Below are 57,671 nucleotides of genomic sequence, written 5' to 3' on the forward strand. Positions count from 1 at the left end.
AGACTTTGACCGCGCGTTTATGCTTTGATTCTCCACCGATGCGGACGCCTTCGGGATTGTAACCGGAATTGCCATAGGGCGATGTGCCGCCGGTACCGATCCATTTGCTGCCGCCCTGATGTCGCTTTTCCTGCTCTTCGAGCCGTTTTTTCAGCGTATCCATCAGCTCGTCCCAACTGCCCATCTTTTCGATTTTGGCCATTTCCTCGGGCGACAGATATTTTTCGGCAATCGCCTTTAGCCAATCGGATGGGACATCAATGGGATTCTGACCATATTCGGTAAAGATGCCTTTGAACACTTTGCCGAAAACCTGGTCGAACCGGTCAAGCAGCGCCTCGTCCTTTACCAATGTGGTGCGGGCAAGATAATAGAATTCCTCGGGATTCTGGGCGATAACGTCCGCTTCAAGCGCTTCCAGCAGGGCGAGATGTTCCTTGAGCGATGCGGATATTCCCGCGGTACGCAATTCGTCCATGAATGAAAAAAACACCGGCTCTGCCCTTACAAATATGTGGCGTTAGCTTGTGCCGACTTGGGCGGTGTCCGTCAACCTAACAGGGTTAACTAAGCGATAACCATAAGGATGTACGGTCGCGTGAACCAGTCAAAAAGGCCGCAATCTATGAAGATGGACAAAATCGAGATTCCCGAAAACCAATGGGTACGGGATACATCCAGAATGTGCGGCGACGTGACTATCGGATGCGCGGAAGCCGCCGGTGTCCTCGAAGAAGCGCTTGATTCTGCCGATTGGCTGAAGACGCGGCATTCGGAATTGACCGAACTTACGTTGCGGCTTGATTCCGACATTGCCGAAGTAACGCAGGCCACATCAGAGGCAAGCGCGCTGTCCGAAGCAGCGGTAAGTCGCTTGATGGGTGGAAATGACACGGTAAAAATGTCGCTCGCCAGCTTTTCAGGTCTGGTCGAACTCATTGGAAATCTTGGCACGCATATCACCGGTTTTGCCGCCGCGATGGATCAGGTCAAACGGGTATCCCAGTCGATTGATACCATTGCGCGGACCACCAATATGCTGGCGCTGAATGCCGCGATAGAAGCAGAAAAGGCAGGGGATGCCGGACAAACTTTTTCGGTGGTTGCCGCTGAAGTCAAAAAGCTGGCGCTCGATTCACGCGCTGCGGCGGTTGAAATTACCGGCACGGTCAATTCGCTTTCCAATGAAGCTGCGAAATTTGTGGGGCAAATTGAAGACGGTATTTCAACGAGCAGCGAGGCCCAGCGGCAGTTTTCCAGCCTGCAGGAACTCATCCACAATGTTAGCGATATCATCGGTCAAATGGGTGACCGCAGCCGTGAAATTGCGGCAAATACGGCCGATGTGCACCAAAGCCTGATTGAATCGCAGCGCGTGCGTGATGCCGTGGCCGAGGCCAATGGCGCGATGTACAATGCCGTCGGCAAAGCGCATCACCAATTGGTCGAGCTGGAAAGCCTTGCCAACGGAATGTTCGATTCGATCGTCCATAGCGGGCTTTCGCTGGATGATCTGAAATATGTCGAACTGGCGACAGCGCAGGCGCGTCGGGTCGAGACGCTGACCGAGGCGGCTATCGGGCAGGGGGCTTTGACCATGAACGCACTGTTCGATACCGATCTGCAGCAGATTGAAGGCAGCAATCCACCCCGGTTCAGAACGGGCCTGACTGACTGGGCCGAGCGGAACTGGCAACCGGTGCTGGAATCAGTCAAGGCGATGGACCCTGATGCCATCATGTCGGTGGTGTGCAGCAGTAGTAAGGGTTTTCTGCCCGTCCATCTCAGAGAATATTCGCGCCCGCCCATTGGTGATTTGGCGCATGACACCAAATATTGCCGCAACGGCCGCGTCCTGTTCGAAGGATGCGACATTACGGCGAAAGCGAGCGAGAAGGACTATATCATGGCGGTGTACCGACATGAAGGCGATGGCAAAACCTATAAGGTCGTCCGCAATGTCTATGTTCCGCTGCGGATCAATGGCCGCCGTTGGGGCGACCTCGAAATCGCGTATACGATTTAACCGCCCAAACCCTAACCACCCTGACGTCGCGCCATGAAGGCAAGGCGTTCGAACAGCATCACGTCCTGCTCGTTTTTCAGCAGCGCACCGTGCAGCGGCGGGATCGCCTTGGTCGGGTCGCGCGATTGCAGAACGTCGAGCGGCATATCTTCGTGCAGAAGCAGCTTGAGCCAGTCGAGCAGTTCCGACGTCGACGGCTTTTTCTTAAGGCCCGGCACATCGCGGACTTCGTAGAAAATATCCATCGCCTTCGACACCAGGATTTTCTGGATATCGGGGAAGTGGACGTCGATGATGGACTGCATCGTTTCTCGGTCGGGGAATTTGATATAGTGGAAGAAACAGCGGCGCAGAAACGCGTCGGGCAGTTCCTTTTCATTGTTCGAGGTGATGATGACGATGGGACGTTCGACCGCCTTGATCGTCTCCTGCGTTTCGTAAACGAAGAACTCCATCCGGTCGAGTTCCTGCAACAGGTCGTTCGGGAATTCGATGTCGGCCTTGTCGATCTCGTCGATCAGCAGCACGGGCAGTTGCGGGCTGGTAAACGCCTCCCACAATTTGCCTTTTTTGATGTAGTTGCGGATATCATGCACCCGCTCGTCGCCCAACTGGCTGTCGCGAAGACGGGCGACGGCGTCATATTCATACAGGCCCTGATGCGCCTTGGTTGTGGATTTGATGTTCCATTCGATCAGCGGCGCGCCAAGGGCAGTCGCAATTTCCTGGGCCAGCACGGTTTTACCGGTGCCCGGTTCACCCTTGACCAGCAACGGACGGCGCAATCTCGTCGCCGCGTTGACCGCAACCTTCAGGTCATCGGTCGCCACATATTTGTCGGTGCCTTCAAAACGCATCATCAAATCCCATCACTTAATCGAACGGTTAATTCGTTAAGTGGCGACGGCGCAGGATGCAAGCATCAACTGCGCCGTCGTTTCCACGCCGCGACTTTAGGCTATTTTGTTGATGGCGTGGTGTCGACTACCCTCGCAATAATTGTACCTTCATAGGAAAATGCCCGGGTGTAATTCCGGTCTACGCCATTGGTCCAGTTAGCGGCACCAAAGCCGGTATAAACACTCGTCGTACTTGTTGATGTCTGGATACTATCAAAGAATTTACCAACTTCTTGGGGGGCCGTTGTAACGAGAACAAATTTTTCATTCTCTAGCGCCCGCATCTGAACGGAATAAACGCCGCCACGAAATGCAAACTGGTCTTTGGAAAACCGTCTGACAACATTGCCATTGCCATCCAGCGTGGCAATGTCTGGAGAAAAAACCCGCAACGGTTCAACTGCGCTGCCGATTTCAAAAACCCGGTTTTGAGTAACTCCAGGAATTGCAAACAACTGAAATGGTGTATCGCCATTTGCAGTCGACAGGCATTTCGATGTCTGGACAACGGGAACTGACAATTCGTTAAACTTCTTCTTTTTCTTGAACTCCAAACTTGTTGCCGTAGTCAGATCCGGCTTCGCCAGACAGTTGACGCCTGCAAATTTGGTTACTGGCGAGGAAAAACCCGGGCCAGAGGCGCAACTGGCCAACAGCGCGCAGCTTGCCGCTAAATAAACAACCTTTTTCATAATTAATCTCACTGAATAAGTTTTACAGATTCTACCGCAACCGCAGTCAATGCGACACGCAAACCTTCAGCCAACTTTTCAGGGTTGTTTATCATTTCTTCCCGACCGCTGAAGATATATTGCGGATCGGGATAGAGCGTTATGATACCTTGTTGTGGATTTACAACATTATAGGCGATCCGGTTTTTCAGCAATATTTGTTTGCCGTCGGCATCAACCAACTGAACATCAGCCATGACTGTTGGCCGCCAAGGTTGTCCGCTACCTGCTGAAATATATCCGTAGTTCAGCACGACGACGTCCAGCGTCGCTTGCCCATTTTCATTTTTCGGATATTTCAACAAAAACTCGCGCTTTTTACGATCTTCGCCGGATAAAATAGTCACCTGAATATTCTTGCTTTGCAAAGCTTGGCTGAGAACCGCCTGCATTTCCATTTCAGCATCAAATTTAACGCCAGACAACGCTTCGTTGACCCGGTCTTTACGGCTGTCCTGGACACCTGCGTCTATCAGTGCGCCGATTAAGCCAAAATTGGACCCTACCGATGCAACTTCAAATGCGCTCGCCTCAGAAGGCGTGATATCCTGTGCAAGTGAAACGGTCTGGATAGGCTGTGCCGGTGCAAGATATGGAGTAGCTGCATAGCGCGAGGCGCAGCCTGAAAGAGAAAGACCTAATGCTGCCACAATCACAAGTTTTTTCATTTAATCGCCCCTAGTTTAAATCACACTTGAAGCGTTTGGATATCATTAAATCTATATGCGTCAACGCCTCAGTAGATCACCGACGGCATTATTTACAAAGCTCACGTTTAACCTTCCAATGCCTCGATATGACGCGCTGCAATCAGCCGCCATAACCCGCGCTGCTGTGCCAATATCTGTTCAGCGCCAAAGCGCATCGCCCTGCGGTAATTATCTGTTACCCCCAGATTTTCGGCGACATCGGCGCATTCGGCGATGGCCGGCAGGGCAATAGGAGGCACATCCATGCCCACGTGTAGCGCCACAGCTTCCAGACAAGGGCGGCTGCGGTGCCAGTCGATGACAAAGGCAAGCGCCGCGCCCGCCGGGCAACCTTTTCGGTCGGACGTAGCAAGCATTTCGAAATTGCGGGTCTGTCCGGTGATCAGCGCGGCGACGTTATTTTCACCATGGTGCCGACGTTCCGGCCCCGCCGCAACGGTCAGGGCATTCATAAATTGGCGTTCTATTGCAAAGCCATCAATCGCCTTGATCAGCCAACTGCGCGCCGCATCATCGGCGATTTTGTGTGCGGCATGGTCGACGATGCCCGGGTGCCGTCCGTGCGATATGTTGATAAAATGCGCGATGTCGGCAACCAGCGCACCTCGCGCAAATTTGAACGGGGACCGCAAATCGGGCCGGGTCGCACCTTCGCTGATGAAATCGGCCAGGGGCTGCACAATGGAAACGCACCCGTCGGCCAATATGGCGTCGGTAAACGATAATCCAAATCCCTTCACCTTTTCCGGCCGCGCCAGATTGTCCATTGCCCACTCCGCATGACGATCAAGCGGCCTTTTCACAGCACTTGATTGAGGGGGCGTAGCAAAAACTCCTAAATGACATGTTTACGTGAGGGGAAGATTTTCTGGTGAGGGATGGATCGATGTCCCGATAAATGTGACATAAATGCTACACAGCTCATATTTATATAACTAAAGTAATATTTATCTTTGCCTGAACCGACGATTTGAGTCAGGAATCCACGATCTTGGGTCAAACATTGCGTCGGGGAGCATGGAATCGCTCCGCCATTCTGCAGTGCCGGGAATTTTGAACGAAATTGCGACACACAACTTTGGTGTCGCAAAAACAGAATTTAGGGGTCGTGCAATGAAATCCACATATATCAGAAAGATAAAATACGCTGCTGCGCCACTTGCGATAGGACTGGGATTGATCTCGGTACCTTCCTTCGCACAAGAGGCCGCAGACGCCGCTGAAGAAGACGGCGCCGCTATTGTCGTCACTGGATCACGTATCAGCGTGAACGGGCTGACTTCACCATCGCCTTTGCAAACATTAAGCGAAGGTTCGATCGAGCAATCGGGTGTTGTTAACCTTCAGGAATTGTTGCTTGAAAATCCTGCCTTCGGAACGCCGGGGATCAGCCGTACCAATTCAAACTTTTCGACTGCAAGCGCAGGTGCCGCAACCGTCGATTTACGAAATCTGGGTTCCGCGCGGACTTTGGTTTTGGTCAATGGTCGCCGGTTTGTTGCAGGTGTTCCGGGTTCCAGTTCGGTCGATCTCAACACGATTCCAACCCAATTTATCGATCGCGTTGATATCCTGACCGGTGGCGCTTCGGCTGTTTACGGTTCTGATGCGGTCGCAGGTGTTGTAAACATCATCTATAAAACCGATTTTGAAGGTATCGAGGCAGGCGGACAGGTCGGTATTGCCGAAGAAGGCGATGATTTGCGGCGTCAGGCCGATCTCACTTTCGGTGGATCTTTCAGCGACGGCCGCGGTAAATTCATGACCCATTTGGGATATTCCAAAGAAGGTGCCGTGTTTTCACGGGATCGAGAGATTTCTGCGATAGACCAGTTCTTTACGCGCGACCCGGATAATTTTTTCAAAATCCGCCAACCATTTTTTTCCAGCTTCGCTCCACAAGGCCGGTTCTTTAATGCGCCGGGGGTAAGTGTTGGCACTTTCGACGCCAACAATAAGTTCATTTTAGGGTTTTCGACAAATGGCGACGCAACCCGTCCTGCCGATGGATTCAATCGGTCGGCGTTCCGAACAATCGCCATTCCGACCGAAAGATATCTGCTGGCGACCAATGCCAGCTATGACGTCTCGGACGATATTGAGGTCTTTTTTGAAGGAACGTATGCCAAGACGAAAACAAAGACGGAATTAGAACCCTTTCCTTTGGACTCTGCCGATGTGTTCAAGGCCACTGGCGGCTTTTTCAATATCGAAAATCGCCAGCTGGATGCCGATGGCAAACCGACAGGTGCAATAGTGGTGAATCCCTTTGTTCCAGCGCAATTACTGGCATTGTTAAAAGACAATAATGGTGATGGGCTGCGCGACGTTGCCTTTACCCGTCGTCTTAGTGACGTCGCTCTTCGCGGAAACCGGGCAAATCGTGACACGTTCCGCATCCTGGGCGGGGCGCGCGGCGGTTTGTTTGGCGATTGGAAATGGGATGCGTTTTACAGCTATGGTGAAACCTCTGAATCGCAGGTGTCGTCGGGGCAATTCAACGTTGTAAACTTGCGTAATGCATTGAACGTAAAGCGTGATGCCGCTGGAAAACTTGTTTGTGCCGATCTTGATGCCCAGGAAGATGGCTGTGTTCCGGTCAATATTTTTGGTCGCAACACCATCAGTGCAGATGCGTTGCGCTTTATTGACGCACCCGGTTTTTTGAGCACCATAACAACGCAAAAGCTTGCCGGAGTTAACGCTTATGGCACCTTGGGCAATCTGTTCGGCGCCGGTGACATCGGATTGGCCGTTGGTGCAGAATATCGCGATGAATTCAGCCTTTCGGAATTTGATGCACTGCAACAAGCAGGTTTGAATGGCGGCAATGCGATTCCGCGAACAGTTGGTTCGTTCGACGTGTATGAACTTTATGGCGAAGTGAACGTTCCGCTGTTGTCGGAAACATTCATACATAGTCTGTCGCTGACCGGCGCTGGACGAATCTCGGACTATTCGACCGTCGGAAAGACGTACAGCTACAATGGTGGCGTCGACTTTTCGCCTGTTGAAGACATCCGGCTTACTGCCATTTGGGCGCGTTCGACGCGTGCGCCGAACATCAATGAACTTTTTTCACCGCCAAGCCAGAATTTTCCTACTGGTCTGATCGATCCGTGCGAAGGCGTAACTGCCGCAACGGCTGGGAAATTGGGTGAGGTTTGCCGATCCTTTGCGGGTGTGAATGCGAATATCGCACAAAATGGAAAATTCACCCTTAATCAGGCTGACTTGCAAGGCATAAGCGGTTTTGATCGCGGAAATCCTTTGTTGGGCGAAGAAAAGGGCGATTCTTTCACGGCGCGTCTTATCATCAATCCTCGTTCGATTGACGCGCTGCGGAACTTCGGCTTCACCGCATCCTATTACAATATCAGGGTTAAGGATGCGATCGTATCAACGCCGCGCCAGTTCATTCTCGATCAGTGCTTCAAACAAGGCGAGCAATCCTTTTGCGACTTTATCAAACGCCGCGCGGCACCTGAAGGATCAAACAGTGCAGGTTCACTGGATGAAATCGATTCGGCTGTTACCAATTCCGGCGGTTTGAAAGCTGAAGGCCTCGACTTCACAGCTACATATACCCAGGAAGTATTTAGCGGACGTCTCAATCTGTCACTAAGCTACACCCACCTGCTCGACGGGTTTGTCATTCCCTTACCGGGTTCTGACAAAGATTTCTTTGCAGGGGAAATCGGCGCTGCGAAGGACAAATTCTTTGTTTCTGCCAATTACAGCATAAACAAGGTGGACCTCACATTACGAGGCACATTTATTGGCGAGTCATTTCTTGACGACCAATTCCTGGCAGGCTTTGAGGTTGAACGAAACGATCCACGTGCACGAATTCCAGCGGAATTCTATGCCGATGCCCAAATCCGCTATCGGGCCGCTGATGAGTTCGAATTCTTTGTCGGTGTGGATAATCTGTTAGGTAATGATCCGACGGTTATCCCTTCCGGACTGCCCGGAAATACAACAGGAGCCGAAACGGACGCCGGAACTTATGACGCTATTGGTCGCCGGTTCTATTTCGGAACCAAATTGCGTTTCTAACGTCGTAACATAGACAAAAAGGGGCGGTCATCCGGTTGGATTGCCGCCCTTTTTTTTAGGCTTTTAAAAGACGGTTTCGACGAAGGAAAAATTTGATTCTGCTTCGTCTGCATAACCCGATTCGAAACGGCTTTACGCAAATTCCCTATCAGGCGACCCGCCCGATGATTCCAATATCAAGGCTTATATAGTTGAATAATATAGGACTTAAGAAAAGCCGAAAAAATTGCATTTCCTTGCATCCATTCCTCCTGCACGGTCAGTATATTTCATGTGCAAAGCCCTGTTTTTACATTAGCATCTGATCGCATATAAGTGGTCCTGACCCTAAGTTCGATTTGGGAGGTTTTAAATCATGCAAAGATTTCGCGAAATTTTGTTAATTTTAAACATAAGGCGCATCTCGGCGATGCACGTGCATTTCAAATCTAACATTTTTCTGGCTATTTTTTGTTTGTGCATGTCGGCAGCGACGCCGGCTTATGCCGAGGTCAGAAATTATGAAGTCCTGCTTGATGGCAATTTAAGCCCTAAAGGCACGGGATCAGAAGCAACCGGGACGGCGATGCTTCAGGTCGATACCCAGACCAAATCGGTAAATGTGCTTATCGCGGTTAAAGGACTGACGATTGCGGATTTGTGGGACCGGCTCATGGAAACGCCGATTGGGCCAATACATTTTCATAAATATGGGGCGTATGATTCCGCGACGGGCAGTTTTGTGGGAAATTCGGAACTTGCGCTACCTGTCCCTTATGGCGCGGCATATTCATCGACATCTGACGGTTTTCAAGTGAATCTCAAAGATTACCAATATGAAATTGGTGCAAAGACACTTCAATCCACGCTAAATTTTGAAGATTTTGTCAAATCATTGGATGATGGCCTGATAGTCCTCAACTTGCATACAGATGCGTTCAATGAGGGGGAAATTGCAGGCACGGTCAGGAAAATGCCGTAACATCGCTGATTGGCGTGGTTCGGCTATTACTGGGTAATACCAATGCTTAAATGACAATCGGCACAGTCAGGCTATGCTTTGATGGCGCTTTTTCGTGCGACTATTGGCAAGGCCCGGGACATAGATCAATGAATGATAGCGGCCCAAAGGCAGGTTCGGCGCTCGCGTACCGCCCTGACATCGATGGACTTCGGGCCATTGCCGTGCTTGCGGTGCTGTTTTTTCATGCCGACCTGGGTTTTGTGCCGGGCGGTTATGTCGGCGTTGACATATTCTTCGTGATTTCGGGGTTCCTGATTTCACGGTTGATCGTTGGCGAAATTGCCGATGATAATTTTTCGCTGCTGCGCTTTTATGAACGGCGGATCAGGCGTCTTTTCCCTGCACTTTTTGCAATGTTGTTGGTGGCGCTTGTGGCGGGGGCCATCATTCTTTTACCTCAAGACTTTACCTATATGTCGCGCAATGCCTTTGGCGCGGCAGCCTTTGTTTCGAACATCGCCTATTGGACCCAGACCGGCTATTTTGAAGGCGATGCCAAGGTCCGAGTCCTGTTGCATACATGGTCTCTCGCGGTCGAGGAGCAGGTTTATATCATCTATCCGGTGATATTGATGCTGATATTGCGAAAATGGCCGATACATATCAAAAGCATTTTACTGGCCATGGCGACGATATCATTTGCCGCCTGTGTCTGGATGACCCATTTGGATCAGTCGACCGCATTTTACCTGATGCCATTTAGGATGTGGGAATTTTTGGTCGGTGCCTTGCTGGCGGTGGGTCTTTTCAAACAACCCGAGCATCGATTGACCGCGACAGTTGCGGGACTTGCCGGCCTGACCATTTTGGCCGGCACATTTATCATTTTTGATGATTTGACCGTTTTTCCGGGCGCAGTGGCGCTGGTCCCATGTTTGGGAACCGCATTGCTGATCTGGGCAGGGAAGGATGTGGCAACCGGACGATTATTGTCCATTTCCGGATTACGCTTTGTCGGACAAATTTCCTATTCGGTTTATCTGTGGCACTGGCCTTTGTTCGTTTTCGTCAATTATATGGTTATCGGACGACTGACGTTGCTCCAAAATGTCGGGCTTTCGGCGGCGGCGATCGCGATTGGCTATCTGTCGTGGAGATTTATCGAAATGCCGTTCCGGCGGCCCTATGACGAAACGCCGCAGCGGTCTGTGTTTGCATTGGGCGGTGCATCGATATTTCTTGTCACCTGCGTTTCGGCTGCCATCTATTTCAGCGGCGGGTTGCCGGACAGGTTCAAGGACCGGACCGTCAAGCTTGCGTCCTATGAAAAATCGATGAACCCGGAATCCGATATTTGCGAAAAGGTTGAACTGCAACTTGCGGTCAATTCGCGGTGCACGATTGGAAACCCTAAAAATGCCTCCGTGTTTCTGTGGGGCGACTCCCACGCTGGCGCTTTGTTCGGTGCGCTGGATCAAGTGGCAAAGGATAGCGGATCAGGAATTGTCTATGGCGCATCGCCGCAATGTCCACCGCTTTTAGGCGCAGGGACCAGCGTTGAATGTGTCGAAGGCAATCGCAAGCGGCTCGATTATGTTTTGAAGAATGATGAAATCCGCACCGTTATCTTGGCGGCGCGCTGGTCACTCTATCTCGAAGGGCGCTTTGTTTCGACGGGCGAAGCTGAAACCAATAATGGCGCGCCAAAGTTGATCGGCCCTGATGGAGAGCCTTATCCATTATTCAGCGATGCAGCGCGGCACCATTTCAGGGACGGCATCCGAAATCTTGTGCAGATATTGATGGCCAATGGGAAGCATGTCGTGCTGGTCTATCCGATTCCTGAAACCGGATATAATATTCCACAAACGCTCGCCTTGATGAGTACGAGAGGCGAAAATCCGGCTGATTTTACAGTGTCGAAAAATCTTTATGTGGAACGGCAATGGCGGGCGACCCGGATTTTGGGTGAGCTTGGCCACCACCGACTGCTGACCCGCGTTTACCCAGCCCGGGTATTTTGCCCGACATCACGTTGTCTGACCTTTGCACATGGCGCGCCGTTATATTTCGACAGCCACCATTTAAGTGTGCCGGGCGCGCTGATGCTGAAAGAGCCGATTGAGGAAGCGATTGGCAGAACGCCAACCGCTTAACCCGATTATTACTGGTCTAAGAACGACCGCATCTTGCGGCTCCGGCTTGGGTGTTTCAGCTTACGCAGCGCTTTTGCCTCGATCTGCCGGATACGTTCGCGGGTCACGCTGAACTGCTGGCCGACTTCTTCCAACGTGTGGTCGGTGTTCATGCCGATACCAAAGCGCATACGCAAAACACGTTCTTCACGCGGGGTGAGGGAGGCAAGGACGCGGGTCACCGTTTCCTTGAGGTTCGCCTGAATGGCGGCATCCACAGGGATGATCGCATTCTTATCCTCGATGAAGTCACCCAGATGGCTGTCTTCCTCATCCCCGATCGGGGTTTCAAGGCTGATCGGTTCCTTGGCGATTTTCATCACCTTACGGACCTTTTCCAGCGGCATGGAAAGGCGCTCGGCCATTTCCTCCGGTGTCGGCTCGCGGCCCTGTTCATGCAGGAACTGGCGGCTCGTGCGAACCAATTTGTTGATCGTTTCGATCATGTGCACCGGAATGCGGATGGTGCGCGCCTGATCGGCGATCGAGCGGGTAATGGCCTGCCGGATCCACCAGGTTGCGTAAGTGCTGAACTTGTAGCCGCGGCGATATTCGAACTTATCGACCGCCTTCATCAGGCCGATATTGCCTTCCTGAATGAGGTCGAGGAACTGAAGTCCGCGGTTGGTGTACTTTTTGGCGATGGAAATCACGAGGCGCAGATTGGCCTCGACCATTTCCTTCTTGGCGATACGCGCCTCGCGCTCGCCTTTTTGCACCATGTTCACGATGCGGCGGAATTCGTTCAGGCTCATGCCTGTATTCGCGGCAATGTCGGCGATTTCGGCGCGGATACGTTCTACGCCATCGGCCTCGTTGGTTGCAAAGGCGGTCCATTTCTTGTCAATATTGGCAACGTCGGTCAGCCAGTTTTCGTCAAGCTCATGGCCCATATAGCTGTCGAGAAACGCCTTGCGCGGAACTTTATGCCGTTCGGCCAAGCGCAGCATCTGGCCGCCAAGGGCAGTCAAACGACGGTTGAACGAATATAACTGGTCGACCAGATATTCGATCTTGTTCGCGTGAAACTGGACCGATTCCACCTCGGCGGTCAATTCTTCGCGCAATTTGTGATATTTATTTTCCGAGGCGGTGGAGAAATCTTCACCGGCATTCAGCGCGCGCATACGGTCGAGCTGGATGTTGGAGAATTTCTTGAACAGCGATGCGATCTTGGCAAAACGCTCCAAAGCCGCAGGCTTCAGCGCTTCTTCCATCTGCGCGAGGCTGAGGGTGTTGTCCTCTTCCTCTTCCTCCACAGGACGCGCGCGGCGCTCGGTCATATCGTCATCGTCGTCGTCGGCCGTTTCCGGCTCGTCTTCGACTTCTTCTTCTTCTTTATAGGATGGCCCAGCGGTCTTTTCGCTGATTTCGCCATCGCCTTCTTCCTCACCATCTTCGGTCAGGCTTTCGGGCGCAGGTTCCTTGGACAACATGGCGTCCAGATCGAGGATTTCGCGCAACTGCATATTGCCGTCGTTCAGCGCATTGGACCAGTCGATAATGGCGTGGAAGGTGATCGGGCTTTCGCACAGGCCGAGGATCATGGTGTCGCGGCCGGATTCGATGCGCTTGGCAATCGCGATTTCGCCTTCGCGACTGAGCAGCTCAACCGCGCCCATTTCGCGCAGATACATACGCACAGGGTCATCGGTGCGTTCGCCCGTCCCGGTCTTCTTGGTCGTGTTGGTCAGCGAGCGGGGGTCGTTTTCGGAGATATTGTCGATGGTTTCGACTTCTTCCTCCTGATCATCCTCGCTGTCTTCGCCCGCTTCTTCATTTTCAACAATCTGCACACCCATGTCGTTGATTGCGGACATGACATCCTCAATCTGCTCCGAAGACATCTGGTCCTGCGGCAGGGCAGCGTTCAGTTCGTCATAGGTCAGGAAACCCCGGCGCTTCGCCTTGGCAAGCAGCTTTTTGACGGTCGCATCATTCAGGTCGATCAGTGGTGCATCACCATTTTCGGACATATCTTCTTCATTTTCATTTGCGCGACTTGCCAAAATAATTCCCCGTAAATTCTATAAACCATCCGCATCGCGCCGAAAAAATGCGATAATGCGGTCGTCAAATGCCTTTTTCTCGGCGCGCAATCGTTGCTGTTCTGCAAAAGTCTCGTCGGTCATCTCTGAACTTGCCCGCAATGTGGCACGTTCCAGAGCTTCTTCCAGCGCGGGACGCTGCTTCATCAGCCTGATTGCTTCACCCAATTCCTTTGAAGCGTTGGACAACCCGCCGCTTTCCACCCCGACTTCTCCACGGTTAAAGGCAAAGACTTTGCCGTTGCTGTGGAGCAGCGATATGGCGACATTATACAACTTCTCGTCCAATATGGTAATTAACCCGTCTGTATCAAGCGATTCTTTGGCAAAACTTGCATCAAGCATCGCGCCCAGCAATTTTGCGTGATTCGGGTCGGCGGGAATGAAGTCGCTCAATGCCTCATGATGACTTTCGATCAGGGCCGGGTTTCGTAAAAGAGCGCCCAACACGCCTTGCACCAGAAAGTCGGAATTTTTCGCGTTAAAGCTTTTGGTTTCAGCGCCCGGTGGCAGGATTTGCGGTTTACGCCAGTCTTTCCCACCACCCTTGCGCGGGGTGGCACCTGGTTGAAATGCTGGACGAGGTTTGGCGGCGAATAGAGTATCGAACCGTTCGCGAAAGGCATCGGCATAGTGACGGCGGATTTCACCATCGGCGATATTCGCCATATGCCCGCCCAACCGTTGTTTCAGGCCGGCGCGGTCTTCGGGGGTATCGAGCGGCCCGGCGGCCACTTCGTTCCGCCAGAGACGCTCGACCAGCGGTTCTGATGCATCCAGAAGTTCGGCGAGCGCCTTCGGCCCTGATTTCTTGACCAGATCATCGGGGTCTTGCCCCTGCGGCATGGTCACAAATTGCAGGCTGTGGCCGGGTTTCAGCAAGGGCAGCGCCCGCAAGGCGGCGCGCATGGCGGCTTTCTGTCCGGCGCTGTCGCCATCGAAGCAGAGCAGGGGCTTTTCGGTCATGCGCCACAGCATCTGGATCTGTTGCTCCGTCAAAGCGGTTCCCAGCGGTGCGACAGCGTCGGCAAACCCCGCCTGTGCGATGGCGATGACGTCCATATAGCCTTCGACCACTATCACCCGGCCTGTTTTACGCGAGGCGGGGGAGCATTTGTCGAGATTGTAAAGCGTGCGCCCCTTGTCGAACAACGGCGTATCGGGGGAGTTCAGATATTTGGGCTCGCCATCCCCCAATATGCGCCCGCCAAAGGCAATGACGCGCCCGCGCGGGTCGCGGATCGGGATCATCAGACGGCCACGGAACCGGTCATAGGGTTCCTTGTCGTCCACCGCGATCAGCAGGCCCGCCTCGACCAGCATGGGGTTTCCGAATTTCTGCAAGGCGGATTTGAGCGCAGTGCGGTTGTCTGGGGCCAATCCGAAACCGAATTCCTGGATAGTCTTCGCCGAAAAACCACGTTTCTGCAGATAGGCCCGCGCGCCCGCGCCGTCGACGCCTTGCAGCTGCTGCACAAACCAGTCCTGCGCCGCCGTCATGACATCATATAAATTATTTGCTTTTTCAGCACGTTGCGCGGCCTTCGGATCCGCCGCAGGCACCTCCATGCCTGCTTCGGCCGCGAGCTCCTTGATCGCGTCCATAAACGACAGCCCGCGCTGGTCCGTCATCCACCTTATGGCATCGCCATGCGCGGAGCAGCCGAAACAATGGTAGAAGCCCTTTTCATCGTTGATCGTGAAACTGGGCGTCTTTTCATTATGGAAAGGACAACAGGCCTTATGCTCCCGCCCCGCCTTGGTAACCTTTACGGTACGGCCGATCAACGCGGAAAGCGTGATCCGCGAACGGAGTTCGTCTAGCCATTGCGGGGTTAGGGACACTTCAGGCCAAAGCCGCTTTCACCAACCCGCTGGCCTTGCTCATATCAAGCTGTGGGCCGTGGCGTTCTTTTAGGGTTGCCATCACGCGGCCCATATCCTTGACGGTGGAGGCGCCGAGTTCGGCCTTGATGCCTTCGATGGCGGCGCTGGTTTCGGCCTCGGACATTTGCGCGGGTAGGAATTCTTCGATGATGGCAAGTTCCGCCGCTTCTACAGCGGCCAACTCCGTGCGGCCGCCCTGTTCGTACAACGCAATGGATTCGCGGCGTTGCTTGATCATCTTCTGCATGACTTCGACGACCATCGCGTCATCATCCGGCAATACCGACGCGGTTCGCAATTCGATGTCGCGGTCCTTGATCTTGGCAAGGATAAGGCGAACGGCGGCGAGGCGGTCTTTTTCGCCTGCTTTCATGGCGGTAATCTGGGCGGCTTTTATGGTGTCACGAATCATGATTTTCTCTCAATGAAGGTAATCGATAACGATAGCCAATCATCCACACACCGTCACCCTGAACTTGTTTCAAGGTCTATTGTGCGGCAAAGGGCAGAGATTGATCGAATAAATGGACCCTGAAACGAGTTCAGGGTGACGATCAAGCCCGTAGCTTGGGAATTACTATTCCACAACTTTCTCGTTTTCCGCATTGACGCTTCGGCCCGCCATGTCTAGGCGCGGTGCCTTAGCGACATTGCTGCAATTTTCTGACCGGAGCGACCCCAATCATGGCCGACCCCACCTCTACGCGCGCGCCCACCGGAGCGACAGGCGTATTGGTATTGGCGTCTGGCGAGGTCGTCTGGGGCAGGGGCTTTGGTGCCGAAGGACATGCGGTGGGCGAAGTCTGCTTCAACACCGCGATGACCGGCTATCAAGAGGTCATGACCGACCCATCCTATGCCGGGCAAATCATCAACTTCACCTTTCCCCATATCGGCAATGTCGGCACTAACCCTGAGGATGTGGAGGCGCTGAACCCCCATGCACTGGGCGCGATCGTGCGTCAGGATGTGACCGACCCGTCAAATTTCCGTAGCACGCAGCATTTCGATAGCTGGATGACGGCCAATGGCCGCATCGGCATTTCCGGCGTCGATACCCGCGCGCTGACCCGCCTGATCCGCATCAATGGCGCGCCCAATGCGGTAATCGCGCATTCGGCGAATGGTAAATTTGATGTGCCAACTTTGCTCGCAAAGGCAAAGGCTTGGGCCGGGTTGGAAGGCATGGATCTCGCCAAGGATGTGACGACGTTGCAGACCTATGGCTGGGACAAGGGTTTGTGGAAATTGGGTGAGGGTTTTGTTGTGCCGACTGGTGTCTCGACTACGCTCGACACGAACGGGAATAAATCACCGGCCTCTCTTTCACCGTTCGTATCGAGCGACGTCGAGATACCCCAAAAGCCAAAACCACGCGTCGTCGCCATCGATTATGGCATCAAGCACAATATCCTCCGCAATCTGGTCGATGTCGGTTGTGACGTCACCGTCGTTTCCGCCACCGCGAGTTTCGAGGACATCATTGCCCACGCGCCCGATGGCCTGTTCCTCTCCAACGGCCCCGGCGACCCCGCTGCGACGGGGGTATATGCCGTGCCGGTCATCCAGCAATGGCTGGAAACGAAAAAGCCGCTGTTCGGCATTTGCCTCGGCCACCAGATGCTCGCCCTCGCAGTCGGCGCGACGACGGAGAAGATGCATCAAGGCCACCGCGGCGCAAACCACCCGGTCAAGCGCCTGTCCGATGGCGCGGTCGAGATTACGAGCATGAACCATGGCTTTGCGGTCGATGCGGAAACGCTCCCCGCCAATGCCAAAGCGACGCATACCAGCCTGTTTGACGGGTCAAATTGTGGCTTTGAACTGGTCGACCAGCCAGCCTTCAGCGTCCAATATCACCCCGAGGCCTCTCCGGGGCCGCAGGACAGCCATTATCTCTTCGAGAAATTTGCGGGGATGATGAAGACGAAATGACTATGATGCTGACAGACTACGTGGAGGCAGCTTTCATTAGTGAAGCTGTAAAACAAACAAAGTATTTGGAGCAAACATTCGTCGATAAAGCTTCGATACTAGCCAACATACGTTGGCTCGTAGGAATAGACATATCAACCGATGTGTTAGAACACGTCCTAGCGCGCGCACTAGAAGGTGGTGCCGCTGAACTCATCCACGACGAAATGGCGGGCGAATTTTACAGATTCACATACCCGAAATTGTCTCAGCTAAACCAATTGGGCTCAGAAAACACTAATTCACTAATTTACAAATATAACGTTATTGGCAGAAAGTTTTTAGAAAATGCGGCGTCGAAGTTCGGTGAAAGCGAAATTAATCTTGGGCGGCCTATCCTTGAACAACCTTCGGTTCAAATTCCCGCGTCTGACCGAATTGTAAGGTTAGATGATAACTCAGACCTTCGCGATGAAATTATCGGGAAGATAGATGAAATTGCGAACGTTATCCGCGGACATAATGACGACGACGGAAAACTGACAGAAAGAGAACGGATTTTAGCCGAATTGCGCGCGAGCGAAGAGCTTCTAAAAGGTCCTTCAGTCCGTGTGGTTGCGTTGAGCGCCGTGTTGGGAACAGCCCTTGCATGGCTAGCTAAAGAATTTGCTGGAGGAATTATCGGGCAGCTTGCTGTTATCTTGATTGAACTACTTGGCCCGCTACTAGGATTATAATGCCCAAAAGAACCGACATCTCCTCCATCCTGATCATCGGTGCAGGCCCGATCATTATCGGGCAAGCGTGCGAATTTGACTATTCGGGGACGCAAGCGTGCAAGGCGCTGCGTGAGGAGGGGTATCGCATCATCCTCGTCAACTCCAATCCGGCGACGATTATGACCGATCCGGACATGGCCGATGCTACCTATGTCGAGCCGATTGCGCCTGAAATCGTGGCCAAGATCATCGAAAAAGAGCGCCCCGACGCGGTGCTCCCTACGATGGGTGGGCAGACGGCGCTGAACGTCGCGCTGGCGCTGTTCAACGACGGCACACTGGCGAAATATGGTGTCGAGATGATCGGCGCGGATGCCGAGGCGATCGACAAGGCCGAGGACCGGATCAAATTCCGCGATGCGATGACCAAGATCGGGCTGGAATCGGCGCGCTCGGGCATCGCGCATTCGCTGGACGAGGCGCTGGAAGTGCTGGAACGCACCGGCTTGCCTGCGATTATCCGTCCAAGCTTCACCATGGGCGGCACCGGCGGCGGGATCGCCTATAATCGCGACGAGTTCATCCAGATCGTGACCGGTGGCTTGGATGCCTCGCCCACGACCGAGGTTCTGATCGAGGAATCACTGCTCGGCTGGAAAGAATATGAGATGGAGGTCGTGCGCGACCGCAACGACAACGCCATCATCATTTGCTCCATCGAGAACATCGACCCGATGGGCGTGCATACCGGCGACTCGATCACGGTCGCCCCTGCGCTGACGCTGACCGATAAGGAATATCAGATCATGCGTAACGCCAGCATCGCCTGCTTGCGTGAAATCGGTGTAGAAACAGGCGGTTCGAACGTACAGTTCGCAGTCAATCCTGCTGACGGCCGCCTGATCGTTATCGAGATGAACCCGCGCGTGTCGCGGTCGTCGGCGTTGGCGTCCAAGGCCACCGGCTTCCCCATTGCCAAGGTCGCGGCGAAGCTGGCGGTGGGCTATACGCTCGACGAGATCACCAACGACATTACCGGCGCGACGCCAGCATCGTTCGAACCGACGATTGACTATGTCGTCACCAAAATCCCGCGCTTCGCCTTTGAAAAGTTCAAGGGTGCCGAACCGTTGCTGCACACCGCCATGAAGTCGGTGGGTGAGGTGATGGCGATTGGCCGCAACATCCACGAAAGCATGCAGAAGGCCTTGCGCGGTCTGGAAACCGGGCTTTCGGGCTTCAACTATATCGATGCGCTGCGCGGCGCGTCGAAAGATGCACTATCCGCCGAACTGTCGCGGGCCACGCCGGACCGCTTGCTGGTCGCGGCCCAGGCGCTGCGTGAGGGCATGAGCGTTGCGGAAATTCACGCCATCGCCAAGTTCGATCCATGGTTTCTGGAGCGGCTCGAAGAAATCATTGCCGAAGAAAATGCCATCAAGGCCAACGGCCTGCCCAATGGCCCCGAGGCGCTGCGTCGTCTGAAGGCGATGGGTTTTTCGGATAAACGTCTTGCCTATCTGGCGGTGGAATCGCTCAATATCCGGCCCGGCATGGAAACGGCTGTGCGCCACGGCTCCGGCATTGCGATGCAGGCTGCACGCGCCATGGCCGGTGCGGTGACCGAGGAAGAAGTCCGCACGCTGCGCCACAAACTGGGCGTCCGTCCCGTGTTCAAGCGCATCGACACCTGCGCCGCCGAATTCGAGGCGAAGACGCCTTATATGTATTCGACCTATGAAGCGCCCAGCTTTGGTGCGCCCGAATGCGAGAGCCAGCCGTCGGATCGCGAGAAGATCGTGATCTTGGGCGGCGGTCCGAACCGCATCGGGCAGGGGATTGAGTTCGACTATTGCTGCGTCCATGCCTGCTTTGCACTGGCGGATGCGGGCTATGAGACGATCATGGTCAACTGCAATCCCGAAACGGTGTCCACCGACTATGACACATCCGACCGGCTTTATTTCGAACCGTTAACCGCCGAAGATGTGCTCGAAATCCTGCATGTCGAGCAGCAAAAGGGCACGCTGAAGGGTGTGATCGTGCAATTTGGCGGGCAAACCCCGCTGAATTTGGCCAAGTCGCTGGAAGCGGCCGGTATTCCTATCCTTGGTACGTCGCCTGACGCGATTGATCTTGCCGAAGACCGAGAGCGTTTTGCCGCGCTGATCAACAAGCTCAAGCTACGGCAGCCCGAAAACGGTATCGCGCGCAGCCGCGAAGAGGCCATCGCGGTGGCCGATAAGATTGGCTATCCCGTGTTGATGCGTCCTTCCTATGTGCTCGGTGGCCGGGCCATGGAAATTGTCGACACGCAGGCGCAGCTCGAAAACTATATCCAGACCGCCGTGATCGTTTCCGGCGACTCGCCGGTCTTGATCGACAGCTATCTGCGTGACGCCATCGAAGTCGATGTCGACGCGATTTGCGACGGTGACGATGTGGTTGTGGCCGGAATCCTCCAGCATATTGAGGAAGCCGGGGTGCACAGCGGCGATTCCGCCTGCACCATACCGCCTTACAGTCTGCCCGTCGACATCATCGCGGAAATACGGCGTCAGGCCGAATTGCTGGCGTTCAACCTGCGCGTCCGCGGGCTGATGAATGTCCAGTTCGCGGTCAAGGATGGCAAGGTCTATCTGATCGAGGTCAATCCACGGGCAAGCCGGACGGTGCCCTTCGTTGCCAAAGCCATTGGCGCGCCGATTGCCAAGATTGCTGCGCGGGTCATGGCGGGCGAAAAGCTCAAGGACTTGCCGCCGATCAATCTCGATATCGATTATATTGCGGTCAAGGAGGCGGTGTTCCCGTTTGACCGTTTTCCGGGCGTCGACCCTGTGCTTTCGCCCGAAATGAAGTCGACCGGCGAAGTCATGGGTATCGACAAGGATTTCGCGACAGCCTTTGCGAAATCGCAGATCGGCGCGCGGATGCCGCCGCCGATGGGCGGTAAACTTTTTGTGTCGGTGAAGGACAGCGACAAGCCGGTCATCGTTCCTGCGGTCAGGCAGGCCATCGAATGCGGCTTTACCGTGTGTGCAACCGGTGGCACCGCAGACTATCTGTTGGCGCAGGGAATCGAAGTCGAGCGGGTGAACAAGGTCGCACAGGGCCGCCCGCATATCGTCGACAAGATCAAGGATGGCGAAATCCACCTGATTTTCAACACGACGGAAGGGTGGCAGAGCCTGAAAGACAGCGAAGAAATCCGCCGTTCCGCGCTGGTTGGCAAGGTTTCGCAATATACGACAGCCGCTGGAAGTGTCGCTGTGGCACAGGCGATTGCGTCCTTGCAGCAACGGCAACTTGAAGTTCGACCACTTCAGGACTATTATTAGGCCAAGCAGTATTCCTCCCATATATTTGAAACTGCATATCGGATGGGTTTGACCGCTCCTCCGGTGGGGAAGATTTTGTGACGAAGACGTCAGAATGAAGGGTTAGGCCACAATGGCGAGTTTTGAAAAATATCCGATGTTGGCCGAAGGCTATGAAAAGCTGACGACCGACCTGAAGCGCTTTCGTGACGAGCGTCCGTTGATTGTCGAAGCAATCGAGGAAGCGCGCGCGCATGGCGACTTGTCGGAAAACGCCGAATATCACGCCGCGAAAGAGCGTCAGGGCCAAGTCGAAGCCGCAATTAACGAGATTGAAGACAAAATCGGCCGCGCACAGATAATCGACCCGTCGACCCTGTCGGGCGACAAGATTGTATTTGGCGCAACCGTTACGTTGATGGATGAAGACGACAAGCCCGTTCGATACCAGCTGGTTGGTGAAACCGAAGCGGATGCCAAGGCGGGCCGTATTTCCTATAATTCACCCTTGGGCCGCGCCCTGATCGGCCGTGTGGTCGAGGACGAAGTCGAAGTTACGGTGCCTTCGGGCGACAAATATTATCTCGTATCGAAAATCGAGTTTATTTGAACCATGACGCAGTTGGTGGCACCATGAATATGGTTCGCGGCCCTGTTACCAATGCGCTTGTTATCGTCAATCTGGCGATTGCCGTTGTCTTGCTGGTTCCGATATGGTGGCAATATGCAGTGGTTGCAGGCGGGTTGTTTCCGATCCGGTTAAGCGGCGACAGTTCCGCATTTGCAGGGATGGGTTTTCTGGTTCCCGCCATGCTTACACCGTTAAGCGCTGCGTTTCTGCACGGCGGTATCATGCATGTGGTGATGAACATGTTGATGCTGTTGTTGATCGGTAAAATGGTCGAACGGGTTTTGGGTGGCAACCTGTATCTTGGACTTTATCTGGTCGGGGCATATGCGGCTGCCGGAACCGAGTGGCTTGCCGCTGTCATGCAATGGCCGATGTCTGCCGGTATGATGGCCCCTGCCATAGGTGCGAGTGGCGCTATTTCTTCGATCATCGGTGCCTATGTATTGTTGTTTCCCAACCAACAACCCAAGGCATGGGGACCGGTCCCCGCCCACATCGCCCGGCCCCTGCATCTTACACTTGCATGGGTGGGGCTGAACCTGGCTTTAGGTTTTGTCGGACCGGATTTGGGCATAAGCATTGCGATCTGGTCGCATATTGGCGGCTTTGTTGCCGGCCTGTTTCTGGCCAGGCCGTTGCTTTTATGGCGATACCGCAAGGCGTGAACCATGCCGGAGCAGGGGAATTTTCGTCGAAAGGAATAAGATAAAGAAGAAAAAAGGCGCTGCCTTGCAGCACACAATTTTCCCTTATTCTTCCTTATTGCCTTTTTCCTTCTGACGAAAAAACAAGGCCTAAACGATTGGGGAGCAAGTAGCCCCGCCTAAACACAAATCAATCCTGCGGTTGCAGCAATTTATGCAGATGCACCACGACATATTTCATTTCGGCATCATCGACCGTCTTTTGCGCGGCGGCCCGCCATGCTTCTTCGGCGGTGGCATAATCGGCGAACATCCCGACAATGTCGAGTTTGTCCAGATCGGTAAATTCCAAAGTCTGGGGGTCTCTCACCCGGCCCCCGAACACCATATGCAATTTTGCTTCAGTCAAATTCCTGCCCCTTAATCTTTCTTTTTCGCAGCCTCGGTTGCGGCTTGCCCCGCTGCCTTTACCGCTTCAGCCGCTTTGCTGACCAGATCCCGAAACTGGTCGCGGACCGCATCGCCATTGAGGCCGAGGCTGTCCACCTTGTCTTTGCCCGCAGATTTTGCGGCCTTTGCCATTTCCTTGGCCTTTTTGTTCAGCTTCTTGCCGGTCTTGCCCATCAAACGGGTTTCACGTTCTGTACGCGGCAACAGCGCACCGACAATCGCGCCGATGGCGATGCCGCCCAGGACGATGGCCAGTGGATTTTTGTCTATACCGCTGCTGGTTTTCTCGGCGGCTTTATGTGCATATTCACGCGACTGCTGCACGCTCCTTGTGGCTGCTTCCCGTCCTTTTTCATAGGCCTCAGCGGCTTTTTCACGGGCCGCTGCACTGGTCTTGCCGGTCCGGGCCTTGGCAGATGCCAGGCCTTCTTTTGCACTCTCAGTTGCGGTTTTGATGCTTTCGCCGATCTTGCTCATATCAAAGTTCCTGTGTCATTCGCCTACTGGCGGTTTGCTTCTACCCTGTCGCCGCGTTGAAATCCATTTCGAAATAGGACGGCGCGCGGCAAATAATAATGCGCCTAATCCAACCGCACCAATGATAGGGGCGTTTTTTCTGGCCAATCGGGTGGCCGAACCGGCGATCCGCGTCGCCTCGGCCTTGCCTTTGTCTACCAGCAATTTCATCTGGTTTCGCGGGTGCAGGACATCTTGCGCTATTCCAACCGTCTCGCGCAGTTTCCGGCGCAGGTTCCTGCGCTCGGCATCTGACAGAATTACGGATTTTCGGTCGGTACCCCCCGGCTCTTTAAATTCTGTCATGATCATCATTCTCTATGTCGGTGAAATGGACTTTTTTCATCCAATGTCTCGCGGCCAAAGCGGATGTCAGGCCGATGACCAGAAACCCGGCGACCGTAACCAATGTTGCGCTGCCGGGCCCGATATGCGGTGCCAAAGTTAACAAGGTGCCTAAAATAAGGGCAATGGCTGCGCCGCTTAGGGTGATGATAGCGATCACACCAAAAAGCAGCGACCATTTCATAACATAACGGCTATAGTCGAGCCGGGTTTGAAAATAGCGCAGTTCGGCCTTCACCAAAGCACGCACATCATCGAGCACCAGTGTTATCTGTTCAACGGGCGACGCGGCGGATTTTTCATCCGACCGGTCTATGGTCTTGGGGTCATGGTCGTCCGTCATTCCACCTGCTTAACGACCAGAGGCCGTAAATGGCAATGCTGCCGTTCGTAATTCAGGAATCTTTCCCGCCTGAACGGAACAAACGCGCCAGAACAAAGCCGACCGCAGCCGCCGCGCCAATGGCAATTGCCGGGCTTTTGCGAACAAATTGCCGTGCGTCTTCGGCGAGTGCGTCAACATCTTTTGCGTCCAGCTTGGTCGCAAAACCGTCAACGGCATCCGCTGCGCCCCGGGCATAATCGCCATATTGTTTGCCGACATTTTCATCGATGGTCGCTGCGCTATCGCGGATCAGCTTGCCAATGCTGCCAACGGCTTCAGTGGCACGTTCCTTGCCTTTTTCAGCGGCGGCTTTGGCGCTATCGGTGGCTTTTGCCTTGAAATCATTCATATCTGACTTGACCTTTGCGGTAACATTTTCGGTTTTGCCCTTGGCCGGAGCAGCCTTTACCATCGCCTTGGATACAGGCGCTTTTTTGGCCGTCGCCGCAGGTTTTTTCGGGACAGACGCTTTCGGCGCAGCTTTCGGCTTCGCAGCAGTCTTTGCGGCTGTTTTCGGTTTCGCGGTTTCGGCCATTTCGGAACTCCTTAAGGTTGGATAGGGTGCGTCATTACACTTAGATATTTGTATTCAAGGTGCCTTAGTCAACTATATCACCGCTATTATCGAATATAAATCTTTATCTCCGCGCAACATTGCCAAATCAAAGGCAGAACGATAGAGGCGCGCTTACGTTCCCAAAGCCATCAAATGGAGCCTTTCATGACCGGAATTATCGACATTCACGCCCGCGAGATATTGGACAGCCGGGGGAACCCGACGGTCGAAGTCGATGTGCTGCTGGAAGATGGCAGCTTCGGTCGTGCGGCGGTGCCGTCGGGCGCTTCGACCGGCGCATATGAGGCCGTCGAAAAGCGCGATGGCGACAAGGCGCGCTATATGGGCAAGGGTGTGTTGCAGGCGGTCGAATCCGTCAACGGCCCTATTTCCGAAGCATTGCTCGATCTGGATGCCGAAGATCAGGAAGATATTGACGCGGTCATGATCGACCTTGATGGCACCGACAATAAAGCGAACCTGGGTGCAAATGCCATATTGGGTGTCAGCCTTGCAGTTGCCAAGGCCGCCGCCGATGCGCGTGGATTGCCGCTCTATCGCTATGTGGGCGGCGTCAACGCGCATGTTCTGCCCGTGCCGATGATGAACATCATTAATGGCGGCGAACATGCCGACAATCCCATCGATTTTCAGGAATTCATGGTCATGCCGGTTGGCGCCGACTCTATTGCAGAGGCCGTGCGCTGGGGTTCGGAGATTTTCCATACCCTGAAAAAAGGCCTTCATGAAAAGGGACTGGCCACGGCGGTTGGTGATGAAGGCGGTTTTGCGCCCAATCTGGCGTCGACCCGCGACGCGCTCGATTTCATCATGGCGTCGATTGAAAAAGCTGGCTTCAAGGTTGGCGACGAAGTCGTCCTCGCGCTCGACTGCGCGGCGACCGAGTTCTTCAAAAATGGCAAATATGAAATTTCCGGTGAGGGGCTATCGCTCAGCCCGCATGAAATGGCTGATTATCTGGCCGCTTTGTGTAAGGACTATCCAATCCGCTCCATCGAAGATGGCATGAGCGAAGATGATTTCGAAGGCTGGAAGGCGCTGACTGACAAGATCGGTCATGAAGTCCAGCTGGTCGGTGACGATCTGTTCGTGACCAACCCTGAACGTCTGTCGATGGGTATCGGCAAGGGCCTTGCCAATTCGCTGCTAGTGAAAGTCAACCAGATCGGTACCTTGACGGAAACGCTGGCTGCCGTGTCGATGGCGCACTGTGCGTCCTACACGGCGGTCATGTCGCACCGTTCGGGTGAGACGGAAGATGCGACAATCGCCGACCTCGCCGTTGCGACCAATTGCGGACAGATCAAAACCGGAAGCCTTGCGCGGTCGGACCGGTTGGCGAAGTACAACCAGCTCATCCGTATCGAGGAAGAATTGGGCGCAGCCGCTCAATTCGCAGGGCGCAGCATATTCCGCTAATCCACATTCTTGCCTTGGCGCTGAAAATGGTGTTCTAATTCGGCATGGTCCAAGGCAAGAAGAATTCGCAATATATGAAGACGGTCGTTGGACCGGGGCTGGCGCTTGTCGCGTTGCTAGGTATCGCGTCTTATGCCTTGCTGGGGCCAACGGGGATTATCGCGTGGACCGATTACCGCGCCGCGCTGAGCGAACGCAAAATAGAGCTGGCCGAGTTAAAAAAAGAGCGGGATTCGCTTCGCAACCGGCAACTTTTGCTGGATCGTGATAATGTTGACCCCGACCTTGCCGGGGAGTTGATGCGTAAGGAACTCAATGTCGTTGCCCCTGATGAGGTCGTTGTTCCGCTAAAGTAAGGGCGGTTGCAAATAATGAATAGCTATGCACCGCTTTTCGTAACGGAAAAGCGCTTTTCACGGGCATTGAATTTGACTAGGCGGAAATTCAAGACCGCCCGAAATTATCAGCAGAGGATTACGCTTTGGCCAAGACCCCCGCGAAGAAAGCCGCCTCAAAGATTGCGACCGTCAGCGAAGACGCGGCGCGCGCCAACAGGGAAAGGCCGACTGAGCCGGTTCCCTATAAAGCCAGCAAAGAAGAATTGCTGAAATTCTATCGGGACATGTTGCTGATCCGCCGTTTTGAGGAAAAGGCGGGGCAGCTATACGGGCTGGGGCTGATCGGCGGGTTTTGCCATTTATATATCGGGCAAGAGGCGGTCGCCATCGGCCTGCAATCGGCGCTGACGCCCGGTAAGGACAGCGTCATTACCGGCTATCGCGACCACGGCCATATGTTAGCCTATGGCATTGATCCCAATCTGATTATGGCTGAATTGACGGGTCGTGCCGCGGGTATTTCGCGCGGCAAGGGCGGTTCGATGCATATGTTTTCGACAACCCATAAATTTTACGGCGGCCACGGCATTGTCGGCGCGCAGGTCTCGCTGGGGGCAGGTTTGGCATTTGGGCATAAATATTCTGGTGATGGCGGCGTCTGCCTGGCCTATTTCGGCGACGGGGCATCGAACCAGGGGCAGGTCTATGAAAGCTTCAACATGGCCGAATTGTGGAAGCTGCCGATCATTTTCGTGATCGAAAATAACCAATATGCGATGGGAACCAGTGTCAATCGCGCTTCTTCCGAAGACCAGCTTTACCGTCGGGGCGAAAGTTTCCGCATTCCTGGAATACAGGTTGACGGCATGGATGTCCTTGCCGTGCGCGGCGCAGCGGAAGTCGCGCTGGATTGGGTGCGGAGCGGCAAGGGGCCTGTTTTGTTGGAGATGAAAACCTATCGCTATCGCGGGCATTCCATGTCCGACCCAGCCAAATATCGCAGCCGCGACGAAGTGCAGTCGGTTCGCGATAACAGCGACCCTATCGAAGGTTGCAAAGCCTATCTTGCCGAAATGGGCGTCAGCGAGGATGAATTGAAAGCGCTCGAAAAGGAAATCCGTACCATCGTAAATGAATCCGCCGACTTTGCCGAAAGTTCTTCAGAACCGGAATTGGGCGAACTTTATACTGACGTTCTGGTGGAGCAATATTGATGGCAATCGAACTTAAAATGCCTGCGCTTTCGCCAACAATGGAAGAAGGTACGCTGGCCAAATGGCTGGTGAAGGAAGGCGACAGCGTCAAATCGGGCGATATTCTTGCAGAAATCGAGACTGATAAGGCGACGATGGAATTTGAAGCCGTTGATGAAGGCGTGATTTCCTCGATTACTGTCCCTGAAGGAACAGATGGCGTGAAAGTCGGCACCGTGATCGCGTTGATTGCAGGGGAAGATGAAGCCGCTACTCCCCCACCTGCACCTGCACCTGCACCTGCACCTGCACCTGCACCTGCGCCTATGCCTGTTGCGGCTGCACCTGTTGAAGCGCCTGTGGTTACGGCTCCGGCGTCGCTGCCAAGCGTTGCCAAATCCGATCCGGCGGTTCCGGCGGGGACTGCTATGGTATCGCTCACGCTGCGTGAGGCGTTGCGCGACGCAATGGCGGAAGAAATGCGGCGCGATGATCGCGTGTTCGTCATGGGCGAGGAAGTCGCTGAGTATCAAGGCGCCTATAAGGTAACGCAAGGCTTGCTGGCCGAATTTGGTGCGCGCCGGGTGATCGACACGCCGATTACCGAATATGGATTTGCCGGAATCGGCACCGGTGCCGCGATGGGCGGATTGCGGCCGGTGATTGAATTCATGACCTTCAACTTCGCGATGCAGGCGATCGATCACATCATCAATTCTGCGGCGAAAACCAACTATATGTCCGGCGGACAAATGCGATGCCCCATCGTATTTCGCGGCCCCAATGGCGCTGCGGCGCGTGTTGGCGCTCAACATAGCCAGAATTATGCGCCTTGGTATGCCAGCGTGCCCGGTCTCATCGTCATCTGCCCCTATGATGCGGCCGATGCAAAAGGATTGCTGAAAGCTGCGATCCGGTGCGAAGATCCGGTGGTTTTCCTGGAAAATGAGCTGCTGTACGGGCGCACATTTGAAATTCCCGACCTTGCCGATCACGTGCTTCCGATTGGAAAAGCGCGGGTGATGCGCGAAGGGACCGACGTTACCATTGTCAGCTATTCCATCGGTGTGGGCATGTCGCTCGAGGCGGCGGACAAGCTTGCAAATGAAGGGGTCAGTGCCGAGGTCATCGACTTGCGGACAATCCGCCCGCTCGACAAAGCGACCATTTTGGCAAGCCTTGCAAAAACGAACAGGCTGGTCTTTGCCGAAGAAGGCTGGCCGGTATGTTCAATAGGCAGCGAAATCATCGCGATCTGCATGGAAGACGGTTTTGATGATCTCGACGCACCCGTCATTCGGGTGACGAATGAAGACGTGCCAATGCCCTATGCCGCAAATCTGGAAAAAGCGGCGTTAGTCAATGCCGACAAAATTGTGGCCGGTGTACGAAAGGTGTTGGGCCGTTAAGTGCAAGAGGCGGCGACGGCACCTTCTGTATTGAACACCGTAGTCAGATCGCGCGCATCACGGACCATCATTGCCGCGACGGCATTGATGTTTTCATAATCCTTGATGGCAAAGCCATTCAGAAAAAGCGGTTGATAGCGGTACCGAACCTCAGCGAACATCACGGGCGTTCCTGCAATAGCAGTTACTTGACGACCCACAGGTCCCATGCCGCTCATATTCGTACCGCTTGGTTCGCCAGCAACGCCATATTGCGGGGTAAATGTCGTCGCCAACCCCCGGCACCGCTGCCAGGCAATCTTGAATTTCCCGGTCGGATTGGGGTTGGCCATGGTTTCAAGGCTGGACAATATGATGCGGCCATTGGGCACGGCGTTGCCATCTTCGACATGCGACCCGTAGATATCGAGATCGCCGGCATGAATTTCCGCACCGGTGAATAAGTCGTTGATCTGCGTTTCGGTGATCTTTTTGTTGGCCAAAGGATCACCTTCGCCAATGCGGGCTGCGTTGTCCGCCACCTGAAGCGCCAATTGCGACACTTGCGTTGACTCGGTCGCATAATTGGCAAGCTCTGCCCCCGAAGCGACAAAGACCATAAACACAGGCGCAATGAATGCGAACTCGATCAAGGCGAGGCCGCTTTCGTTTGTGACGAGCGAGTTTGGCCCGCCCAAAATTCGTTTCGGTTTTCTAAGCATCTTCACACTTTCGCGTAATGGCTGCTGCCTTTTGACCATAAGGCTGGTTCGCGATAACGGTCGACGCGGTAAGTTCGACACGGTTGCTGATACCCAGCAGGCCTGCCAACGGGAAAAGGCGATCATATCTGACGGTCGCCGAATATTTCACCGCGTCGCGGGTATAACCCTGACCGTCCGCAATACCATCAGCGTCAAAAGTACTGTTGTTGTTTTCGTCGATGTAATTTTCGTCATTATTACATTCGCCATCGCTGTTTGTATCATCCCACACTTCGCTTTCGGGAAATGCCGCGTCGGTAAAGGTGCGGAAATAGGATCGACTGAAACTGTCAGTGTCAAATTCGGCTGTGCGATGCACGGCGGTGACCTGATCGATCACCTTTTGATCGACCGCAGCCTGCACTTCGGCAACCGTCCCTGTTTCCAATGCGGAATCGCGGGCGGCTTTGTTGATGGCGCCCTGCAATACCGACTTCATATATAATGTGTGGCCGAAATCGAAGCCGCCGAAAAGCAGTGTGAACATCACAGGTGAAATGACCGCGAATTCCACAATAGACGTGCCTTCGCAGTCCTTCACAACTTTTACAAATGGCCGGCGAAATTTGGTAAGCATAGTGATCACCCCGTCAATTTGAGTTCGGAAATGGATTCAGCAATTTTATTGAATGACTCGATTAACAACTGCGTGTTCGATGCCTCAAAGAAATGGTTATTTCTTGTTGTCGCACAGTTTTTCATGCGCTCGGTTGTGGCGAAATCTGTCGTGCCATAATAGACCACCCAAACAGTTACGCCGTTATTGCCGAGATTTTTGATCGCGCTGCATAATGCTATGGTCCGCGCGTCGGTATCAGCGTTCAATATGTTTCGTGTTGGATTTGTTCCGGTTGCAGTCCGTCGCCTGTCCCAACCTTCAATCCCATAGGGCGTGTAGTTGTTACCTGATGTTGCGGTTTCACCATCGGTCATGAAAATCATGTGTCGCTGAATTTCCTGACCATCGGGGGTCGTTGCATTTTCACTTGCAAACAAACCTGTAGGCGACAAAAGTCGTGCACCCCACAACAGGCCAATATCATGGTAGGTGTTGCCACCAGGTGATAGGGAATTCACATAGTTTTTATAACTGGTCGCACCACTCGCATCCCGATAGGTCGCCATTTTTCGTGCGGCAACTGACGGGCATCCGGGGCTGGTATTTCGGGACATTCCAGAAGGGTTGGACGAGCTTGTCGTGGCACGCCAGACATCCGCCAAGACAGGTTCAAAATAATCGGCGGAACCGTTCCCGTCGGAATCGAACCCGACATTGTTGTGACGGCCCCAAACGGCATTCGCCAATTGGAAGCCCCAGCGCGTGGCTTCATCGCTCGTATCGGGTATCATGTCGATGTCGAGGTCAAAGGCATCGTCCGGAATTGGATTGAAATCATCCGTCGGATCGCCGTCGTCATCTCTGACTGTCTGGCGTTCCTCAATACATCCACTCCAGGAAACACTCGCGTTCGAAACGATTCTGAGTGATGATGAAGTCGCTTGTCCCGAGAGGTTTACGGTGGTTGTCGTCTCGTTCAGGGGTAGATTGATCGAGCTGTTATAACTCGTACTGGTGTCATCACCGCCACCTGCCTGCAGGGACGACACGTTGAACGCGACGGGTTTATAGATCCAACCGATGACACGTTGGCGTTGCAGCCATGTAATGGGTTTCGTGGACGTTCCGCCTGTTTGGGTTTTGGTATAATTTGTTGTGTGGGTGCGGCGTTCCAGAAAGCACGAAGTTGTGCCACTGCGACTTTCCCAGACATACCGGTATTGCGTCACTGTGAAAGGTCGCGTCTGATTGTGGGTCAATACTTGTTGGGAATCCGGATATACCGGCGTGGATGTTGTCAACGTGTTCGTTGTCGTGGAACCACCCGTTTCAGTAAGCGCCGTGAGCTGATTTGAGCTGCTCGGCAAGTTGTTGTAGGTGGAACCGGTGCAGCTCGAGCTACTGGTGGCCCCGGTTTGACGGAAGGGTTTTGTACCTTGCAAGGTAACGACATCCGAGGTGACATCAGACCAGCCGCTTGTACTTTGCCTGGTATTATAAGGATTTGTAGGCGGACTTGCCGGCGTCCAGTCGTTTAACCAGCCGGTAATACCACTCGCGCCGCCGACCGTCCATGTCCAAACATTTTCCAGGTCGGCCTGCCGCGACTGGAATGTTTGCGTGTCTTTATAATAGCCGTTTTGAAGGACCGAGCCGATATTTACCTGCTCGTCAAACGGGACAAAGCCAAAGCGTAACTGCGTCAGGGTCGACAAATCGCCGATCGGGTTTGCCGACTTGTAGCAGTCCGCAGGTGTTACATCGTCAACATTTTGCCTTGCCAATGCTTCATAAAAACATTTGGTCGCCCGTTTCAGACCATTGATCTTGGTCAATCCGGTACTGTCACCCGGAATGGTGCTCGACATCGATCCTGTAACGTCCAGCACGAACATCACGTCAGTGTGCGGAATTTTCATCTGGCTGGTGCAGGTTACACTGACCGTGCGTTCGTCTTCACCCAGAATTCGCATCAATGTCATTGGCACATCCGCCTGTGCAGTGCCATTTACCGTTCCGTTTGATTCGACAAAATTGCGGGTACGGTTTTCCGAACCGAGATAGCCGTTCTCAAAGTTGAAATCGAACATCTGCAACCCGGACAAATAGGTTAAATCATTCACGCGGTTGCCGTCATTGTTGATGTCCCAGCGGCCGTTGCCCATAACCTTACGCGCAGCCAATGATCCAGCATCGCAGCCCGCCTGCAGGCGGTTTTTTACAGAATATAGCCGCGCCATGTCGACCGCACCGCCGACCAGACCGGCCATCGGAAATAGTGCAGCCGCGAAGATCGCAATAGTGTTGCCAGACTGGTCATTCCGCAATCGAGCGAGAAATCCGGTCCGCTTTCCAGCGTCGGTCTTTGCAGACATCGTGGCGTTCCCCTGTTCCACAGATTAAAATTCAATGTTAGCGATTATCAAATCAGCGTAAGCGCTTCTTAAATTTAAATGGTTAGTGGCCCGTTAACTGTGATTTGCCGCACAAACCGGTTGGGTTGTTGGAATGATAGAGATAGTTGAACAGCTTCCACCGCCGCTGCGACTCGCGGTTGCTTACGCGCCAAAGTCGACGCGGGTGCCATTTGCACTGTTGCTTTTGCTTGATGAACGTCTGGCCCAGATTATCCAACGGGCCACCGAACCGATGATCGCGCAGTTAAAGCTGGCGTGGTGGCGCGACGCTTTTGGAGCGCAAGCCGCCGAGCGACCCACAGGGGAGCCTTTGCTATCAGCTTTGTTCGATCAGGGCAGGCCTGAATTGCTGGCCATTGCGGGCGAGTTGGTCGATGCCTGGGAAATATTGCCATGTGATGGTGAATGGACCGCCGCCGAATTGGATGCCTTTGCCCAAAAGCGGGGTGATGCAGTTTTTAACGGGTATTGCCGTCTGATCGGACTGGGTCAAAGCGCCGCTGCAGCAGGAGAAGAATGGGCGAGAGGCGATGTTGCTTCCCGCTATGGTGGTGAGATGTCAGGTCAGGATGCACCCAATATTCCGATGCTAAAGGGTCGCATATTCCGGCCACTGACGATTTTGACACTGCTGTCTCGCGGTGTTTCCGGCCCCCGATTGATCTTGCATAGCTTGACGGGCCTTTAAATTTCTGGCCACAACGGCATGACGTCAATTTGTGCTAGGGTTATGGAATTGCAGAGAATATTGTTAGGTGGTATAGGTGCGCTGATGCTGGCGGCCGGGGGGCTGTGGCTTTGGCAGACACAGGCCGCATCGGAAAATCCGATTCCTGTGGCCCCTCCGGTGGAGGCTGTATCGGATGCATTGCCTAAAGCAGGCGTGAATGCGCCTGCCTTTGGTCCGCCGCCGCCATCGCCCCCCGAAGCGCCCAAGACCAGCCGAGAGGAAGTGCGGTTCAACCGTTATGACCGAAACCGTGACGAACTGATATCGCGTGTCGAAATGATGGGAAGCCGGACGAAAGCCTTTAAGCTGCTCGATCGCGACGGTAATAATTTGCTGACGTTCGAAGAGTGGGCCGTTGCAACAGGAGATCGCTTTGCCGCCGCCGACAAGGATGCGGATAATTTGTTGACCCGTAAGGAATTTGCACGAACCCGGCCCAAACAAGCCGCTAAACCCGCTTGTCGATGTTAAAATATATATAACAGTTGGTTAGGCCGCAATTTTATGAGCCTTTATCCACTGCGCCAGATCCGTGCGGGCGCGGGCGGTGATGGCAGCTTTGCGTTGTTTTTTATGGCAATTTTCTTCTAACGGAGCAAACAGGCCGAAGTTGACATTCATCGGTTGATAGTCATCGGCATGTGCATCGCCCGTTATGTGTCCCAGCAAAGCGCCCAATGCCGTGGTTGCGGGGGGCTGGGGCACTTCGGAACCGGTAAATTCGGCCGCCAGCATGATACCGGCCATCAACCCGATTGCGCTGCTTTCGACATATCCTTCGCATCCGGTAATTTGACCGGCAAAGCGAATATGGGGGGCGGTTTTCAGGCGCAATTGGCGATCCAGCAATATTGGTGAACGGATGAAAGTGTTGCGATGCAGGCCACCTAAACGGGCAAATTCAGCCCTTTCCAATCCAGGGATTGTGCGGAACAACTCCACTTGTGCGGCATGTTTCATCTTGGTCTGGAAACCCACCATATTCCAAAGGCTACCCAGCTTGTTGTCCTGCCGCAATTGCACGACTGCATGCATCCATCGGCCGGTTTTGGGGTTATCGAGACCCACCGGTTTCATCGGACCAAATCGCAAGGTATCCAGTCCGCGTGAAGCCATAACTTCTATGGGCATACAGCCTTCAAAATAAGGCGTATTCGCTTCCCATTCTTTGAACTCGGTTTTTTCGGAATCCATCAATCCTTGGTGAAAGGCGCGATATTGGGCTTCGTCCATGGGGCAGTTGATATAATCCTTGCCCTCGCCCTTATCCCAACGCGATGCGTACCAAGCGACATCCATGTCGATGCTGTCATGATAGACGATTGGCGCAATGGCGTCGAAAAAGGCCAGCCGATCTTCACCGGTTTTCGCCATGATATTATGCGCCAAATTGGTTGCGGTTAGCGGGCCGGTTGCGATTATGGTCGGAACGTCGGACGAAATTTCATCAATCCGCTCGCGCACAATTTCTATATTGCTTATGTTTTTCAGTTTATTGGTTACTATTTCTGAGAATAAATCCCGGTCCACGGCCAGAGCCGACCCCGCCGGAACCTTTGCAACCTCTGCCGCTGACATGATGAGAGAGCCAAGTTCGCGCATTTCCTGATGGAGCAGGCCGACCGCATTGCTTTGTGCGTCATCTGAACGAAAGCTGTTTGAACAGACCAGTTCTGCAAGACCATCGGTTTGATGGGCCGGTGTCATTTCACCTGATCCACGCATTTCCGACAATCTGACACGATAGCCGCGCCGGGCCAACTGCCATGCGGCTTCGCTGCCGGCCAATCCTCCGCCGATGATATGTACGTCATGTTTTTTGTCCATGGCGATGGCGGCTATCAAAATTTCGTGGGAAAGCACAGGCAAAAGCGTCATGATGTCTCTATGACATTCACCCTAAAAACATCCCGCGAAATGCTGATTACGCAGCCCCGATTGACGCTGCCAGCGCCAGACACCCATAAATATCTGCGCGGCCATGCAATGGTGATAAGCGGACCTGTGCTAAAGACCGGCGCATCGCGGCTATGCGCCCAGGCGGCGTTGGCGGTAGGGGCGGGACTGGTGACGATATTGGGGGATCGCCCGGCGCTTTGTGAACAGGCGGCACATGTCACGGCGATCATGCTCAGGGAAAAGGACGCGACGCTCAGCGCCATTGATGATCGGGTGCGGGCCATCGCCGTAGGGCCGGGGGCAGGGGCCGACGATAGCCTGCGCCTTTTGGTACTCCAATTGCTTGCCTTGAAGAAACCGGTCTTGCTGGACGCGGATGCTCTCACCGTTTTTTCAGACGGAAATATACAATTATTCAATGCTATATCGGAAGATGTCGTCATGACGCCACATCTTGGCGAATTTGCGCGCCTGTTCCCCGATATTGCAACCGCAGATCCTGTTGCGGCGGCGGTGGAGGCGGCGCGACGGTCGGGCTCGGTCGTCCTTTTAAAGGGAACACACAGCGTGATTGCGGCGCCAACTGGGCGCTTTGCCATCAACCGGCATTCTTCCCCTTGGCTTGCGACAGCAGGGTCGGGCGATATCTTGTCCGGCATGGTCTGCGGATTGTTGGCCCAAGGTGTGCCGGCGTTCGACGCGGCGGCAATTGCGGCTTGGTTGCACGGCGATATCGGCATTCGCGCAGGTGCCGGGCTGACGGCGGACCGGATGGCAGAATATATTCCCCTTGTCTTGCAAGGATGTTTACAAGAAGGCTGAGTTAAAGGGGAAAATGCCTATGGCGCAGGATTTGGCGCACAAACGACCTTGGTTATTGGCCAGTCTGCTAGCCGGATTAAGCTTTCCGGCGACATGGCTATGGTTGCCGATTGAGGGCGGGATATTTGCCATCATCTGGAAAATGGCAGCGGTGGGCTTGCTGGTTCCCTTCGCCTTGCGCCGCCATCATGTCGGCGAATTTATTTTGTTGGCTGTCATGTTGGCGCTGTACGCGCTGGGCGATGGGCTGATTGAGCTGAATATGACGGCCGGGGCCATTGCATTTGCCGCAGGGCATCTGGCGGCAATCGCAATTTATGCCCGCCACCGCAGGGTGGGTGCTGTTTTTAGCCAGAAGCTATTTGCGGTGATGCTGTTTCTTTTGACGCCGGTCATCGCCTATTTTGCGCCTGGAAATCCGGAACAAGGTGTTCAGGTCGCCGCCTATAGCGTCGTTTTGGCAGCCATGGCGGCCATGGCATGGAGCAGCAATTTTCCAAGGTATCGCGTCGGTATGGGCGCCGTGCTGTTTGTTGTGTCAGACCTGTTGATCTTCGCCCGTCTTGGCCCCTTGGCGCAATCCGAAATGACCAGTGTGGCGATATGGTATCTTTATTATTTCGGCGTGCTGATGATTGCCGTCGGCGTCGCCCAAACATTGGTCAAGCGCGGCCATTATGCACAAGGGGAAGAGCGGGATTGAATTCCGGTCAATCGGACCGCAATTAAAAAACCCGCCCCCTGTTGCATGGGACATTTAGATCACGGCCTAGCCTTCATTCTCCGGCTCTTGCGTTGATGGTGTTTCGATTGCGTCATCGGTATCATCATCGCTTTCCTCAATTTTGGCGGCGCTGACAACATGTTCGTTCTCACCGACATTGAACAGGCGGACACCGGCCGTGCCGCGGCCCAGAACGCGTAAGCTGTCCAATGGCATGCGGATCAACTTGGCCTGATCGGTGACCAGCATCAACTGGTCGCCCTTGGTGGCCGGAAAGCTGGCGACGACGGGGCCGTTGCGTTCGACATTGTCGATATTGGTAATGCCCTGACCCCCGCGACCGGTGCGGCGATAGCCATAGGCCGATGAAAGCTTGCCATAGCCGTTGGCGCACACGGTCAGGATGAATTGTTCGCATTCGGCCATTTCCGAAATCCGCTCTGTGGAAAGTGTCGGCTCCCCTTCTTTTTCAGGCTTCCAGGGCGCAAAGCGCAGATAATCTTCCCGTTCCTCAGCCGTGGTTCCGACCCTTTGCAGGATCGACAGCGACATCACCTGATCATCCTTACCCAATTTCATGGCACGTACACCCGTCGATGCGCGGCTTTGGAATTCGCGAATGTCATCGGCGGCAAAGCGGATCGCCTTCCCGTTGCGGCTGGCGAGCAATATGTCGTCATCGACGCTCAGCAATTCGACTCCGATCAAACGATCGTCGGCATCTTCGCCTTCAAATTTCATGGCGATCTTGCCGTTGGATGGCACATTGGCAAAAGCGTCCATGCTATTGCGCCGTGCATAGCCTTTGGCCGTCGCAAAAACGACGCTCAAGCCGCCCCATTCGGCCTCATCCTCGGGCAAAGTCAACACGTTGGATATGACTTCGCCTTCGCCAAGCGGAAGCAGATTGACCATTGGGCGACCGCGTGTCTGCGGCCCACCCTCGGGCAGTTTCCATACTTTCAAGCGATACACTTTACCGATGTTGGAAAAGAACAGGACCGGCGTATGCGTGCTGGTGACGAACAATTCGGTAATCGCGTCCTCATCCTTCGTCGCCATACCGGCGCGACCCTTACCACCACGGGCCTGCGCGCGGAATGTGGCGAGTGGGGTGCGCTTGATATAGCCGCCATGGGTAACGGTCACGACCATTTCTTCGCGTTCCATCAGATCTTCGTCGTCAAGACCGTCCCAGCTTGCGGTGATTTCGCACAGACGTGGTGTCGAAAATTCTGCGTCTATCGCCACCAGTTCATCGCGCAAGACCGCATATAGTTTTACGCGGTCGCCCAATATTGCCAGAAACTCTGTAATACTGACGGCAAGTCCCGATAATTCCTTGCCAATTTCGTCACGACCAAGCGCTGTTAGGCGATGCAAACGCAGTTCGAGAATGGCACGGACCTGCAGTTCGGATAGCTGATAGCTGTCCCCCGTAACATCAGCCTCAACCGCCTCGACCAATTTGATATAGGGGGCAATTTCGGCGATCGGCCATTGGCGGGCAATCAATGCAGCCCGGGCTTCGGCAGGGCTTGCCGACCCCCGGATAATGCGGACAACCTCATCCAGATTGGTGACCGCAACCACCAGCCCAAGCAAAAGATGGGCGCGTTCACGGGCCTTGTTCAGTTCGAACTTCGTGCGGCGGGTAATGACCTCTTCACGGAACCGGACGAAACTTTCGATAATATCGCGCAGGTTAAGCACTTCGGGCCGTCCGCCACGAATGGCGAGCATATTGGCAGGGAAGCTCGATTGCGCCTGTGTATGCCGCCACAACTGGTTAAGCACGACATCCGTCGTCGCATCGCGCTTCAGATCAATGACGATCCGCACGCCCTTGCGGCTTGATTCATCACGGATATCCGAAACGCCTTCAATCCGTTTGTCTTTCGCAGCTTCGGCAATTTTTTCGACGAGACCGGACTTGCCGACCTGAAACGGTATGCTGGTGAGAACGATTGAACGCCGGTCGCCCCGGCCTTCTTCAATCTCATGCCGGGCGCGCATCATGATCGAGCCCTTGCCTTCACGATAGGCCGATCGTGCACCGCCTTGTCCCAAAATCAGCGGCGCGGTCGGAAAATCGGGCGCGGGTATGATCTCAATCAGCTCGTCAACCGAAATTGCCGGATTATCGATGTAAGCCAGACAGGCCCTGATAACTTCCCCCAGATTGTGCGGCGGAATATTGGTCGCCATGCCGACCGCAATGCCGCCTGCACCATTGACCAGCAAATTGGGAAAGCGCGCGGGCAGAACCTGCGGTTCCTGCCGGCTGCCGTCATAATTGGGTTGAAAATCGACCGTGTCCTTGTCGAGGTCATCGAGCAGGGCATTGGCAACCTTGTTCAACCGCGCCTCGGTATACCGCATCGACGCGGGGGGGTCGGGGTCCATCGAACCGAAATTGCCCTGACCGTCGATCAACGGCACGCGCAAGGACCAATCCTGTGTCATGCGTGCCAGGGCATCATAAATGGCGCTATCGCCATGCGGGTGATAATTGCCCATGACGTCGCCGACGATTTTTGCGGATTTGCGATAGGGCCGCCCGGCGACAAAGCCGCCTTCCTGGCTGGCGAACAATATACGGCGGTGCACAGGCTTTAGTCCGTCGCGTACATCGGGAAGCGCCCGTGCCACGATGACCGACATGGCATAGTCAAGATAGCTCGACTTCATTTCATCGACAATGTCGACCGGGGAAATATCTGAGGGGTCTAGAGTGGCATTATCATCGCTCACGCCGCGAAAATCCTTATATTTTTAGAATATTAGCATAGTAGCCGAGGCGGCCAAACAAAGCCACCCGAAGCCGCATGAAAAACGCCTTTTTCGACAACTTATCCACAGATAAGGCCCGAATTCGGCCTAAGGTGCAATCACTGCGCCATCATAAGCCAATAGTTGCCCTGAATCGGCTGGCGTCAGATTTTGAAGAACATCAAGCAATTGACCGGCCGCCGTTTCCGCCGAAAACCGTTCATGGACAGGGTTGCCTTTAAAGGGTGCGCTCAACGCGGTTTCCACCGTTCCGGGGTGAAGCCCCACGACGATACTCTCCGGATTTTTACGTTGCCATTCTATCGCAAGGTTGCGGATCAACATGTTCAGTGCGGCTTTTGATGCACGGTAACTATGCCAGCCGCCGAGGCGATTGTCCGAAATGCTGCCTACGCGCGCAGACAGGATCGCAAGGCAAATGCGCCCGGATTTTGGCATGATCGGAAGGAAATGTTTGGCCACCAATGCCGGACCGACCGCGTTCAGGCGGTAATTTTCAAGCATCCATTCAGGGTCTAGTTCCCGCAAGCTTTTTTCCGGACCCTTTCCATCGCGATGCAATATACCCGTAGTCACGCATATCAAGGTCGGTGCAACTTCGGATTGCGACAGAATTTGTGCTGCAACTTTGATGCTGTTTTCATCACATAAATCTATCGCCGGGCTGCTGTGTCGGGACAGGCGCACAACGGTTTCAAAGGCACCCTGCTGTTCGACCAAATCGGCCATCGCGGCACCAATGCCACCACTTGCCCCTATGATGAGTGCTGATGTTTTCGCCATAAACTGCCTGTATTCTCCGCCGTTCAACCGCAATTCATGCACCATCACTATGATATTTGCGCTATACCGGGCGAACATCTATAGTAGAATGTAGTGCAGATAATATGCCTAACACCTTAATCGCGGAGAGTAGAATGAAGTCTGTTTCCAAATTTGCCCTGATCCTGTCGCTTGTCGCACTGCCCAACATGGCTACATCGGCCTTTGCACAGGATAAACCCGTCAAGGAAAAGAAGGGTAAGGATAAAAAGGAAGCCGCACCCGCAGCACCCAAGCGCAACTATTCGAAGCCGTTTATCGCGGCTTTTTCCGCAGTAGTTGATATTTTGAACAAGCAGAAAAACCCCGAAGGCGCGAAAGCCGAATTCCCGAAGGTCGTGGCCGCAATTGCCAATGATGACGACCGCTATGAGGCGGGCATTCTTGCCATCAATATCGGGGCAGGGGTCAAGGATATGGCGTTGCAGGAACAGGGCATAGATCTGTTGCTGGCATCGGCAACGACACCTGCAAACATCAAGACCGAATATACATTTCGCAAGGCGGCTATCGCCTATGACAGCAAAAATTTCGCGAGCGCGGAAAAGCTGATGATCGATGCCTATAATATGGGGCATCGCGGCAATACGATTGAGTTTTTAATCTCCAACGCAATGTCGCAACAGAATAAGGACGCCGAAGCGATCACCTGGCTTGCAAAGGCAATTGAAGCTGACAAGGCAGCGGGCAAGGTGAATAAGGCCTATTTTGTCCGCGCGGCGATATTGTCGTCGAAGGCCAAAAATTATGTGGGCGCCGCCAATTGGTACAAGCAATTGCTCGCCACCGAAAACAACCCTGATTACTGGCACGATGCTCTGGCATTTTTTGACCGGTCGTTGACCTTGAATCCGGAAGAAGAACTGGATGTTTTGCGTTTGATGCGGGTCACCAACGGACTGCGTTTCCAACAGGAATATGCCCAATATCTTGATAGTTTGAGCTATATTGGCGTTCGTTATCCGGCCGAAGCCGTTGCGGTTTTGGAAGAGGGTTTTGCAAAGGGTGTCATTTCCCGCAACAATGTGACGTTCAGCGAAAAATTCACCGAAGCAAAATCCCGCCTGGCCGAAGATACTGCGACTTTGGCTGGCACGATTGCACCGGCAAAGGCCAGCCCGAAAGGCATGCTTGCATCGCTGACCGCAGATTCATTCTTTTCACATAAGAAATATGACACGGCGAAAGAATTGTATGAATCGGCCCTCACCAAAGCGCCGATATTGGACAAGGATGGAAAAGACCAGACCGACCGCACACGTTTCCGCCTCGCCATGTCGAAAGTGATGCTTGCCGACTATGCCGGTGCGAAAGCCGATTTTGCCATGATAACCGGTGCGAACCGCAAGGCGATTGGCGAATATTGGGTAATGTACATCGACCATATGGTAAAAGCATCGGCTGCTGCCACACCGGCACCAACCGCGACTTGATTTTCCGGAATATTCTGATCTAGCGCGAAAAAAGGGGGGCAGACTGCCTCCCTTTTTATATGGCGGGAATTGGTACCCCGGGCTCATCCTTGGCCGTGCGAATCGTTAATGATGTTTTGACGCTGCTCACATTGGCCGCCGAAGTCAGTTTTGAAGTGAGAAACTCCTGAAAGGATTGCAGGTCGCGTGCGACAATTTTCAGGATGAAATCTATTTCCCCGTTCAGCATATGGCATTCCCTGACGTCGGGTAAGGCGCGGACATGATGTTCAAATGCCTTGAGATCGTCCTCTGCCTGGCTTTTCAAGCTCACCATTGCAAAAACGGTGATTGTATATCCCAGCGAAGCCGCATCGATATCGGCGTGATAGGATTTGATCGTTCCAGATTGTTCCAGCGCCCGCATTCTACGCAAACAAGGCGGCGCCGTTAGCCCGACTTTGGTGGCCAGTTCTACATTGGTAATCCGGCCATCGGCTTGTAACTCGGCAAGAAGCTTCAAATCTATCGAATCCAGGTTCATCGTGGCCATGATTATGTTATTTCCCATTTCCAATTGTACTCGAACTTATAATATTATTATAGCGGATTGCAATTGTCCCATAGTGTGACGCGTTTATTTTGCCGCTTTCGAATAGCTTTAAGCGGGTATATCGGTCATAGGGACAGGGATAATTTCGAATTAGGAATGTTTGTAATTGCGCTTTGACGATCGTCTAGAAACTGCCTTGCGTCAGGCAAATGACAGCGATTTGGGTGCGGCCGCAAAATGGCAGCAACTCGTTGATATACTTGCTCAAAATCCCTCGGAATTTGACATGGAATATGTCGCGAACGGCCTGCAGAAAATACGCGACTTTCTCCCATTGGTGACGCCCAAAGTCCGCGAACAATGCGTCAGATCGTTGCATGGCAGAATATCGTCCGCGCCACTCGTCCTTCTATTGTCAGGGGACGTTCCCAAAGTCGCCTCGGCGGTCGTTTCCGGCGCGTGCCTGACGGACGATGAATGGTCCGGTATCATCCCGGCAATGCCGGTACGGGCTCGCGGATTCCTGCGTAACCGGAAAGATCTCGGGCCTAAGAGTGAACGAGCGCTAACACTTTGCGCGGCTGCGGATTATGTATTGCCGGTTCCAGATGGCTGGGCCGAAAGCAGCGGCATAAATGGCGTCCGGATTCGTGATATCGTCGAGCGAATCGAAAAGCTGCGGTCCGAGCGCCAGTCGGCAATGGTTCCCCATATCCCGATGGATAGCGGGCCATTTACCGAATTTCCGCAAATCATTGACGAGATTCGATTCGAAACCGATGAAAACGGAACAGTCAGCTGGATCGAAGGGGCACCGCCCGGCGCGGTTGTAGGTGTCGATATTGCCGAGCCTGCATTTGATGACGGCCCCGGACCAGATGCATATGGCGCGGCTGCTTTCCGGCAGCGTATGCCCTTGGAAAATGCGCGTATGCGCCTTTGCGGCGCACCGGCAGTCGCGGGGGATTGGCGGATAAATGCGGCACCATTTTTCGACCATATCAGCGGCCGGTTCAACGGATATCGCGGCATATTTCGCCGCCCGACAATCGCCGAAAGCGCCTTGTTATCGCAGGAAGGCCGCCAAAGTTCCGACCATATCCAGCAATTGGTGCATGAACTGCGGACTCCGCTTGGCGCGATCATTGGCTTTTCGGAAATCATTGAACAGCAATTATTTGGTCCGGTCACTGAAGATTACCGTGTTCTCGCCCGCAATATCCTGAATGATGCCGAACGTCTTCTTTCCGGATTTGATGATCTGACCACAGCCGCGAAGATTGAGGCCGGCAGTTTTTTTGCAGAACCTGGGTCAACGGATTGTGACTGGTTGACCAGCAAGCTTGCCGAACGCCTGCGCGGTTTGAGCGATCTGTTGATGGTCACGCTCAACCTTGTGCACGCACATCCTGTCCGGCCATTTGCACTGGACAAAGAACTGGCGGAGCGGATTTTTTCGCGTCTGCTATCTGCGGTCATTATCGGGTGCGAGCCAGATGAGGTGCTGGACGGCCGCTTCCGTACCGAACCGGGCGTGAATGCAACCAACCGTTTCGTACTCAGCTTGCCAAGAAAATTGTTGGAACTGGACGAGGCAGAATTATTCGGTTCCGGACCGGCAACTTTGGATGAATCGAGTGAAGCGCCGCTTTTGGGCCTTGGCTTTTCGCTGCGGCTTGTCCGTAGCCTGGCCAAAAATGTGGGTGGCGATTTACGTTTCTACAATGAAGCCCTGATATTATCTCTTCCCGCGACCAGTGAAAGTCGCACCGGTTTCAGAGACGAAGAGCGAGAATGAAGTGCAGGCGCAGAATCGATATGTGAAGATGCCCTTTCTCAACCATCATTCTGCCCCCTTGTTCGATTTTGCAGACATGTCAGCCTTGGGAAGCCCGCGTTTCATTCTAACGGTTGATACCGAGGAAGAATTTGATTGGAATGGCCCGTTTTCGCGGCAAGGATATGGCACTGAACATTTGAAAGCCGTCCCGAAATTTCAGGATTTGTGCGACCGTTTCGGCATCAAGCCTTGCTATATGGTGGACTACCCGATCATGGAAGATGCCTTTGGCGTCGATATGTTAAGCGGATTTGTCCATGCAGGCCGGGCGGAAATAGGGGTGCAATTGCATCCATGGGTCAATCCGCCATTTGATGAAATGTTAAGCCCGGCGAACAGCTATGCCTGCAACCTGCCGCCTGATCTGGAGCGGGCGAAACTGACGAATCTTTATAACAGGATTGTCGGACGCACAGGTATCAAGCCGGATTCGTACAGGGCCGGGCGGTATGGCGCAGGGGCTGCCACGGCGGACATCCTCGTCGACCTCGGCATATCAATTGACAGTTCGGTCCGCGCGCGTTTCGATTATTCGGAACAAGGCGGCCCGAATTACACCCATCATCCGGTCCACCCCTATTGGATCCAAAAGGGCGCATTGCTGGAATTGCCGCTCACCACGATATTTGCAGGGGCCATGCGGTCGGCCGGAAATGTGGTCTATGGTGAGTGGTTCGGATCGCATGCTGCGCGGTCGGTTCTTGCCCGGTCAAGCATGATTGAACGCATTGCATTAACGCCTGAGGGAATTCCGCTGGAAAAGGCAATCGAAGGCATTGATCTTGCCCTGCAAGAAGGTGTCTCGATCATAAACCTGTCCTTTCATTCCCCATCTCTTGCCGCTGGTTGCACACCTTATGTCCGCACGCAGGAACATCTGGATGACTTGTACGACTGGTTCATTCATGTGTTCCAGCACTTGCTGGAAAACGGGGTGCGGCCTGCGAATATGGCTGAAATCCGGACTGCCAGCCAGTTAAATTGCCCGACATAAGATAAACACTTGCCAGCGGTCCCATTGTTCCGCTATCGGCCCGCTTGCGATTGGCTAGCCGGTCGGGGCCTGTAGCTCAGTTGGTTAGAGCTGGCCGCTCATAACGGCTAGGTCGGGGGTTCGAGTCCCTCCGGGCCCACCAGCCACCGCATTGGCGTTGGCCGGCAAGGGCAAGGGCAAGGGCAAGGGCAAGGGTGGATCGTCGATCTGCCAAGGTCTAATGGCCAAAAAGGACCGGCAACGGTCGATACATTGTTATACCAGTCGGGGAGTAGCGCAGCCTGGTAGCGCATCTGGTTTGGGACCAGAGGGTCGCAGGTTCGAATCCTGTCTCCCCGACCACTTCTTGGAAGTGACGGTTTTCTGCGGTTTCCGTTATTGATATCGCAGCATTTTTTGCAACAATATTAGCTGTTTCCACTTCTGCTATCCCGTCATTCATAAGGCCACTTTCGACGATAAGCATGTACTGGCAAACGAAGGGACGCTTGCATTCCAGCTATTTGAGCCGAGCTGAATACCAGTCCAGATACCGCTGCATTCGGTCGCGGATGAAGCTCGGCCGGTCAAGACCATGAAATTGACCAGGATAAATAACAAGCTGCGTGTCAATACCTTGGCTTTGTAGTGCCTGATACATCTGCTCGCTGTTTAAAAGCGGTACGTTGAAATCTTTGTCTCCGGCAAGAAACAAGGTGGGCGTCACGATCCGGTTGGCTTGATAGAAAGGATAGGAGACTTTCATCCATGTTTCCAGTTTCTCCCAAGGTTTGCCGAGTTCCATTTCATAATCACGAATGTACTGATCGGTGCCATAGCCTGCGAGGATGTTGGAAATGCTGGCACCGCTGGTCGCTGCCTTGAAGCGCCGATCGCTGGCGATGGTGTAGTTGGTCAACATGCCGCCATAGCTCCACCCGCCAACGCCGAGACGGTTAGGATCGGCAACACCGCGACTGACCGCGTCATCGACGGCAGCTAGAACATCTTGAACATCAACAGAGCCCCACGCTGCATAGATCGCCTTAGCAAAGTCCTGGCCGCGGCCGGTGCTGCCGCGCGGATTGGCGGCAACTACTGCATAGCCATTAGCAGCAAAGATTTGCCATTCCGGGCTGAACGATGCGCTGAACTGGGACTGCGGACCGCCGTGGATACGAAGCAAGGTCGGTACCTTGCCCAGCGCAGCAGCAGGTGGTCGCACCAGGAAACCGTGGATTTCAGTGCCATCTGAGCTTTTGAAGCGAGTCTCCTCCACAGGCGCCAGCTTAAGCTGTTCAAGCAGAGTGTCATTTGCCTTGGATAGCGGCCGAAGGTTTTGCCCTTCCAATGCGAACACTTCGGGCGGAGACACTGCGTTAGAGGACAAAATAGCAGTCTTGTCGCCCTGCTGGAATATTGAAAGGACATCACGCCTTTCGGTCAGGATCGGTTGTATGGAGCCACCGTTTACGGAGACTCGGCTGAGCCGCTCTGCGCCATCGTCTTCCACTAAAAATCGAAGGGACTTGCCATCGCGTGACCAAACCGGCTGCGATACATTTCGATCAAGACCTGCCGTTAGTATTTTGGGCGTGCCTCCGGTTGCGGCAATCACTGCAAGTTTTCGGACGCCATATGCGAAGAGCTCGATTGGCCCACCTTGCAAATATGCGATACTCCTCCCGTCAGGGCTCCAAACCGGGTAGCTCTCAAACGAAGGGTCGTTATCTGCCCCTTTGAAACTCGTCAGCGCTATTGGCGCTGTGGGGGCGCCCATGGCAGGCACAACGAACAGATCGGAGTTATATGTGCGGTCCGGATCCTGGTCGCGATTGCTTACGAAGGCGATCTGCTTTCCATCCGGAGACCATGAAGGAAGATATTCATCAAAATCGCCTGTGGTCAGCCGACGGGTATTGCCACTGGAAAGATCAAGAACGACAAGACGCTGGCGTTGTTTGCCCAGATAACCATCCATGTCCCGTTTGAACTGATACCGGTCTACTACTATCGGTTTGAGCTTCTTCTCTTCCTTCTTTCCATTAGCCAATAATGCAGAGTCCGCAGCCTTGGGCTGTTTAGGCGAAATTGTATCCGTATTCGGCTTGCCCGGCGTTTGTGGTGGATGGATCGTTGCCTGTCCTGCTACATTGCCCGCTTCATTAGGATCAGCATCAAGAACGATCAAGGCGATCTGCTTGCCGTTCGGCGACCAGGCATAATCAATGACTGATCCATCAATCTGAGCCGGCGGTTTAGCCTCCCCACCGCTGCGATCCAAAAGCCAAAGCTGATCACGTTCTTTTTCGTCATCCCGCGCCGAAATAAATGCCAGATAGCGACCATCCAAACTCCACCGCGGCGAAGACTCACTCTCGCCTTTACGGCTGGTGAGCTGCACCGTGCGGGTGCCATCCCAGCTGGTCATCCAGATATGGCTGAATGTCTTATCGCCGTCGACATCGACCTCACCGACGCTGTAGGCTACCCATTCTCCGTCAGGATCAATCGCCGGTGCGCTGACCGTTTTCAGACGGGAGAGATCGTCGACAGTCATGAGGCGTTTGTCTGCTGCTGATACGGGTACGATTACTGCTGCTGCTAAAATACCAGTTATAATGAAACGCATGTGTATCGCCTCCGCTTGGCTGGAGAGTGGCGCACCGCGCGGTAGATTGCAAGGGCCGGTCAGGCGGCAGGGAAAGCTAGGTCCCGATCCTAAGTGGACCCCAGTGGTCCCCATCCTAAGTGAACAAGATGATCGGTAAAGTCAGTCAACTGAGATTTGGCCATCAATTGTCCTCACCAATCTCGTTCTGACCTAGTCAAAGATGCGCCTGATCGACTGTCATGGGTCTGCATTGACCATTTACCGACTTTCAAGGGTTGCCGTCAGCTACACCCTCTTTTGGAACCGGTGCCAGGCTGAAAAGCGTTTTATGGGCATCAAACAGAAAGGCGACAAACGGACCTAAAGGAGACTGGTATCTTATACCCGCACATCTGTGTAACTTCACAAACTGTGCGGCGAGCAAAATTAGCTTAGGGTCTGGCGCGAGCTGGTGCCGTCTCAGGCATATGCCAAAATATCATGATCACACATAATGCAACAAGGGCGATCATTGCGCCGGGTGCTGCGGCCCATCCACTGTTCGTCACCAAAAGATGTGCAACCAAAGGCGTGAGACCACCGAATATGGCAGTTGCAGTTGTAGCGCCTAATGCGAGGCCGCTGAGTCTACCCTCGCCTGGGAATTGCTCCGCAGTCGTGACGGCGCCGACGGCGCTAACGGCCCCTCCAAGCGCCGCCATGACAATTGCGCCAGCCCAGGCCGCAGCTCCACCACCAGCCATGACCGCAAACATCCCCGTTGGCAGCATTATGCCGCCAAGTGCCAGAACGAGCAGCACGGGACGACGACCAAAACGGTCCGACGCAAGTCCTATCAGGGGCGTAACCAGGATAACCGTCAGTGCTGCAAGAACAGAGATCGACAGCGCGCGCGTCTCCGGCATGGTACCAGTGGCATCAAGGAACACCGGTACATAGGTAATACCGACATAGTAGGTGATTGAACCCAATGCAGAAATCGCAAAACCGCGTGCAATAGCGCTACGGTGTCGCGTTAGTGTCTGCCGGATGGGTTTTTTCGGTACTGTGCCGGCATCACGCTGCCGCAGGAATTCCGGAGTTTCTTCGAGCGTTGCGCGGGTAATCAGCACCAAGCCGGCGAGCGCTGCGCCAAACAGGAAGGGCAGGCGCCATCCCCATGATACAAGTGACTCTTCGGGCAATGCCCAAACGGTCAGTGCCGCCGCACCGGCCGCCAACAGCGCGCCGATTTCGCTTGCCGCCGATGCACAGCTGGTGATCAATCCGCGCCGATTGTCCTTTGCACCTTCCATCAAATAAGCGACGACGCCGGTATATTCACCGCCAACCGAAAACGACATCAAACAGCGCAGCCCGATCAGCAGCAAGCCGGCAAGCGGGCCAATTTGAGCAAAAGTTGGCAGCATTGCGGTTGCGAGCATTGCGATGGTCATCAAAGCCATCGAACCCAGCATCGTCACTCGCCGGCCCATCCGGTCACCAAAATGACCAAAAACCAGCGCTCCGACTGGTCGCATAAGATATGCGATTGCAAAGCCGCCGAGCGTTTCGGTCATCGACTGCGGGCTATTTCCGAAGAACACGCGCGCCAACACGGTTGAAAAATAGAGGTACAAGGTGAAATCATACCATTCGACAACGGTCGAAAGTCCAGCAACAATCATCGATCGCCGCGACATCGGCAAGCGCGAAGAGGGCGGGGCGCTGTGCACAGTTGTGTTCGCGATTTCAACCACGAGACAAGTTGGCGAATTTCGCACCCGGTGACAAGGCCCTTTGGCCTTTCGCCGGGGTCATTGACACACGCTGCGAGTTTCCGTGGTCGGCTCGCCTTTGGGTTTACAACCATGCGATCTCATTGGACGGGCACTGCTGTCAGTTTATGAATCGGAAATCTTATCCTATTCCTTTGAAAGTCGGTCAGCTAAAACTTGACGGTCACGTCGCCACCCCAAAATACAGGCTCAGAAATGGATACAAACGGAGTGCCAAGCGTGTCCTTTGTAAGGTTATTGACGCTGACATAGCGGTTGTTGAACACGTTGTTCCCATAAAGGCCAAATTCAAATCGCTCATCCTTGCTAGTCCAACTCAACCGAAGGTCGGTTCTGTTTTGAATGCTGCCCGTTTTGAAAGCTGTCGTTGCAGACAAAGCCCCCTGAGCTATCGAATCGTCGTTCTGACGGGTTCTGCCGCGATAGGAATGGGCCGCTTGAAAAGCCAAACGACTACCGCCTTCAAATATATGTTCATAACGCGCGCCAAAAGCGGTCGATAATTTCGGTTCGCCTGTGGGCTGTCCAGACAGATCCAAATTATTGGCTAAAACCCGTTTTTTGAAAGTGGAGTCAATATATTGCGTGTTGGCAAACAGCCTCAATGGTTTAACTGGATTCCAATTCAGTTCAAAATCGGCGCCCCATGCCTGATCGTCGCTGGTTTCCACAAGATATTGAGGTATCGAACTTCCCGCTGGCAAACCCAGACGGATGGATTGCTTGTTTTTATAGACATATCTGAAGCCCGACAAATTCAAGATAAGGTGAGCCTCGCGAAATTGGCTTTTGACGCCGAATTCAAAATTGGTGACATCTTCATTTTTGAATTCCGAAGCGATTTGAACGCTATTAAAACCGCCAGCCTTGTAGCCTTTGGTAAATGAAGCATATAGCAATATGTCGTCAGCTACTTTGTAATCGACCACCACCCGTGGGCTGAAATTGCTGTATGAGCGTTTTAAAACACACGGTGCACCTTCTGTAACTGTTCCGCCATTGTCGCACCCGATACCAGCCAGCGGGCTTTGATCGAAAACAAGGTCAAATTGAAAGTCCGCCGGGGTGACGCCAGCCAGACCCAGAATGCCTTGAGCCGCAAGAGACTGCAATGTGGCATCCAGAGTTGGAGCTTCGCGCGGACCGTTGAGCCACTGAAATCTCTTCTTGTCCTTGGTATAGCGGCCACCCACCGTTAGTTTCAGGCGATCACTGACGGCCCAAATAACGTCAGCATAGGCCGCAAAGGCCTTAAACTTGCCTTCATTGAACATGGCTTCGCGCCACCCATGCCCCAATAGTGTGGCGGGAACACCAAGTGGTATAAGCAGACCATTTTCCAGGTCGGTAAACGGTGTGCCTAAGCCAACATTTCCCAGCGTCGTATTGACCGTGTCCGTGAATGTAAATGTGTCGCTAACCTGCTGCGCTTTTTCGTTAAAGTAGCTAGTTCCCACGATCCAGTTGAACGCACCTGTTTCGCCCGCAAGACGCAGTTCTTGATACCAGCTTTCGTTTCTTTCCCGGTTATTGGTGTCGAAATACAGGTCGACGCGGTTTGTGCCGTCCTCATCCTCACGATTTTCAGTGCGAAATTTCCGCCACGAAGAAATCGAGCTGAACGCAATATCGCCAAAATCATGATTAATGGTCAAGCTGGTTTCATCAAGATTCCGTGTCTCGTGATTGTCAATCACATCATTGAAAATTGGGACTTTAAAGGGATTCAAATAGTCTGCCGGCACGGATGGCACAGGCGGCTGACCTGGCGCGGGTGGGATAGATACAATACCGATGGCTGGTCGGGCATCCTGATCGAGATTGTCGTGCGTCCAGGTAAGGGTCGCATCGGTGTCGCTGGAAATCTCCCAGCGAAGGGCGGCACGTGCTGCCCAGTTGTTTTCGCGGTTTAGTCTTTCGCCTGTTGCTGCGTCCCGGAACAGTCCATTGCGCTTGTTGTACAATCCGTTGACCCGCAGGGCCAGATTGTCTCCGATGGGGACATTCAACAGTCCCTCAATGCGCTTTTTCGCATAATTGCCCAGCCGCGCCTGTAGCTTGCCTTCGAAACGGTCGACGGGCTTTTTTGTAATGATGGATACCGCTCCGGCCGCTGAATTTCGTCCGAAAAGCGTTCCTTGAGGTCCTTTAAGAACTTCGATCCGTTCAATATCCCCAAATGACAAAACGGCGGCGCCTGATCGCGCCGAATATATGCCGTCGACATAAACGCCAACTGCGGGATCAGTGCCAACGCCAAAGTCCGATGTCTGTACACCCCTGATTTTGTAGCTGGGCTGGGTTGGGCTTCCAGCACTGACCTCCAGGCCGGGAATGAATCTGCTGATATCGCTGATATTGTCAGCGGCGAGATCATTAATGAATTCGTCACTGACAACTTGAATAGGAATCGGGACGTCTTGCAGGTTCTGTTCGCGCTTTTGCGCGGTCACGACAATTTCAAAGTCCGTATTTTCGTCTTCAGCTGTCTGCGCCGACGCCATCGGTGCGATAACAATTGTAGCAGTTGAAGCAGACAGAATCAAAAATGTCTTCATACGGCAATTTGTTTTAAACGCTTTCATTGTCTCATCCTCCCAAACAGCTATCCTGAGCGTTCTGTTCATGTTACCGGACGGATTTTCCGCCTCGTGTCTAATGGTATCAAGCTGCGTCACGATCATTAAAACAGAAATTTTTTCACTTTCCTAGCGTTATTTCATTTGTTAACAGCCGTCGCGGCTATCGAGAGCAGATTTTGAGCGAAACATTGTTACTGGACACACGAATTGAGCCAAGGCAGGCTCGAGCACAGCGGCGCATTGCCGATATTCTGCGCGCAACTGAAACTTTGCTGGCGGCGGGTGAGAAGGTGACGACCAGCGCGATTGCCGTTCAAGCTAGGATCCCTGTTGGGTCCGTTTATCGTTACTTCCCGAACGTGTTCAGCATTTACCGCACCTTGTTCGAAAAATTGAACGGTGAATTGCGCGCACGGATTTTCGCAGTCATGCAAAATGCGGATGACGAAAAAACATGGGAAATGCTCTCAGAAGAGATATTGGCGCAGGCCATCGATCTGTACCGTCAGCATCCAGCCTACGGAAACTTGCTGCAGATGATGGCAGATCCCATGTTGCAAAAGGTCCGGCAAGAATGTGTCGACGAGACATCAAAGATTTTTGCCGCGAGATGGCGCGCGGGTAAAGATGGCTTCCACAACGGTGACATTGACCTTGTCGCTCAGACCGCCTCCAAGCTGTTTACCTTTGTCGAGCAAGCCTATTTTGAACAGCTGCGTATTGGTGGCAACGCCTCGCCATTTCTTGAAATGGTCAAAACACTCAGGGCCTATTTGTCATTATATCTTTCTACCTGATATCAAGGGCAGGCCCCGCGCATCTCCGCAATCCATTGCCGAATAAGCGCGACGCCCTCATCGTGGGAAACAGATCTACCGAGTTCCGGCATCATCTCTTCCGGATTGGTCGATGCAATTCTGTATGTGAAGATTGATTCGTCGGGCTTGCCCGGAACTATCCCGAACTTTCTATCGCCCGTGCCAGTTCCTGCAGCGATTGGTAATTTGCACACGCCAAGACTTAAACCATTGGGAGAGTCAAGTTCGAGCAGCAGGCCCGATGTGCTTGCCGCCCCATTGCGATTGTGACAGTGCGAACAGTTGATATCGAGATAGGATCGCGCTCTCTGGTCCAGAGCGACATTGGTATCATTCCACAGCGCATTTCGTGGTACGCGCGAACTTTCTGGAACGCCGTGTAGAAAACCGCTGGCCTGCCACCTGACGAGCTGATTTTCTGCTCGGTCTTTATATGTATATATCTTGTTGAGATGCCGGGCCTTCAAACCGATTGGCTGGATCTTGCGCGTAACGGAGTTCGTTGCATGGCATCCTGCACATTGATTAGTGTTGGGAACAACATAAGAAAAGAGCTTCTTTTGGTTCTTTTCATCTACCAGTTTGAGATTTTTGATATCACCTGTGCGTTTTAGCACTGCATCGGTCTGCTCCTCATTCCACACATAAGGCAGTGCAACCCAGCCAGTCGCCCGGTTAACGAGAATGCGCGTTTCGACGAGCCTTACCGAGGGCAATTCAAATCCAGCGTTGAGTAATTGGCTGGTGTTGTCTGCGTTTCGCAGCACAGAACCATCCTTTGCGGATGACCCCACCGGAACTTGATAATAGAATGTTTTGGTTATTACGGTTCCCACCGGGAAATCGAAAGCATCGTTCGCATCATAATTGGCGGCTTTACCTTCAGGCATCCAGATCGTGCGCAACTTGTGCGCGTAGTCGGAAAAAAGCGGCGTGTTGAGATCATACGGTGTGACCCTTTCGCCCAATTGAAGCGTTTTGTCCTTAACGGACAACATATGCCATTCGCTGAGTAGCTCGGGATTAGTTTCGGAATGGAAGACAGGTGATTGGTCTGCGCTGCCACCACAGGACGCGAGCAATGCCGAAACGATGGCCAATCCAATCAGGTTCCTCAATTTCTGTATCATCGCGCGGCTGATTCAAGCTTTACTGGTGGCAGTTTTGGAAGGTCGCACTTGTGCGGAGTAATATCGGTGCTGGGATTCTTATAGCCGCCTGGTCCGTCCGCATTGGCGATGCCGGACGCGCCATTATTGATACAAATACGCATCGCCATTGGCAATTGTCCGTTTACGAGCAATGCCTTGTTAAAATAGCCATCCCATAAAATGTCCGGGAACCTGCCGTTGATACCAAAAAGAGAAACCTTTAGGGCCTTAAGGTCCATACCGTCAGGCGATCCGCCGCCGCCGGAAAATTTATTGCCATAGATATAAATCGATTCAGGGTAGGGATCGTAATTAGGTGCCTTCTTGTCATTGGAATAGTTGGTCGAAAACAAGCTAGATACGATAATATTTGCCGTGTTGTTTTCAACCACTTCATTTCCAAAAATCTCAACATGATCGTTCGAGTTTATTGAGATACCAGTGCCTGCCGGGATACTAGCAACGGGCGTGCCTTTATGGCCGAAATTCTCCGTGTTGTTCTTGATCACCTTGTTGTTGAAAACCCGGGTGTTCTTGCCTTCCTGCGGCAGGTTTGGCATGTTAAAAACCAATATGCCGCCGGTGTTGTTGGCAGCAAGATTCTCGTAGACATCGGCATCGATCGTGTTTTCGATTTCGATCCCTGCAACGTTGAATTCAGCGCGGTTGCGCCTGACGACCACATTCTTTGACTGGCCCACATAGATACCCGCGTCCGATGCACCTATTGCAACATTGTCTTCCATCAAGACATTAGTCGTTTGAACTGGATAGATTCCATAGGCACCATTTCTAGTCGAATAGCCGCCGGTCCATTCAGTCCGGACGCTGCGGATGACAATGTTGTTGCCCTTGGTTATTTTCAGCGCATCGCCCTTAGTGTCTTCAATCGCAAGATTCTCAATTGTAAAATCGCTGGCCGTCACCAACAACCCTTCGGCTCCTGCCACTTGGCCTTTGAAAGACAATATGGACTTATCCATGCCAGCGCCTCGGATTGTCACACCGTCTACTGAGAGACTTAGGCCGCGCGTGAATGAAAATTTGCCTTCGGGGATGAGGATTACGTCCCCAGGTTTTGCATCTAGCAATTTGGTTTGTAATTCGTCGGCGAACTTTGAATCGCCAGGAACACTGCCACCTTCTGTTTCTGATGAACATCCCGACAACGCCAGCAGCACCGCAATGCAAACAATCAAACGTTTATTCATCTTAAGCCCCTCTCTCAATCCAATCACATCACGAAGTCTCACCCAAATCAAAATATGAATGATTTTCACCTTCTAGGCAACCTCATAATTGTGTAGGCAGCGGGGCATGCACTTTTCGATATAGGGATGCATCCTGCGCCACACCGGCGCGGTCTGGGCTGCCGAACTCGGGATCCCGATGAGCCTGCTTGCGCGGTACATGGGACACGACGACAGTCGCACGACTGAGATACACTATTCGCGTTATTCGCACGGTTATATGCGGGGCGTCGCTGATGCTCTCGAAATCGATATTTTACCCGGCGAGGTTCACAATGAACCGGCAGCCCCTGTCTATAAGGAAGCATAAATGTACAGAAAACCGCGAAATAACTGGTCGGGAAAAGAGGATTCGAACCTCCGGCCCCTGCCTCCCGAAGGCAGTGCTCTACCAGGCTGAGCTATTTCCCGACCCGCAACCGAAACTGGCTGAAAACCGCCGGATGCAGGCGGCGGATATAATCCGGCGATTTTCGGGTTTCAAGACGTATATTGCGGTACCAGCGGCAGTTGCCAGAATCATCGGCACGTTCTAGCCTTTCCGCCATGGAACCTGCACCGCATTATGAAGACCAATATCTCGCTCTCATGCGCCGGATATGGACAGAAGGAACGGTTCAGCGTGACCGGACCGGTGTTGGAACCCGCGCTGTTTTCGGCGCGATGATGCGGTTTTCATTGGCGGACGATGCCGTCCCCTTGCTAACGACGAAACGGGTATATTGGAAAACTGCGGCCCGTGAAATGCTTTGGTTTTTGACCGGAAACACCAACATCCGCCCGCTATTGCAGCAAAAGGTGCGGATATGGACCGACTGGCCGCTTGACCGCTATCGCCGCGAAACCGGAAGCGACATCACGCAGGATGATTTCGAGGCCCAAATTGTGGGCAGCGCTGAATTTGCGGAAAAATGGGGCGATCTTGGCCCTGTTTATGGGGCGCAATGGGTGAATTGGCCCAATTATCAACCGGTGGGCGAGGGGCTATTCCAGAAAATGGAAAAAGGCATCGATCAGGTCAGCCTGCTGGTCGAAAGCCTGAAAAACAATCCGGGTTCAAGACGACATATCATCGAAGGGTGGAATGTAGCTGAACTGGACCGGATGGCATTGCCGCCTTGTCACAAAACCTATCAGTTTCATGTCGCCGATGGGGTATTAAGCTGCATATTATTTCAGCGATCTTGCGATCTGGGTCTGGGCTTTGCCTTCAATGCCTTTTCAGCCGCGCTTTTGATCCGGATGCTCGCCAACGTTTGCGGATATCAGCCGGGCGAGTTGATTTGGCAGGGCGGTGATGTACATCTCTATCTCAATCATAGTGATCTGGTGGAGGAGCAATTATCGCGCACGCCATCGGGTAACCCAAAGTTGAAATTACTTCGCACGCCGCAGAGTATATTCGACTTTGCAATTGAGGATTTTGAAGTCGTCGATTATACGCCACAATCCCATATTTCCGCGCCGGTCGCGGTATGAATGCAGGATAGGTCAGCACTATTGACCTAAAGCAATGCTTGAAATAATATAACAATCGCAGACAATAAATTACCTGAGTCGTTCAGGGAGTTCAGAGGCGGAGGAACAAGCATGGGGCAGCATCAAAGGGAAAATCTTGCGCCGCTGCATCTGCATATTCCCGAACCCAAATTCCGGCCCGGAGACAAGGCGGATTTCAGCGATATTATAGTCCCCGAAGTAGACGCAATCGCCCGCCCTGATGAACATGTGGCGCCGGCGGATATTCATGCACTGGCCTATGGCCTTGTCCGGGTCCTTGATGATGAAAATGCCGCGACAGGTAGCTGGAACCCCGGGTTAAGCGCAGATACTTTG

General features: G+C 53.5%; 49 protein-coding genes and 3 tRNA genes (2 of these 52 running past the window's edge). 25 read left to right on the forward strand and 27 right to left on the reverse strand.

Annotated features, from left to right (window positions below):
* Window positions 1-493 carry the 5' end (the start) of a VWA domain-containing protein gene (locus EUU23_RS03165; RefSeq protein WP_160352660.1) on the reverse strand. It extends 692 nt beyond the left edge of the window, so the window shows 493 of its 1,185 coding nt (coding positions 1-493); its start codon is at window positions 491-493; the stop codon falls past the left edge of the window.
* A 132-nt stretch (window positions 494-625) separates the two neighbouring features.
* Here EUU23_RS03165 and EUU23_RS03170 point away from each other — a divergent pair, with 132 nt between their 5' ends.
* On the forward strand, window positions 626-2,026 hold the full coding sequence (locus EUU23_RS03170; RefSeq protein ID WP_160352661.1) for a methyl-accepting chemotaxis protein: 1,401 nt from the start codon (window positions 626-628) through the stop codon (window positions 2,024-2,026).
* 11 nt (window positions 2,027-2,037) lie between these two features.
* Here the strand turns inward: EUU23_RS03170 and EUU23_RS03175 are convergent, their stop codons facing one another.
* The 4 genes from EUU23_RS03175 to EUU23_RS03190 form a co-directional block, all read right to left on the reverse strand.
* A complete protein-coding gene (locus EUU23_RS03175) occupies window positions 2,038-2,883 on the reverse strand; it encodes an AAA family ATPase (RefSeq protein ID WP_160353510.1) in 846 nt (281 codons plus the stop codon).
* Window positions 2,884-2,984: 101 nt separating this feature from the next.
* Complete coding sequence (locus EUU23_RS03180) at window positions 2,985-3,617, reverse strand: MalM family protein (protein ID WP_160352662.1); 633 nt, start codon at window positions 3,615-3,617, stop codon at window positions 2,985-2,987.
* A gap of 8 nt (window positions 3,618-3,625) precedes the next feature.
* Window positions 3,626-4,324: a hypothetical protein gene (locus EUU23_RS03185; RefSeq protein WP_160352663.1), complete on the reverse strand. Its 699-nt coding sequence runs from the start codon at window positions 4,322-4,324 to the stop codon at window positions 3,626-3,628.
* A 107-nt stretch (window positions 4,325-4,431) separates the two neighbouring features.
* Window positions 4,432-5,169 carry a DUF6975 family protein gene (locus EUU23_RS03190; RefSeq protein WP_160352664.1) on the reverse strand — a complete coding sequence of 246 codons (738 nt, stop codon included), beginning with the start codon at window positions 5,167-5,169 and terminating at the stop codon, window positions 4,432-4,434.
* A 310-nt stretch (window positions 5,170-5,479) separates the two neighbouring features.
* Here EUU23_RS03190 and EUU23_RS03195 point away from each other — a divergent pair, with 310 nt between their 5' ends.
* The 3 genes from EUU23_RS03195 (at window position 5,480) to EUU23_RS03205 (ending at window position 11,524) form a co-directional block, all read left to right on the forward strand.
* The gene (locus EUU23_RS03195; protein ID WP_160352665.1) at window positions 5,480-8,425 is read left to right on the forward strand and encodes a TonB-dependent receptor domain-containing protein; all 2,946 of its coding nucleotides are present in this window, start codon (window positions 5,480-5,482) and stop codon (window positions 8,423-8,425) included.
* A 460-nt stretch (window positions 8,426-8,885) separates the two neighbouring features.
* The gene (locus EUU23_RS03200) at window positions 8,886-9,386 is read left to right on the forward strand and encodes a CHRD domain-containing protein (protein ID WP_160352666.1); all 501 of its coding nucleotides are present in this window, start codon (window positions 8,886-8,888) and stop codon (window positions 9,384-9,386) included.
* Window positions 9,387-9,514: 128 nt separating this feature from the next.
* Complete coding sequence (locus EUU23_RS03205) at window positions 9,515-11,524, forward strand: acyltransferase family protein (protein WP_160352667.1); 2,010 nt, start codon at window positions 9,515-9,517, stop codon at window positions 11,522-11,524.
* 8 nt (window positions 11,525-11,532) lie between these two features.
* Here EUU23_RS03205 and rpoD read toward each other — a convergent pair whose 3' ends face one another.
* From rpoD to EUU23_RS03220, 3 genes are read right to left on the reverse strand one after another with little or no spacing between them, the layout of a single operon-like run.
* On the reverse strand, window positions 11,533-13,539 hold the full coding sequence (gene rpoD / locus EUU23_RS03210) for an RNA polymerase sigma factor RpoD (RefSeq protein ID WP_246156242.1): 2,007 nt from the start codon (window positions 13,537-13,539) through the stop codon (window positions 11,533-11,535).
* A 51-nt stretch (window positions 13,540-13,590) separates the two neighbouring features.
* A complete protein-coding gene (gene dnaG / locus EUU23_RS03215) occupies window positions 13,591-15,456 on the reverse strand; it encodes a DNA primase (protein WP_160352669.1) in 1,866 nt (621 codons plus the stop codon).
* Window position 15,457: 1 nt separating this feature from the next.
* Window positions 15,458-15,910 (reverse strand): GatB/YqeY domain-containing protein, encoded by a 453-nt coding sequence (locus EUU23_RS03220; RefSeq protein ID WP_160352670.1) that lies wholly within the window; start codon window positions 15,908-15,910, stop codon window positions 15,458-15,460.
* 272 nt (window positions 15,911-16,182) lie between these two features.
* On the opposite strand from EUU23_RS03220, the gene carA reads away from it, so the two are divergent.
* The 5 genes from carA to EUU23_RS03245 all read left to right on the forward strand — a co-directional run bounded on the left by carA (window position 16,183) and on the right by EUU23_RS03245 (window position 22,744).
* The gene (carA, locus tag EUU23_RS03225; RefSeq protein WP_160352671.1) at window positions 16,183-17,433 is read left to right on the forward strand and encodes a glutamine-hydrolyzing carbamoyl-phosphate synthase small subunit; all 1,251 of its coding nucleotides are present in this window, start codon (window positions 16,183-16,185) and stop codon (window positions 17,431-17,433) included.
* A gap of 2 nt (window positions 17,434-17,435) precedes the next feature.
* Entirely contained in the window at window positions 17,436-18,149 is a 714-nt protein-coding gene (locus EUU23_RS03230; RefSeq protein WP_160352672.1) for a hypothetical protein, read from the forward strand.
* Window positions 18,149-21,469 (forward strand): carbamoyl-phosphate synthase large subunit, encoded by a 3,321-nt coding sequence (gene carB, locus EUU23_RS03235; protein ID WP_160352673.1) that lies wholly within the window; start codon window positions 18,149-18,151, stop codon window positions 21,467-21,469. The genes EUU23_RS03230 and carB overlap by 1 nt, the downstream gene beginning before the upstream one ends.
* Window positions 21,470-21,581: 112 nt before the next feature.
* A complete protein-coding gene (gene greA / locus EUU23_RS03240) occupies window positions 21,582-22,058 on the forward strand; it encodes a transcription elongation factor GreA (protein WP_160352674.1) in 477 nt (158 codons plus the stop codon).
* A 23-nt stretch (window positions 22,059-22,081) separates the two neighbouring features.
* A complete protein-coding gene (locus EUU23_RS03245; protein ID WP_246156057.1) occupies window positions 22,082-22,744 on the forward strand; it encodes a rhomboid family intramembrane serine protease in 663 nt (220 codons plus the stop codon).
* Between the two features lie 169 nt (window positions 22,745-22,913).
* On the opposite strand, the gene EUU23_RS03250 is transcribed toward EUU23_RS03245, so the two are convergent.
* From EUU23_RS03250 to EUU23_RS03270, 5 genes are read right to left on the reverse strand one after another with little or no spacing between them, the layout of a single operon-like run.
* Window positions 22,914-23,111, reverse strand: coding sequence for a DUF4170 domain-containing protein (locus tag EUU23_RS03250; RefSeq protein ID WP_160353512.1), 198 nt, complete (start codon window positions 23,109-23,111; stop codon window positions 22,914-22,916).
* Between the two features lie 32 nt (window positions 23,112-23,143).
* Window positions 23,144-23,650 (reverse strand): DUF883 family protein, encoded by a 507-nt coding sequence (locus EUU23_RS03255; RefSeq protein WP_160352675.1) that lies wholly within the window; start codon window positions 23,648-23,650, stop codon window positions 23,144-23,146.
* Between the two features lie 15 nt (window positions 23,651-23,665).
* A complete protein-coding gene (locus tag EUU23_RS03260) occupies window positions 23,666-24,004 on the reverse strand; it encodes a hypothetical protein (RefSeq protein ID WP_160352676.1) in 339 nt (112 codons plus the stop codon).
* Window positions 23,982-24,377, reverse strand: coding sequence for a phage holin family protein (locus tag EUU23_RS03265; protein ID WP_160352677.1), 396 nt, complete (start codon window positions 24,375-24,377; stop codon window positions 23,982-23,984). The genes EUU23_RS03260 and EUU23_RS03265 overlap by 23 nt, the downstream gene beginning before the upstream one ends.
* Before the next feature lie 52 nt (window positions 24,378-24,429).
* Window positions 24,430-24,954 (reverse strand): hypothetical protein, encoded by a 525-nt coding sequence (locus EUU23_RS03270; RefSeq protein ID WP_160352678.1) that lies wholly within the window; start codon window positions 24,952-24,954, stop codon window positions 24,430-24,432.
* Window positions 24,955-25,140: 186 nt separating this feature from the next.
* On the opposite strand from EUU23_RS03270, the gene eno reads away from it, so the two are divergent.
* The 4 genes from eno to EUU23_RS03290 all read left to right on the forward strand — a co-directional run bounded on the left by eno (window position 25,141) and on the right by EUU23_RS03290 (window position 29,355).
* Window positions 25,141-26,415: a phosphopyruvate hydratase gene (gene eno / locus EUU23_RS03275; RefSeq protein WP_160352679.1), complete on the forward strand. Its 1,275-nt coding sequence runs from the start codon at window positions 25,141-25,143 to the stop codon at window positions 26,413-26,415.
* A 44-nt stretch (window positions 26,416-26,459) separates the two neighbouring features.
* Window positions 26,460-26,771, forward strand: a complete 312-nt coding sequence (locus EUU23_RS03280; protein ID WP_160352680.1) for an FtsB family cell division protein — start codon at window positions 26,460-26,462, stop codon at window positions 26,769-26,771.
* 125 nt (window positions 26,772-26,896) lie between these two features.
* A complete protein-coding gene (gene pdhA / locus EUU23_RS03285) occupies window positions 26,897-27,967 on the forward strand; it encodes a pyruvate dehydrogenase (acetyl-transferring) E1 component subunit alpha (RefSeq protein WP_160352681.1) in 1,071 nt (356 codons plus the stop codon).
* Entirely contained in the window at window positions 27,967-29,355 is a 1,389-nt protein-coding gene (locus EUU23_RS03290) for a pyruvate dehydrogenase complex E1 component subunit beta (RefSeq protein ID WP_160352682.1), read from the forward strand. The genes pdhA and EUU23_RS03290 overlap by 1 nt, the downstream gene beginning before the upstream one ends.
* Here EUU23_RS03290 and EUU23_RS03295 read toward each other — a convergent pair.
* Genes EUU23_RS03295 through EUU23_RS03305 form a run of 3 tightly spaced genes read right to left on the reverse strand, consistent with a single transcriptional unit; the run spans window position 29,352 to window position 33,032 of the window.
* Window positions 29,352-30,056, reverse strand: coding sequence for a TadE/TadG family type IV pilus assembly protein (locus EUU23_RS03295; RefSeq protein ID WP_160352683.1), 705 nt, complete (start codon window positions 30,054-30,056; stop codon window positions 29,352-29,354). The two genes, EUU23_RS03290 and EUU23_RS03295, sit on opposite strands and share 4 nt — an antisense overlap.
* On the reverse strand, window positions 30,049-30,675 hold the full coding sequence (locus EUU23_RS03300) for a TadE/TadG family type IV pilus assembly protein (protein ID WP_160352684.1): 627 nt from the start codon (window positions 30,673-30,675) through the stop codon (window positions 30,049-30,051). Before EUU23_RS03300 ends, EUU23_RS03295 begins: the two co-directional genes overlap by 8 nt.
* A 5-nt stretch (window positions 30,676-30,680) precedes the next feature.
* Window positions 30,681-33,032: a Tad domain-containing protein gene (locus EUU23_RS03305; RefSeq protein WP_160352685.1), complete on the reverse strand. Its 2,352-nt coding sequence runs from the start codon at window positions 33,030-33,032 to the stop codon at window positions 30,681-30,683.
* Between the two features lie 133 nt (window positions 33,033-33,165).
* On the opposite strand from EUU23_RS03305, the gene EUU23_RS03310 reads away from it, so the two are divergent.
* Window positions 33,166-33,762 (forward strand): hypothetical protein, encoded by a 597-nt coding sequence (locus EUU23_RS03310; RefSeq protein ID WP_160352686.1) that lies wholly within the window; start codon window positions 33,166-33,168, stop codon window positions 33,760-33,762.
* Between the two features lie 48 nt (window positions 33,763-33,810).
* Window positions 33,811-34,275, forward strand: a complete 465-nt coding sequence (locus tag EUU23_RS03315; protein WP_160353513.1) for an EF-hand domain-containing protein — start codon at window positions 33,811-33,813, stop codon at window positions 34,273-34,275.
* An 18-nt stretch (window positions 34,276-34,293) separates the two neighbouring features.
* Here the strand turns inward: EUU23_RS03315 and trmFO are convergent, their stop codons facing one another.
* Window positions 34,294-35,631 (reverse strand): methylenetetrahydrofolate--tRNA-(uracil(54)-C(5))-methyltransferase (FADH(2)-oxidizing) TrmFO, encoded by a 1,338-nt coding sequence (trmFO, locus tag EUU23_RS03320; RefSeq protein WP_160353514.1) that lies wholly within the window; start codon window positions 35,629-35,631, stop codon window positions 34,294-34,296.
* A 60-nt stretch (window positions 35,632-35,691) separates the two neighbouring features.
* Here trmFO and EUU23_RS03325 point away from each other — a divergent pair, with 60 nt between their 5' ends.
* Window positions 35,692-36,525 carry an NAD(P)H-hydrate dehydratase gene (locus EUU23_RS03325; RefSeq protein WP_160352687.1) on the forward strand — a complete coding sequence of 278 codons (834 nt, stop codon included), beginning with the start codon at window positions 35,692-35,694 and terminating at the stop codon, window positions 36,523-36,525.
* A 19-nt stretch (window positions 36,526-36,544) separates the two neighbouring features.
* Complete coding sequence (locus tag EUU23_RS03330; protein WP_246156059.1) at window positions 36,545-37,228, forward strand: lysoplasmalogenase family protein; 684 nt, start codon at window positions 36,545-36,547, stop codon at window positions 37,226-37,228.
* Between the two features lie 66 nt (window positions 37,229-37,294).
* On the opposite strand, the gene gyrA is transcribed toward EUU23_RS03330, so the two are convergent.
* Window positions 37,295-40,003, reverse strand: coding sequence for a DNA gyrase subunit A (gyrA, locus tag EUU23_RS03335; protein WP_160352689.1), 2,709 nt, complete (start codon window positions 40,001-40,003; stop codon window positions 37,295-37,297).
* A gap of 126 nt (window positions 40,004-40,129) precedes the next feature.
* Window positions 40,130-40,825, reverse strand: a complete 696-nt coding sequence (locus tag EUU23_RS03340) for an SDR family NAD(P)-dependent oxidoreductase (RefSeq protein WP_160352690.1) — start codon at window positions 40,823-40,825, stop codon at window positions 40,130-40,132.
* A 134-nt stretch (window positions 40,826-40,959) separates the two neighbouring features.
* Between EUU23_RS03340 and EUU23_RS03345 the strand changes: the two genes are divergently transcribed.
* The gene (locus EUU23_RS03345) at window positions 40,960-42,297 is read left to right on the forward strand and encodes a hypothetical protein (protein ID WP_160352691.1); all 1,338 of its coding nucleotides are present in this window, start codon (window positions 40,960-40,962) and stop codon (window positions 42,295-42,297) included.
* A 55-nt stretch (window positions 42,298-42,352) separates the two neighbouring features.
* Here the strand turns inward: EUU23_RS03345 and EUU23_RS03350 are convergent, their stop codons facing one another.
* Window positions 42,353-42,829 (reverse strand): Lrp/AsnC family transcriptional regulator, encoded by a 477-nt coding sequence (locus EUU23_RS03350; RefSeq protein WP_160352692.1) that lies wholly within the window; start codon window positions 42,827-42,829, stop codon window positions 42,353-42,355.
* Window positions 42,830-43,025: 196 nt separating this feature from the next.
* On the opposite strand from EUU23_RS03350, the gene EUU23_RS03355 reads away from it, so the two are divergent.
* From EUU23_RS03355 to EUU23_RS03370, 4 genes are all read left to right on the forward strand, one after another.
* Window positions 43,026-44,627, forward strand: coding sequence for a histidine kinase dimerization/phospho-acceptor domain-containing protein (locus EUU23_RS03355; RefSeq protein WP_160352693.1), 1,602 nt, complete (start codon window positions 43,026-43,028; stop codon window positions 44,625-44,627).
* 28 nt (window positions 44,628-44,655) lie between these two features.
* A complete protein-coding gene (locus EUU23_RS03360; protein ID WP_425505100.1) occupies window positions 44,656-45,663 on the forward strand; it encodes a polysaccharide deacetylase family protein in 1,008 nt (335 codons plus the stop codon).
* A 65-nt stretch (window positions 45,664-45,728) separates the two neighbouring features.
* Window positions 45,729-45,805 (forward strand) — tRNA-Ile (locus EUU23_RS03365).
* A 123-nt stretch (window positions 45,806-45,928) separates the two neighbouring features.
* Window positions 45,929-46,005: transfer RNA gene (locus EUU23_RS03370), tRNA-Pro, on the forward strand.
* Window positions 46,006-46,162: 157 nt separating this feature from the next.
* Here the strand turns inward: EUU23_RS03370 and EUU23_RS03375 are convergent.
* From EUU23_RS03375 to EUU23_RS03385, 3 genes are all read right to left on the reverse strand, one after another.
* The gene (locus EUU23_RS03375; protein WP_160352695.1) at window positions 46,163-48,274 is read right to left on the reverse strand and encodes a S9 family peptidase; all 2,112 of its coding nucleotides are present in this window, start codon (window positions 48,272-48,274) and stop codon (window positions 46,163-46,165) included.
* 413 nt (window positions 48,275-48,687) lie between these two features.
* Entirely contained in the window at window positions 48,688-49,923 is a 1,236-nt protein-coding gene (locus tag EUU23_RS03380) for an MFS transporter (protein WP_246156067.1), read from the reverse strand.
* A gap of 260 nt (window positions 49,924-50,183) precedes the next feature.
* Complete coding sequence (locus tag EUU23_RS03385; protein WP_218939492.1) at window positions 50,184-52,712, reverse strand: TonB-dependent receptor; 2,529 nt, start codon at window positions 52,710-52,712, stop codon at window positions 50,184-50,186.
* A gap of 80 nt (window positions 52,713-52,792) precedes the next feature.
* Here EUU23_RS03385 and EUU23_RS03390 point away from each other — a divergent pair, with 80 nt between their 5' ends.
* The gene (locus tag EUU23_RS03390) at window positions 52,793-53,413 is read left to right on the forward strand and encodes a TetR/AcrR family transcriptional regulator (RefSeq protein WP_160352698.1); all 621 of its coding nucleotides are present in this window, start codon (window positions 52,793-52,795) and stop codon (window positions 53,411-53,413) included.
* A 2-nt stretch (window positions 53,414-53,415) separates the two neighbouring features.
* Here the strand turns inward: EUU23_RS03390 and EUU23_RS03395 are convergent, their stop codons facing one another.
* The 4 genes from EUU23_RS03395 to EUU23_RS03410 form a co-directional block, all read right to left on the reverse strand.
* A complete protein-coding gene (locus tag EUU23_RS03395; protein WP_218939493.1) occupies window positions 53,416-54,534 on the reverse strand; it encodes an SO2930 family diheme c-type cytochrome in 1,119 nt (372 codons plus the stop codon).
* Window positions 54,535-54,560: 26 nt separating this feature from the next.
* Window positions 54,561-55,865, reverse strand: a complete 1,305-nt coding sequence (locus EUU23_RS03400; protein WP_218939494.1) for a parallel beta-helix domain-containing protein — start codon at window positions 55,863-55,865, stop codon at window positions 54,561-54,563.
* Between the two features lie 304 nt (window positions 55,866-56,169).
* Window positions 56,170-56,246: transfer RNA gene (locus tag EUU23_RS03405), tRNA-Pro, on the reverse strand.
* Window positions 56,237-56,383: a hypothetical protein gene (locus EUU23_RS03410; protein ID WP_160352700.1), complete on the reverse strand. Its 147-nt coding sequence runs from the start codon at window positions 56,381-56,383 to the stop codon at window positions 56,237-56,239. The genes EUU23_RS03405 and EUU23_RS03410 overlap by 10 nt, the downstream gene beginning before the upstream one ends.
* Between EUU23_RS03410 and thyA the strand changes: the two genes are divergently transcribed.
* Complete coding sequence (thyA, locus tag EUU23_RS03415; protein WP_160352701.1) at window positions 56,382-57,314, forward strand: thymidylate synthase; 933 nt, start codon at window positions 56,382-56,384, stop codon at window positions 57,312-57,314. The genes EUU23_RS03410 and thyA overlap by 2 nt on opposite strands.
* A gap of 111 nt (window positions 57,315-57,425) precedes the next feature.
* On the forward strand, window positions 57,426-57,671 hold the start of the coding sequence (locus tag EUU23_RS03420) for a thiamine pyrophosphate-dependent enzyme (protein ID WP_160352702.1). 1,041 nt of this gene lie beyond the right edge of the window; only the first 246 of its 1,287 coding nucleotides appear in the window; the start codon lies at window positions 57,426-57,428; its stop codon lies beyond the right edge, outside the window.

The sequence above is a fragment of the Sphingorhabdus profundilacus genome, from assembly GCF_009769755.1.
Classification (GTDB): Bacteria; Pseudomonadota; Alphaproteobacteria; order Sphingomonadales; family Sphingomonadaceae; genus Sphingorhabdus_B; species Sphingorhabdus_B profundilacus.

Bases quoted from the DNA above. Each gene is read 5' to 3' on its own strand.
- EUU23_RS03205 (WP_160352667.1), top strand. From the start codon at position 9,515: ATGAATGATAGCGGCCCAAAGGCAGGTTCGGCGCTCGCGTACCGCCCT.
- EUU23_RS03220 (WP_160352670.1), bottom strand. From the start codon at position 15,910: ATGATTCGTGACACCATAAAAGCCGCCCAGATTACCGCCATGAAAGCA.
- EUU23_RS03260 (WP_160352676.1), bottom strand. From the start codon at position 24,004: ATGATGATCATGACAGAATTTAAAGAGCCGGGGGGTACCGACCGAAAA.
- EUU23_RS03305 (WP_160352685.1), bottom strand. From the start codon at position 33,032: ATGTCTGCAAAGACCGACGCTGGAAAGCGGACCGGATTTCTCGCTCGA.
- EUU23_RS03170 (WP_160352661.1), top strand. From the start codon at position 626: ATGAAGATGGACAAAATCGAGATTCCCGAAAACCAATGGGTACGGGAT.
- EUU23_RS03230 (WP_160352672.1), top strand. From the start codon at position 17,436: ATGATGCTGACAGACTACGTGGAGGCAGCTTTCATTAGTGAAGCTGTA.
- EUU23_RS03380 (WP_246156067.1), bottom strand. From the start codon at position 49,923: ATGATTGTTGCTGGACTTTCGACCGTTGTCGAATGGTATGATTTCACC.
- EUU23_RS03300 (WP_160352684.1), bottom strand. From the start codon at position 30,675: ATGCTTACCAAATTTCGCCGGCCATTTGTAAAAGTTGTGAAGGACTGC.
- EUU23_RS03330 (WP_246156059.1), top strand. From the start codon at position 36,545: ATGGCGCAGGATTTGGCGCACAAACGACCTTGGTTATTGGCCAGTCTG.
- EUU23_RS03200 (WP_160352666.1), top strand. From the start codon at position 8,886: ATGTCGGCAGCGACGCCGGCTTATGCCGAGGTCAGAAATTATGAAGTC.
- rpoD (WP_246156242.1), bottom strand. From the start codon at position 13,539: ATGTCCGAAAATGGTGATGCACCACTGATCGACCTGAATGATGCGACC.
- EUU23_RS03310 (WP_160352686.1), top strand. From the start codon at position 33,166: ATGATAGAGATAGTTGAACAGCTTCCACCGCCGCTGCGACTCGCGGTT.
- EUU23_RS03195 (WP_160352665.1), top strand. From the start codon at position 5,480: ATGAAATCCACATATATCAGAAAGATAAAATACGCTGCTGCGCCACTT.
- EUU23_RS03410 (WP_160352700.1), bottom strand. From the start codon at position 56,383: ATGGCGGAAAGGCTAGAACGTGCCGATGATTCTGGCAACTGCCGCTGG.
- carA (WP_160352671.1), top strand. From the start codon at position 16,183: ATGGCCGACCCCACCTCTACGCGCGCGCCCACCGGAGCGACAGGCGTA.
- eno (WP_160352679.1), top strand. From the start codon at position 25,141: ATGACCGGAATTATCGACATTCACGCCCGCGAGATATTGGACAGCCGG.
- EUU23_RS03290 (WP_160352682.1), top strand. From the start codon at position 27,967: ATGGCAATCGAACTTAAAATGCCTGCGCTTTCGCCAACAATGGAAGAA.
- EUU23_RS03175 (WP_160353510.1), bottom strand. From the start codon at position 2,883: ATGCGTTTTGAAGGCACCGACAAATATGTGGCGACCGATGACCTGAAG.
- EUU23_RS03255 (WP_160352675.1), bottom strand. From the start codon at position 23,650: ATGAGCAAGATCGGCGAAAGCATCAAAACCGCAACTGAGAGTGCAAAA.
- carB (WP_160352673.1), top strand. From the start codon at position 18,149: ATGCCCAAAAGAACCGACATCTCCTCCATCCTGATCATCGGTGCAGGC.
- EUU23_RS03280 (WP_160352680.1), top strand. From the start codon at position 26,460: ATGGTCCAAGGCAAGAAGAATTCGCAATATATGAAGACGGTCGTTGGA.
- EUU23_RS03265 (WP_160352677.1), bottom strand. From the start codon at position 24,377: ATGACGGACGACCATGACCCCAAGACCATAGACCGGTCGGATGAAAAA.
- EUU23_RS03295 (WP_160352683.1), bottom strand. From the start codon at position 30,056: ATGCTTAGAAAACCGAAACGAATTTTGGGCGGGCCAAACTCGCTCGTC.
- EUU23_RS03185 (WP_160352663.1), bottom strand. From the start codon at position 4,324: ATGAAAAAACTTGTGATTGTGGCAGCATTAGGTCTTTCTCTTTCAGGC.
- EUU23_RS03340 (WP_160352690.1), bottom strand. From the start codon at position 40,825: ATGGCGAAAACATCAGCACTCATCATAGGGGCAAGTGGTGGCATTGGT.
- EUU23_RS03180 (WP_160352662.1), bottom strand. From the start codon at position 3,617: ATGAAAAAGGTTGTTTATTTAGCGGCAAGCTGCGCGCTGTTGGCCAGT.
- EUU23_RS03325 (WP_160352687.1), top strand. From the start codon at position 35,692: ATGACATTCACCCTAAAAACATCCCGCGAAATGCTGATTACGCAGCCC.
- EUU23_RS03375 (WP_160352695.1), bottom strand. From the start codon at position 48,274: ATGCGTTTCATTATAACTGGTATTTTAGCAGCAGCAGTAATCGTACCC.
- EUU23_RS03270 (WP_160352678.1), bottom strand. From the start codon at position 24,954: ATGGCCGAAACCGCGAAACCGAAAACAGCCGCAAAGACTGCTGCGAAG.
- EUU23_RS03360 (WP_425505100.1), top strand. From the start codon at position 44,656: ATGCCCTTTCTCAACCATCATTCTGCCCCCTTGTTCGATTTTGCAGAC.
- EUU23_RS03245 (WP_246156057.1), top strand. From the start codon at position 22,082: ATGAATATGGTTCGCGGCCCTGTTACCAATGCGCTTGTTATCGTCAAT.
- greA (WP_160352674.1), top strand. From the start codon at position 21,582: ATGGCGAGTTTTGAAAAATATCCGATGTTGGCCGAAGGCTATGAAAAG.
- EUU23_RS03250 (WP_160353512.1), bottom strand. From the start codon at position 23,111: ATGGTGTTCGGGGGCCGGGTGAGAGACCCCCAGACTTTGGAATTTACC.
- EUU23_RS03350 (WP_160352692.1), bottom strand. From the start codon at position 42,829: ATGGCCACGATGAACCTGGATTCGATAGATTTGAAGCTTCTTGCCGAG.
- thyA (WP_160352701.1), top strand. From the start codon at position 56,382: ATGGAACCTGCACCGCATTATGAAGACCAATATCTCGCTCTCATGCGC.
- EUU23_RS03345 (WP_160352691.1), top strand. From the start codon at position 40,960: ATGAAGTCTGTTTCCAAATTTGCCCTGATCCTGTCGCTTGTCGCACTG.
- trmFO (WP_160353514.1), bottom strand. From the start codon at position 35,631: ATGGACAAAAAACATGACGTACATATCATCGGCGGAGGATTGGCCGGC.